The organism is Sulfitobacter dubius (assembly GCF_027214245.1).
Lineage (GTDB): Bacteria > Pseudomonadota > Alphaproteobacteria > Rhodobacterales > Rhodobacteraceae > Sulfitobacter > Sulfitobacter dubius_A.
Genome location: NZ_JAPWHM010000006.1, coordinates 115,343 through 165,649 on the forward strand (window position 1 = coordinate 115,343; position 50,307 = coordinate 165,649).

General features: G+C 61.9%; 40 protein-coding genes and 1 tRNA gene (1 of these 41 running past the window's edge). 19 read left to right on the plus strand and 22 right to left on the minus strand.

Features of this window, described 5'->3' with window-relative positions; genetic code table 11:
* Together O4H31_RS16095 and O4H31_RS16100 are read left to right on the plus strand one after the other, a co-directional pair.
* A protein-coding gene (locus O4H31_RS16095) for an ABC transporter permease (RefSeq protein ID WP_269347425.1) crosses the window boundary here: on the plus strand, nucleotides 1-195 show its final stretch. 612 nt of this gene lie to the left of the window's left edge; only the last 195 of its 807 coding nucleotides appear in the window; its start codon lies off the left edge, out of view; it ends in the stop codon at nucleotides 193-195.
* A 282-nt stretch (nucleotides 196-477) separates the two neighbouring features.
* Nucleotides 478-1,392 (plus strand): D-amino acid aminotransferase, encoded by a 915-nt coding sequence (locus O4H31_RS16100; protein ID WP_269347427.1) that lies wholly within the window; start codon nucleotides 478-480, stop codon nucleotides 1,390-1,392.
* 42 nt (nucleotides 1,393-1,434) lie between these two features.
* Here the strand turns inward: O4H31_RS16100 and O4H31_RS16105 are convergent, their stop codons facing one another.
* The 7 genes from O4H31_RS16105 to O4H31_RS16135 all read right to left on the minus strand — a co-directional run bounded on the left by O4H31_RS16105 (nucleotide 1,435) and on the right by O4H31_RS16135 (nucleotide 7,421).
* Nucleotides 1,435-2,844, minus strand: coding sequence for a PepSY-associated TM helix domain-containing protein (locus O4H31_RS16105; RefSeq protein ID WP_269347429.1), 1,410 nt, complete (start codon nucleotides 2,842-2,844; stop codon nucleotides 1,435-1,437).
* A gap of 433 nt (nucleotides 2,845-3,277) precedes the next feature.
* Nucleotides 3,278-3,769, minus strand: coding sequence for a copper chaperone PCu(A)C (locus O4H31_RS16110; protein WP_269347431.1), 492 nt, complete (start codon nucleotides 3,767-3,769; stop codon nucleotides 3,278-3,280).
* Nucleotides 3,770-3,811: 42 nt separating this feature from the next.
* A complete protein-coding gene (locus tag O4H31_RS16115; protein ID WP_269347434.1) occupies nucleotides 3,812-4,183 on the minus strand; it encodes a hypothetical protein in 372 nt (123 codons plus the stop codon).
* 110 nt (nucleotides 4,184-4,293) lie between these two features.
* Nucleotides 4,294-4,368: transfer RNA gene (locus O4H31_RS16120), tRNA-Gln, on the minus strand.
* A 62-nt stretch (nucleotides 4,369-4,430) separates the two neighbouring features.
* The gene (locus O4H31_RS16125; RefSeq protein WP_269347436.1) at nucleotides 4,431-5,774 is read right to left on the minus strand and encodes a mechanosensitive ion channel family protein; all 1,344 of its coding nucleotides are present in this window, start codon (nucleotides 5,772-5,774) and stop codon (nucleotides 4,431-4,433) included.
* Nucleotides 5,775-5,841: 67 nt separating this feature from the next.
* Entirely contained in the window at nucleotides 5,842-6,834 is a 993-nt protein-coding gene (locus O4H31_RS16130) for an NADPH:quinone reductase (RefSeq protein WP_269347438.1), read from the minus strand.
* Between the two features lie 77 nt (nucleotides 6,835-6,911).
* The gene (locus tag O4H31_RS16135; protein ID WP_269347440.1) at nucleotides 6,912-7,421 is read right to left on the minus strand and encodes an SH3 domain-containing protein; all 510 of its coding nucleotides are present in this window, start codon (nucleotides 7,419-7,421) and stop codon (nucleotides 6,912-6,914) included.
* 155 nt (nucleotides 7,422-7,576) lie between these two features.
* Between O4H31_RS16135 and O4H31_RS16140 the strand changes: the two genes are divergently transcribed.
* From O4H31_RS16140 to O4H31_RS16155, 4 genes are all read left to right on the plus strand, one after another.
* Nucleotides 7,577-8,563, plus strand: a complete 987-nt coding sequence (locus O4H31_RS16140) for a 2-hydroxyacid dehydrogenase (RefSeq protein WP_269347442.1) — start codon at nucleotides 7,577-7,579, stop codon at nucleotides 8,561-8,563.
* A 101-nt stretch (nucleotides 8,564-8,664) separates the two neighbouring features.
* Entirely contained in the window at nucleotides 8,665-10,068 is a 1,404-nt protein-coding gene (locus tag O4H31_RS16145) for an FAD-binding oxidoreductase (protein ID WP_269347444.1), read from the plus strand.
* Between the two features lie 212 nt (nucleotides 10,069-10,280).
* Nucleotides 10,281-12,773 (plus strand): GcvT family protein, encoded by a 2,493-nt coding sequence (locus O4H31_RS16150; protein WP_269347446.1) that lies wholly within the window; start codon nucleotides 10,281-10,283, stop codon nucleotides 12,771-12,773.
* Nucleotides 12,774-12,784: 11 nt separating this feature from the next.
* Nucleotides 12,785-13,516: a hypothetical protein gene (locus O4H31_RS16155; protein ID WP_243265636.1), complete on the plus strand. Its 732-nt coding sequence runs from the start codon at nucleotides 12,785-12,787 to the stop codon at nucleotides 13,514-13,516.
* Nucleotides 13,517-13,605: 89 nt separating this feature from the next.
* Here the strand turns inward: O4H31_RS16155 and O4H31_RS16160 are convergent, their stop codons facing one another.
* From O4H31_RS16160 to xdhA, 11 genes are all read right to left on the minus strand, one after another.
* Entirely contained in the window at nucleotides 13,606-14,394 is a 789-nt protein-coding gene (locus O4H31_RS16160) for a GH25 family lysozyme (protein WP_269347450.1), read from the minus strand.
* Nucleotides 14,391-15,044 carry a class I SAM-dependent methyltransferase gene (locus O4H31_RS16165; RefSeq protein WP_259982715.1) on the minus strand — a complete coding sequence of 218 codons (654 nt, stop codon included), beginning with the start codon at nucleotides 15,042-15,044 and terminating at the stop codon, nucleotides 14,391-14,393. The genes O4H31_RS16160 and O4H31_RS16165 overlap by 4 nt, the downstream gene beginning before the upstream one ends.
* A complete protein-coding gene (locus O4H31_RS16170; protein ID WP_269347453.1) occupies nucleotides 15,041-15,979 on the minus strand; it encodes an aldo/keto reductase in 939 nt (312 codons plus the stop codon). Before O4H31_RS16170 ends, O4H31_RS16165 begins: the two co-directional genes overlap by 4 nt.
* Before the next feature lie 65 nt (nucleotides 15,980-16,044).
* Nucleotides 16,045-16,662 (minus strand): glutathione S-transferase family protein, encoded by a 618-nt coding sequence (locus O4H31_RS16175; protein WP_269347455.1) that lies wholly within the window; start codon nucleotides 16,660-16,662, stop codon nucleotides 16,045-16,047.
* A gap of 115 nt (nucleotides 16,663-16,777) precedes the next feature.
* Nucleotides 16,778-17,851, minus strand: a complete 1,074-nt coding sequence (locus O4H31_RS16180) for a BMP family ABC transporter substrate-binding protein (RefSeq protein WP_067935771.1) — start codon at nucleotides 17,849-17,851, stop codon at nucleotides 16,778-16,780.
* 70 nt (nucleotides 17,852-17,921) lie between these two features.
* Entirely contained in the window at nucleotides 17,922-18,842 is a 921-nt protein-coding gene (locus O4H31_RS16185) for an ABC transporter permease (protein ID WP_269347458.1), read from the minus strand.
* Nucleotides 18,842-19,924 (minus strand): ABC transporter permease, encoded by a 1,083-nt coding sequence (locus O4H31_RS16190; protein WP_269347459.1) that lies wholly within the window; start codon nucleotides 19,922-19,924, stop codon nucleotides 18,842-18,844. Before O4H31_RS16190 ends, O4H31_RS16185 begins: the two co-directional genes overlap by 1 nt.
* Nucleotides 19,925-19,966: 42 nt before the next feature.
* Nucleotides 19,967-21,484: an ABC transporter ATP-binding protein gene (locus O4H31_RS16195; protein WP_269347461.1), complete on the minus strand. Its 1,518-nt coding sequence runs from the start codon at nucleotides 21,482-21,484 to the stop codon at nucleotides 19,967-19,969.
* On the minus strand, nucleotides 21,481-22,236 hold the full coding sequence (gene xdhC, locus O4H31_RS16200; RefSeq protein ID WP_269347463.1) for a xanthine dehydrogenase accessory protein XdhC: 756 nt from the start codon (nucleotides 22,234-22,236) through the stop codon (nucleotides 21,481-21,483). The genes O4H31_RS16195 and xdhC overlap by 4 nt, the downstream gene beginning before the upstream one ends.
* Entirely contained in the window at nucleotides 22,233-24,647 is a 2,415-nt protein-coding gene (xdhB, locus tag O4H31_RS16205; RefSeq protein WP_269347465.1) for a xanthine dehydrogenase molybdopterin binding subunit, read from the minus strand. Before xdhB ends, xdhC begins: the two co-directional genes overlap by 4 nt.
* A complete protein-coding gene (xdhA, locus tag O4H31_RS16210) occupies nucleotides 24,644-26,035 on the minus strand; it encodes a xanthine dehydrogenase small subunit (RefSeq protein ID WP_269347466.1) in 1,392 nt (463 codons plus the stop codon). Before xdhA ends, xdhB begins: the two co-directional genes overlap by 4 nt.
* 199 nt (nucleotides 26,036-26,234) lie before the next feature.
* Between xdhA and dnaE the strand changes: the two genes are divergently transcribed.
* Nucleotides 26,235-29,771, plus strand: coding sequence for a DNA polymerase III subunit alpha (dnaE, locus tag O4H31_RS16215; RefSeq protein WP_269347467.1), 3,537 nt, complete (start codon nucleotides 26,235-26,237; stop codon nucleotides 29,769-29,771).
* Nucleotides 29,772-29,866: 95 nt separating this feature from the next.
* A complete protein-coding gene (locus O4H31_RS16220) occupies nucleotides 29,867-30,433 on the plus strand; it encodes a hypothetical protein (protein ID WP_269347469.1) in 567 nt (188 codons plus the stop codon).
* Between the two features lie 13 nt (nucleotides 30,434-30,446).
* Here the strand turns inward: O4H31_RS16220 and O4H31_RS16225 are convergent, their stop codons facing one another.
* Nucleotides 30,447-30,641, minus strand: a complete 195-nt coding sequence (locus tag O4H31_RS16225) for a SlyX family protein (RefSeq protein WP_093928613.1) — start codon at nucleotides 30,639-30,641, stop codon at nucleotides 30,447-30,449.
* 167 nt (nucleotides 30,642-30,808) lie between these two features.
* Between O4H31_RS16225 and hisS the strand changes: the two genes are divergently transcribed.
* From hisS to O4H31_RS16270, 9 genes are all read left to right on the plus strand, one after another.
* Nucleotides 30,809-32,305, plus strand: coding sequence for a histidine--tRNA ligase (gene hisS / locus O4H31_RS16230; RefSeq protein WP_269347471.1), 1,497 nt, complete (start codon nucleotides 30,809-30,811; stop codon nucleotides 32,303-32,305).
* Nucleotides 32,305-33,387 (plus strand): ATP phosphoribosyltransferase regulatory subunit, encoded by a 1,083-nt coding sequence (locus O4H31_RS16235; protein WP_269347473.1) that lies wholly within the window; start codon nucleotides 32,305-32,307, stop codon nucleotides 33,385-33,387. Before hisS ends, O4H31_RS16235 begins: the two co-directional genes overlap by 1 nt.
* Nucleotides 33,384-34,073, plus strand: a complete 690-nt coding sequence (gene hisG, locus O4H31_RS16240; RefSeq protein ID WP_067624598.1) for an ATP phosphoribosyltransferase — start codon at nucleotides 33,384-33,386, stop codon at nucleotides 34,071-34,073. The genes O4H31_RS16235 and hisG overlap by 4 nt, the downstream gene beginning before the upstream one ends.
* Before the next feature lie 211 nt (nucleotides 34,074-34,284).
* Nucleotides 34,285-35,100: an ABC transporter ATP-binding protein gene (locus O4H31_RS16245; RefSeq protein WP_067938221.1), complete on the plus strand. Its 816-nt coding sequence runs from the start codon at nucleotides 34,285-34,287 to the stop codon at nucleotides 35,098-35,100.
* Nucleotides 35,101-35,170: 70 nt separating this feature from the next.
* On the plus strand, nucleotides 35,171-36,175 hold the full coding sequence (locus O4H31_RS16250; protein WP_269347478.1) for a branched-chain amino acid ABC transporter permease: 1,005 nt from the start codon (nucleotides 35,171-35,173) through the stop codon (nucleotides 36,173-36,175).
* The gene (locus tag O4H31_RS16255) at nucleotides 36,172-37,242 is read left to right on the plus strand and encodes a branched-chain amino acid ABC transporter permease (RefSeq protein WP_067938217.1); all 1,071 of its coding nucleotides are present in this window, start codon (nucleotides 36,172-36,174) and stop codon (nucleotides 37,240-37,242) included. Before O4H31_RS16250 ends, O4H31_RS16255 begins: the two co-directional genes overlap by 4 nt.
* A gap of 28 nt (nucleotides 37,243-37,270) precedes the next feature.
* Nucleotides 37,271-38,479 (plus strand): ABC transporter substrate-binding protein, encoded by a 1,209-nt coding sequence (locus tag O4H31_RS16260; RefSeq protein WP_236627389.1) that lies wholly within the window; start codon nucleotides 37,271-37,273, stop codon nucleotides 38,477-38,479.
* 52 nt (nucleotides 38,480-38,531) lie between these two features.
* Nucleotides 38,532-39,326, plus strand: coding sequence for an ABC transporter ATP-binding protein (locus O4H31_RS16265; protein WP_067629504.1), 795 nt, complete (start codon nucleotides 38,532-38,534; stop codon nucleotides 39,324-39,326).
* Nucleotides 39,327-39,337: 11 nt separating this feature from the next.
* A complete protein-coding gene (locus tag O4H31_RS16270; protein WP_269347481.1) occupies nucleotides 39,338-41,158 on the plus strand; it encodes an AMP-dependent synthetase/ligase in 1,821 nt (606 codons plus the stop codon).
* A 3-nt stretch (nucleotides 41,159-41,161) separates the two neighbouring features.
* Here O4H31_RS16270 and O4H31_RS16275 read toward each other — a convergent pair whose 3' ends face one another.
* Nucleotides 41,162-41,593: a DUF1489 family protein gene (locus O4H31_RS16275; RefSeq protein WP_067938213.1), complete on the minus strand. Its 432-nt coding sequence runs from the start codon at nucleotides 41,591-41,593 to the stop codon at nucleotides 41,162-41,164.
* A 201-nt stretch (nucleotides 41,594-41,794) separates the two neighbouring features.
* Between O4H31_RS16275 and O4H31_RS16280 the strand changes: the two genes are divergently transcribed.
* The gene (locus O4H31_RS16280) at nucleotides 41,795-44,074 is read left to right on the plus strand and encodes an adenosylcobalamin-dependent ribonucleoside-diphosphate reductase (protein WP_269347484.1); all 2,280 of its coding nucleotides are present in this window, start codon (nucleotides 41,795-41,797) and stop codon (nucleotides 44,072-44,074) included.
* Between the two features lie 534 nt (nucleotides 44,075-44,608).
* On the opposite strand, the gene O4H31_RS16285 is transcribed toward O4H31_RS16280, so the two are convergent.
* Both O4H31_RS16285 and O4H31_RS16290 read right to left on the minus strand, forming a co-directional pair.
* The gene (locus O4H31_RS16285; protein ID WP_269347486.1) at nucleotides 44,609-46,450 is read right to left on the minus strand and encodes a TniQ family protein; all 1,842 of its coding nucleotides are present in this window, start codon (nucleotides 46,448-46,450) and stop codon (nucleotides 44,609-44,611) included.
* 389 nt (nucleotides 46,451-46,839) lie between these two features.
* Entirely contained in the window at nucleotides 46,840-48,531 is a 1,692-nt protein-coding gene (locus tag O4H31_RS16290) for a DUF262 domain-containing protein (RefSeq protein WP_269347488.1), read from the minus strand.
* Nucleotides 48,532-49,297: 766 nt separating this feature from the next.
* Here O4H31_RS16290 and O4H31_RS16295 point away from each other — a divergent pair.
* Nucleotides 49,298-50,077 carry an alpha/beta fold hydrolase gene (locus tag O4H31_RS16295; RefSeq protein ID WP_269347494.1) on the plus strand — a complete coding sequence of 260 codons (780 nt, stop codon included), beginning with the start codon at nucleotides 49,298-49,300 and terminating at the stop codon, nucleotides 50,075-50,077.
* Nucleotides 50,078-50,307: the final 230 nt, after the last annotated feature.

Below are 50,307 nucleotides of genomic sequence, written 5' to 3' on the forward strand. Positions count from 1 at the left end.
ATTGCGATTATCCTGTTGGTGGCGGCTGAGATGCTGGGCGCGGAATATGGGATCGGAGCGTATATTTTGCAGGCGGGGAGTCTGTATGATCTGGAGCGGTTGTTTGCGGGTGTGGTGATCCTGTCGCTGCTGGGCGTGGCGGTGTCTTCGGTGGTGGCCTTTGTGGAGCGGCGCGTTCTGAGCTGGCGGGTCTGAGGGTTTCGGAAGGGTCAGCGCCTGACCGCGGGTCGGCGATCTGACGTAAATTGGTCTCACTTTATTTCTCGGCTTTGATGTGCGGTCCGAGAGGGCACGCCCAGCCTCACCAAATCGCCTACCCGGTCGCACCAAAGGTGCGCCCATATAGGCTGGCACGCCTCCGGCGTGACGGGCGGGCAGGCGACGGCCCGGCGCCTGCGGCTTGGTTTCGGGCTGGGGTGGTAGTCCTGAACGGCTTTGCTATCAATGCTGCAACCGCCCTCACAAACGGACCCCACCATGACCGACCACACCACCACCCACGCCGCTGACGAAGACGTCCGCAACCGCGACATCAAGATCTACGTCAACGGCGACATCGTTCACCGCGACGAAGCCAAGGTCTCGGTCTATGACGCGGGGTTCATGCTAGGCGACGGCATCTGGGAAGGCATGCGCCTCTATAACGGCACATGGGCGTTCTTCGACGAGCACATGGACCGCTTCTTCAACTCCTGCAAAGCGATCTCGCTCGATGTGGGGATGGACAGGGCAGGCATCGCAGACGCCCTGCGCCGCACGGCAGAGGCGAACGACATGCACGAGGACGTGCACTGCCGCCTGATGCTGACCCGAGGGATCAAGGACAAACCGTTCCAGCACCCCTCGCTCAGCACCACCGGGCCGACGCTGGTGATCATCATGGAGCATTCCAAACCCGTGGATCGCCTGCAATCTGCGGGCATTCGTTTGGCGAGCGTCCCGCAGGTGCGCGGGCTGCCACATAGCCAAGACCCCAAGCTTAACAGTCATTCCAAGCTGAACTGCATCATCGCCTGCCTTCAGGCCGAGGAAGCGGGCGCGGATGAGGCGCTGATGCTCGACCCGCATGGTTTTGTGAACACCACCAACGCTTGCAACTTCTTCATCGTGCGGCGGGGTGAGGTTTGGACCTCGACCGGGGACTATTGCATGAACGGGGTGACGCGGCAAAAGGTGATCGACCTGTGCCATGAAAACGGCATTCCGATGCGGGAGAAGAACTTCTCGCTCTACGAGGCTTATGGCGCGGATGAAGCCTTTCTCACTGGCACCTTTGGTGCGCAGACCCCGGTGGCAGAGATTGACGGCAAGGCCATCGGCAGCGGAGAACGGCCCGTCACCAAACGCATTCAGGCGCTTTATAAAGAGCTGATCAAACAGCACACGGCCTAAGGGCCAAGCGGTGCCCGCCCCCGCGAAGGGGCGGGCGGCATTTCAGGACACCATGCGTTTCAGCGCTGGAATACGGCGCAGCAGCAGCCAATCCAGCAGCCCGACGACCAGCAGGGTGATCCCCGCCATGGGAAAGGCCAGCGCCACGGCCAGCCCGACCACGACCGCGCCTTTCCACAGCGTCATGTTACGCGGCGCAGGCGGGGCCGACAGCCAGCCTGCGGGATTTGCCGGGCGGCGTTTCCACCACATCACCACGCCAGAGACGCAGAGAAAGATCACCGACAGGCAAAACAGCGTATTAGCTAGAACGCTCGGCCAACCCAAGGTGCCCATATGCAGCGCGATGCCCACGGCCATCGCCTTGCCCGCCAGCGAGTAATCCGCATAGCGCACATCGGCGAGGATCTTGCCCGTGTGCTGATCAATATGCACCGTGCGGTCGCTGGTGGGGTCGGTCGCATCGGTGTTCATCGTATCCCGGCTCAGGGTCCAGACACCCTCTTTGCCCTGCGGCAGGTTCATCTGATACCGCGCATCAAAGCCGATCTGCCGTGCCAGCGCATTGATCGTGTCGAGCGTGGCAGGCGTGCCTTCGGCTAGTCCTGCGATACCTGCGTCACTGCCAGAGGCGGGCATTGGTGTCTGCTCCAACGCCCACGGCACTTCCTTGGGGCCGTGGTTCATCTTGGCGTGGATGTCATCCGACAGCGGCGCATCCCACTTCTCTGCGGGGAATTGGCTCCATGCCTGCACCATTTTTTCCCCCCAGACTCCGGCCCATGACAGGCCCGAGATGAGGAAGAAGAACAACACGACCGACACCCAAAGACCGATCGCCCCATGCAGAGATTTCCACAAGGTACGACCACGGCTCAGTCGCGGCAGCAGCGCTGCGCGCCAGCCGGTGCCGCGCGGCCACCACAGGTAGAGCCCGGTCGCAATCAGCACCATCCCAAGCGAGGCCGCAATCTCGATCATGCGGTCGCCTCTGACGCCAAGCAGCAGGTTGGCGTGGATGTTATCGGCCATGTCATACCAGCCACTGCGGCGCGGAAAGCTGGCGAGGATTTCGGCGGTATAGGGGTCGACGGCGACCATCGTCGCCACGTCATTCGCATCGACGCGAAAGATAGCGGCCAGATCACCGGCGCGGGGGGCGACATATTGCACAAGGGTGCCGCCTTCGATGGTGGCCTGCGCAGCTGCGGCCTGTTCGGAGAGGGCGAGGGGCGCGTCTTGGGGTGTGACGGCAATCCGCTCCCCGTCCCGCCCGCCGATAAAGGCAATCAAAAGCATCACAAGCCCGGTCAGGGCAAGCATGATGAAGAAGGGGATGACATAGAGCCCGGCATAGAAATGCCAGCGCCAAGCGGCGCGGTAAAAGCTGTTCGCATGCTGCGTGTTGTCGTTTTGCAAAGCTGTCGCGCCTGCAGGAGTGATGGAAACCATATGTTTGGTCCTCTGACTGAAATGATTTGTTGGATAAGGGGCAGAGAAGCCGTGGCGGCGCCCGTGCGCGTTTGACGGCGGCGCGGCGTGGTATTGGCTGCGCGCTTGGGGCAGGGGGCAGCGGTGGCGCGGGATCAATGGCGGCGGCTAAGGGGGCCACCACCAGCCCCTTGCCTAGCGCGGCGAGGGGGTGCTGGTTCCAGTCGCAGGGTTTGTGTTCAGGCTCAACCGGTGTGCCATCCGGCCCGACAGTCACCGTCTCCACCCCGTGACCTGTGCACAGCAACATGGTCAGCGCGCCCTGTTGACGCTCTGGCATGGTTCCGGGCGCGAGCGCCGAGAACGCCCCAAACAACACCACCACCGCCCAGAGGCAGAGGTGTCGAAGCGGGCCGGTCAACGCCTTGCGGCGCATCCTGCTGCTGACTTGGGGTTAGTGTTTTTGCGCGTGAGCGCCGTGATCCATGGCGCCCGCATCATGCCCACGGCGGCTTTCGACGTTGAATATCACCTCCAAGGTCCCGGCCTTTTCAAAGGTCAGGGTGGCGGGGATTTTCTCGCCTTCCTCGAAAGGGTCACCGTCGAGGCCCATGAACATGATATGCAGCCCACCGGGCTTAAGCGTCACCGTCTCACCTGCGGGCAGATCGAGGCCGTCGATATGCGACATGCGCGCGACGCCCATATCATCGGTGGTCGTCTCATGGAGAGAGACTTCGTCGAAGCCCTCGGCGCTGATGCTGATGAGGCGGTCTGCGCTGTCTCCGCCATTGGTGATCGTCAGATAGCCGCCGCCGACGCGGGCGGTTTTCGGGGTTTCAAAGGCCATCGGATGATCGACGGTCAAAGCACCTGCGGTGTATTCATGCGCGTTGGCGGGCAGGGCAAGTAGGGCAGCCATGGCTGCGGTATAGAAAGATTTCATTGTCGTGATCCATTGTCTGAGTATTGCGAAAGAAGCGATGGCTCAGACGAGTGGCGGCCCCCGGACGGGCGGGGGCGCCCCCGCAGGGCTGCGCGGTGCGCCGAGGGCACGGGCCGCACGCGGCGTGGCAAAACGCAGCCTCCCGCCCGGCAGCAAGACATCTGCCGGGGTCGGCAAGATCACCGCATTGACGATCCGGCAGGCTTCGCAATCCAAGGCCGCATGGTAGTGGCTTTCGAGCGGGCCGTCGCAAAGATCGCTCAGCGTGCCGCCCGCTTGGATAAAGGCGATAAAGGCCGGGTCTTGCTGTACCTGCGCGGTCGCACGATGTGCGAAGGGCAAGCTAGCAAGGGCCAGCACCAGCAAGAGGGTCAGGCTGACCCGGAGCGAGGATATGCGCGAAACGGCGGACATGCGCGCTGATACCGCGGCTGACGCCGCAACGCTATAGGGCGCTTTGGTCTGCGACGTGATGTCGTAGGGGTGCTGTGCGGTAGTCGGTGTTGGCTATCGGGGGAGTGTGTTGGCTGGGATGGTAGGATTCGAACCTACGGTACACTGTACCAAAAACAGTTGCCTTACCACTTGGCTACATCCCAACACAGGGCGCTAATTAGAGTTCTCTGGCCCGGGGTGCAAGACCCGTTTTTGATAAATTAGCCTATTCTTCGGCGGCATCAACGGAGAGCAGGTCTTTGCTGGGCAATTCGGCGCGTTCCTGCGCGACGATGCGGGTCAGCTCACGCTCGGTGTGGGGTGCGACGGGCTGTGCAGCGGCGGGATTCGCGGGCGCATTCGGCGTTTGGGGCGAATCGTGCGGCGCGGTGGAGGACGATTCGCTTTGGGTGATAAGCCGATAGGCGGGAGGCTCTGCGGTAAGCCCTGTCGCGTCGAAGGCGGCCAATGTCAGGCGAATCGCTTCGCTGCGCGCGGCGGCCAGATCGGTGGTCTCTTGGTTGATCCAAGCGGCGAATTGCATGTTGATCCAGTGATCAGCGACCTCCTCAACCCATGCGGCGGCTTCGGGGGAGGGGAGGACGAAATGCAGGTCGTTCAGCACCTCCAGCGCCAATTCCCAAGCGCGGGCCAGATCGGCATCACTCGCGACTGAGAGCGTAAAGGTGAAGCGCCGCTCGGCATTGCGTGAGTAGTTGATGATCCGGCTTTTAAAGACGGTGGCATTGGGAATGCGCACATGATTGCCATCGTAGCTGAGCAGGATCGTGGCGCGGCTGGTCAGGCGGATCACCTTGCCGGTGTCGCCATCAATCTCGACCGTGTCATTGGGGCGGAACGGCTGGCGGATCGACAGCATGATGGAGGCGATGAAATTCTCCACGGTGTCGCGCACCGCGAAACCGATGGCGAGGCCGACGATCCCCGCCGCCCCAAGGATGCCCGAGAGAAGCGCCGTTGCGCCGAGGATATCAAGCGCCACGACTAGGGCCGCGATGATAAAGGCCAGTCGGATGATCTGGCGGTAAATATCAGCGATAAAGGCATTGGGGGCGAGCCGCTCCCACGGGTTGCGCAGCCGCGCTAGTGCCAGCCCGGCAACGACGATCAGGGCAAAGACCCCAAGTGCCACTAAGGCCAGCGGCAGGAAAGCCACGGCCTGCTCCATCCGCGCCGTGAAGCGGTCCACTGCGGGGTTGAGCCGTTCGGACACATCGGTGCTTTCGCGGACCTCGTTGCGGATCGCCACCACTCCTTCGACACGGCCTGCGAGCTCGCTCAGACGTGCGGCGCTGGCGGTGTCGAGCGTGGTGCCGCGCAGGGTGACTATGCCGGAAGAAACCGAGACGCTGACCTTCTCAAACCCTTCAAGCTCGCGCAGGATGGCGCGGATGCGGTTGGCGATGGCGGCATCTGCCGTGGCGTCCCCTTTGACGGCGATGGTGCCTTCAGGCTGGTCGTTGTCCTGCGCCGACGCAGGGGGCACCGGCAGGGCAAAAAGCAAAAGCAGGCACAGGATCAGGCGGGGCAGGGCGGCAATCAGGCGCATGGGGGTCTCCGTCAACGGACAAGGCCGCCGCCCCTTCATGAGGGCGGTGGCTTGGTCAATTAGCGCACTACCCCCGACAATCGAGCAGCACCGCCCCGCTGCGCTGTCCGGCCTCGACAAGTTCATGGGCACGGGCAGCTTCGGAGAGCGGCAGGACCGTATCGACAGGGCAGCGCAGGGCGCCATCTTCCAGCGCATGATGCAGGCGGGTGATCGCCTGTTCGCGCGGGCCTGCGGGCAGCAGGTAGATCAGGATGATGTCGATGGTCACCGCTTTGAACAGCAGCGGGTAGAAGGGCAGTGTGGGCGACATTTCCCCTGCCGAGCCATAGGCGGCGATGCGGCCGTTGGGGGCGATGACTTCGGTATCGGTGGTGAGGTTCAGGCCGAACTCCGTTTCGACGATGGTCTCGACAGGCTTGCCGCCGTTGGCGTCCAAAACGGCGGCGGCGAGATCGGGATCGGCGTAGCTCAGAACCGCATCAGCGCCAGCATCGCGGACCAGATCACTGTCGCGCGGGCTGCAGGTGGCAATCACCTTGGCCCCGCCCCATTTCGCCAATTGCACGGCAAGGTAGCCCACCGTTCCGGCACCGCCTTGAATGAGCACCGTCTCCCCGGCCACGCCGCCGCCGCCAAAGACGGCGTGGCAAGCGGTCAGCCCCGGAATGCCAAGTTGCGCGCCGGTCTCAAAAGAGACGCCTTTGGGCAGCGGCACGGCCTGATGCGCGGGCAGGGTGGTCTGCTGTGCCGCCGTGCCAAAGGCGCGTTGCCACTGGGCGTTCCAAACCCAGACCTTTTGACCCACACGGGCAGAATCGACGCCCGCACCCACCGCGATAATCTCTCCCGCGCCGTCGCTGTGGGGGATGACCTGTGGGAAGGGTGGTTTGGTCACGCCGGGGCGGGTGCCTGCGCGGGCCTTGACGTCAGAGGGGTTCACGCCCGAGTGGCTCAGCGCCACGCAGACCTCGCCGGGTTGCGGTGCGGGGCTGTCGATTTCCGACAGGCGCAGCACATCGGCAGCGGCTCCGAATTGGTCATAAGTGATGGCGTGCATGGTGCTTTCTCCGGCTTGAATTCAACGCGCAGAGTGGCGCATGCGCCGGGATCATGCAATTGGCCTGAAAGGCCGGCTTATTCGCGCAGTTCCTGAGGGCCGACACCCCAAAGCCGTACTTTGGGCGCCCAGCCGGTAAATCCGCCCGAGCGCAACTCGCACCATTCCAGCGTGCATTCGCCCAAACGCGCCACCACGCCCAGTTCCAGCCGCGCCACAACGGCGGCCTTTGGGTCGGGGTTGACGTGAAGTTGCAGCATGTCTTGCTCAACCAGCACGGTGCGGGTGCCCGACAAAAGCGAGTAATGCACCCAGCCGCCCATGCCGTCGCGGTCCTCTACCCGGCGCCAATGGCCGTGTTCGGCGGTGATCCTGAGCGGCAGGTCGCGGCGTTTGTAAACCCAGTCGATCCGGTGCGACAGCGAAGGGCCACGGCGCACGTTGCCCTCGGAAGTTTTAAGCGAAACGAAACGGGGGAGGGGGAGGTTCGTGACCTGTCCGCGCGCCTCTTCTGCGGCCCCGGGGCTTGCCTGAGCCAAAAGCAGCGCGCCCACCAAAAGGGTGCTGCGAAAGAAAGCCGTTATCATGGAATTGCCTGCTATGCGGTTCACTGCTGTGGGTCGGTGCTGTGCAAATCTGCGGGTTATTGTTGCTCTTTTTCCGGCGCGAGTTCTTGTGCCTCGTCGCTGCATGAGACACCATGCCCCGGAAACGAGGCGACGCCAAGACCGGGAGAGCAGGCATGTCAAAGAAGCGGTTGAGTGTTGTAGTGACGCGACGGTTGCCAGAGGCGGTGGAAATACGGCTATCAGAGCTGTTTGACGTGACCCTACGCGAAGATGACAGGCCCATGACCCGCGAGGAGTTGGGCGCGGCGATGCGCCAAGCGGATGTGCTGGTGCCGACGATCACGGATGAAATTGACGCGCCGCTGATCACGCAGGCGGGCGAGCGGCTGAAGCTGATCGCGAATTACGGGGCGGGGGTTGACCATATCGACGTGGCCACCGCACGCCAGCGCGGCGTATTGGTGTCGAACACCCCCGGCGTGCTGACCGACGATACCGCCGATATGACCATGGCGCTGATCTTGGCCGTCACCCGCCGCATGCCCGAGGGCATGGCGGTAATGCAGTCTGGCAATTGGGATGGCTGGGCGCCGACGGCCTTGATGGGCGGTCGGGTCGGCGGGCGTCGCTTGGGCATTCTGGGCATGGGCCGGATCGGTCAAGCCGTGGCGCGCCGGGCGCGGGCCTTTGGGATGCAGGTGCATTACCACAACCGCAAACGTCTGCGCGAAGAGGTCGAAGGCGCTTTGGAGGCGACCTATTGGGACAGCCTTGATCAGATGGTCAGCCGGATGGATGTGATCAGCATCAACTGCCCGCATACGCCCAGCACCTTCCATCTGATGAACGCGCGCCGTTTGGGCTTGATGAAGCGGGACGCTGTGATCGTAAACACCTCACGCGGGGAGGTGATCGACGAGAACGCCCTGACACGGATGCTGCGCGCTGGCGATATCAAAGGCGCGGGGCTGGATGTTTATGAGCATGGCCGCGAGATCAACCCGCGCCTGCGTGAGTTGAAGAACGTCGTTCTGCTGCCGCATATGGGGTCGGCCACGCTTGAAGGCCGGATTGAGATGGGCGAGAAGGTTTTGATTAACATCAAGACTTTCGATGATGGCCACCGTCCGCCGGATCAAGTTGTGCCCTCCATGCTTTGACCCCCGGACGGCTGCGGCGACGCGGGTCTTTCGGTTGGATTTTTTTACAAAGATGCCGCCGCAAGTTTTTGCGGCATGAGGATGCTATTGGGAGATAAGACGTGACGAAAATCGCAGATTTGCCGCGAAATGAGGCGGGGATCGCCGCCGCGCTGGACGAGTTGCAACAAGCCTTCGGGGACAATCTGCTGACCGGCCAAGCCATTCGCGAGCAGCACGGCCACACCACCACATGGATCGACACGCAAGCACCCGACGCGGTCGTCATGGCAGGTTCGACCGAAGAGGTGGCGCAGGCGGTGCGCATCTGTGCGGCGCATAAAGTGCCGGTGATTGCCTTCGGTACGGGAACCTCGCTCGAAGGACATGTAAACGCCCCCGCGGGCGGGATCTGCATCGATGTCATGCAGATGGACCAAGTGCTTGAGGTCAACGCGGGTGATCTTGATTGTCGGGTGCAGCCCGGTGTGACCCGCGAAGCGCTCAACACCTATCTGCGCGATCAGGGGCTGTTCTTTCCGATCGATCCCGGTGCCAATGCCTCGCTCGGTGGGATGACGGCGACACGGGCCAGCGGCACCAATGCGGTGCGCTATGGCACGATGAAAGACAATGTGTTGAGCCTTGAGGTGGTCATGGCCGATGGCCGGGTGATCCGCACCGGCGGTCGGGCGCGAAAATCTTCGGCGGGCTATGATTTGACGCGGTTGATGGTGGGCTCGGAAGGGACACTGGGGATCATCACGGAGATCACCTTGCGCTTGCAGGGAATTCCCGAGGCGATCTCCTCGGCGCGTTGTTCTTTCCCGACGGTGCAGGCGGCCTGTGAGACCGTTATGGCAGTGATCCAATACGGTCTGCCCGTGGCGCGGATCGAGCTTTTGGACGCCGATGTGGTGAAGGCCGTGAACGCCTATTCCAAGCTAACCCTGCCCGAAACCCCGCTTTTGTTGTTGGAATTCCACGGCTCGGACGCCGGGGTTGTCGAACAGGCGGAAACCTTTGGCATGCTGGCCGAGGAATTCGGCGGCACCGGCTATGCGGCGACCACCACGCCAGAAGAACGCAACAAACTGTGGCAGGCGCGGCATGATGGCTATTGGGCGGTGCTGGCGCTGCGCCCGGGGTGCAAGGCCGTGGCAACGGATGTCTGCGTGCCGATCTCGCGGCTCGCCGATGCCGTGGTCGCGGCACAGGCGCGGGCGGAGGAGTTGAAGCTGATCGCGCCCATCGTAGGCCACGCAGGCGACGGGAACTTTCATGCCTCGCTGTTGATCGACATGGACGACGCCGACGAGGTGGCGCGGGGCGAGGCCTTTGTAAGTTGGTTGGCGGAATTGGCTATCTCCATGGATGGCACATGCACCGGCGAACATGGGATCGGGCAGGGCAAACGGGCCTATCTGAGCAAGGAACTGGGCGCTGCGGTGGATGTGATGGCGACGCTCAAGGCGGCGTTGGATCCGGACAATATTTTGAATCCGGGGAAGATCTTGCCGGGGTGAGATGGGGCGGCCTGCCCTGATGTTGTACGGCGGGACATGTGGTGCACGGTATTTGGAAAAGGATGAAGTTGGGGGAGGGGCGCTAAGACGCGGGATTGGCGCGTTTGGTGAGGGGGTAAGGTCGGTTTTTGGCCATGTTGGGTCGGCTGGTGCCTGCGATCTTTGGCCTTGCTGCGTACAACGGGGTGAGCCTAGGGCAGAGGGATTGGCAGATGAAAACGCAAGTCAAAGCATTGGTTGTCGGGGGCGGCGCGGTTGGCACGTCGATTGCTTATCATCTGGCTAAGGCGGGCTGGGATGATGTGATGCTCTTGGAGCGGGATGAGTTGACCTCGGGCTCGACTTGGCATGCGGCGGGGTTGCTGCCGTTGTTCAACATGTCTTTTGCGACGACACATATTCATCAGTATTCGGTCGAGTTTTATAAGACCTTGGAGGCTGAGACCGGGTTGAATGCTGGTTTTGCCGTGGTGGGCAATCTGCGGATGGCCCAGACCGAAGCGCGCATGGATGAGTATATGCTCTATGCCTCGACCGCGGAGACCTGCGGTGTGCCGTATGAATGGCTCACCCCGGATGAGATCAAGGCGAAGTGGCCGCTGATCGAGACATCGGATTTGAAGGGTGCGCTTTATCACCAGACGGACGGATATATTAACCCTGCAGATGTAACCATGGCCATGGCCAAGGGTGCGCGGCAGCGGGGTGTGGCGATTGAGCGTAAGTTGCAGGCGGATGCCTTTGCGTGGAATGGCACCCACTGGGAAGTGACCTGTACGAAGATGGTGGAGAAGGGCGGCAACCTTGTCGCCAGTGATGAGCAGATCGTCATTACCGCTGAGCATGTGGTGACCGCGAGCGGCAACCATGCGCAGCGCACTGCGCGGATGCTGGGGATCAAGATGCCTGCGATTCCCGTGGAACATCAGTTTATCGTCATGGACCGCGATCCGGCGCTGGTTAATTATCGGGCAGCTGGCAATGGCGAGCACCCGGTGATCAGGGATGCCGATGCGCAGAGCTATGTGCGCGAGGAGCGGGGCGGCTGGATCCTTGGGGTCTATGAGAAGAACGCGCCGGCGCGGTTTGAATATGGGGTGCCGGACAGTTTCCGGGCCGATCTGTTCCAGCTCGATCTGGAGCGGATCGAAGATCAGTATATGGCGATGAACCACCGTATCCCCTCGGCTGAGGATTGCGGGTTGAAGGACGATTTCAACGGGCCGATTTGTTATACGCCCGATGGTAATCCGCTGGTCGGCCCCGCGCCGGGCTTGCGCAACATGTGGTTGGCGGAAGGGTTTTCGTTTGGGATTACGGCTGCTGGGGGCACGGGCTATTACCTCGCGCAGATGATGGTTGAGGGCGAGGCCGAGATCGATATGGCGAGCCTTGATCCCAAGCGCTACGGCGATTGGATGACCACGGAATATGCCGCGCGGAAGAATGAGGAAGCCTACGATCACGTGTATACTCTGCACCACCCGGATGAGGAGCGTCCGGCGTGCCGGCCGCTTCGGACCTCTCCGGCATATGATCGGCAGGCGGCGCGGGGAGCGCAATTTGGGCAGGTGAATGGCTGGGAGCGGCCGAATTATTTTGCGCCTGCGGGGTTTAGCGACCATGACAGCCGATCCTTCCGACGCGGGGGCTGGTGGCAATATGCGGTGGAAGAGGCGAAAGCCATTCGCGAGGGGGTGGGGCTGATTGATGCCACGGCCTTTACTAAGCATCTGGTGCGCGGGCCGGGGGCGACGGCTTTCTTGGATTGGTTCACCTGCAACAAGCTGCCGTCGGTGGGGCGGATTAACCTGACCTATGCGCTAACGGGGGCAGGGACGACGCGGACGGAATATACCATCGTGCGGCTGGCGCAGGATGAATATTATCTGGTCTCTGCGGGGGCGTGGTCGGCTTATGACAGTGACTATCTGCGCAAGGCGATTGCGGACAAGATGCCTGAGGTTGGTTATGTCGAATGTCATGACGTAACCACGCAATGGGGTGTATTTGCGATTGCGGGGCCGAAGTCGCGTGACGTGTTGCGGGACTTGGTGCGCGATGCAGAGCCCGACACGGTGCTGAGCAACAAGCGGTTCCCCTGGCTGACCATGCGCAACATTGAGCTGGGCATGGTGCCGGTGCGGGCGATCCGGGTGGCCTATACCGGGGAGTTGGGCTGGGAGCTGCATCATCCGATTGAGATGCAGAACCATCTGTTTGATGCGTTGGAGAAGGCCGGGGAGCCGCATGGCATGAAGCTGGTCGGTGCGCGGGCGCAGAACTGGCTTAGGCAGGAGAAGAGCTATCGCGCCTTTGGCAATGAGTTGGGCCGCGATGCGACGCCGTTGGAGGCGGATTTGCCGCGTTTCGTGGACCTCAGCAAAGAGTTTCACGGGAAGCAGACGATGCTCGATCACGGCATTCGCGTGAAATGCGTGACGGTTCTGATTGACGGGCCGGAGGATGCGGACCCTTGGGGGCGCGAGGTGCTTTACAATGGCGAACGGCGCACCGGGCGGCTGACCTCGGGTGGCTATTCGGTCGCATTCGGCAAGAGCATCGGCATGGGCTATGTGCAACTGCAAGACGCGGTGGTAGGCACGAAGCTGAAGGTAAAGATGCTTGATCAATTGTGGGAGGCCGAAGTGGTCGAAGACAGTCCCTATGATCCGAAGAACCAGCGCATCCGGGCGGACGGTTGATCCGGCGGGGGGTGCTCGCATTTTTCTGTGTGCTGGCGCTGACGGCGGCGTTATTGCGGGACAATCCGGTTGTCAGCGCGGCGCAGGGCTATGCCGCGGATGTGGCGACCACGGCGGCGGCGTCCTATGTCACGTTGCGCACGTTGAACGCCTTTTTGTCGACCGCGCAGGAGATCGAGGTGGGGCTCTCGTTCATCGCTTCGGGCTCAGCGCGGCCATTAAAAGTGTTGGAGCCGATTGACGACACGGTTGAGCGTATCGCCGGGTTGGTCTTTGGCGTGATGGTGGCTACGGGCGTGATCGCGGTGGCCTTGGGGCCGGTGAGTGCGATTGGCTTGGGGTTGTTGGCGGCAGCGCTGGCAGTCTGGGCGCTGAGTAAGCGCGGTCACGCAGGGCTGCCACGGCGGCTGGCGTGGTATGGCGGGTTTCTGGGACTTGCCTTGCCGCTGGCCTTGGTTGTGTCCGAGCCGCTGGCGGGGCAGCTTACCGAAGGGGTCTATCTGCGCAATATGGAGGTGATTGAGGAGATCACCGCCCGTGTCGGCGGCAGTGAGGCTTTGGGTGAAGAAGAGCCGGGTCTGACAGAATACCGACAGCTTGCCAGCAACCTTTGGAGCCGGGCGGATGAGTTGATTGGCGCGCTGTTGGCGGTGCTGGGCGTGCATGTGTTTCGGATATTCTTGCTGCCGCTTTTGTTGGTAGGCGGGCTGTTTGTCGTGGCGCGGCATTACGCGCGGGATTGAGGGCGGCCGCAAGCGGCGCGCGCGGGGCTGAGGTGGCGCAGCGGTATTTAAGAAAGGATGAAAGGGGGGAGGTGCGCCCCCCTTTGGCTTTAGCGTGCGGCGCGGGTGGCGACCCAGTTTTGCCATTGGGCGCTGCTGCCGGAGAAGGCGTTGAGGTCTACGTCACCGCCGATGCCGGGGACGATGCCGGTGGCGCTGTATTGCCAGAAGCGCCAAGTTTGGCCGGGGTAGGCCTCGGCGGGGGTCTTGGCGGTGGTGCGCAGCCAGAAGTCATAGCCGTTAAAGCCAGATAGGCCATTTTCGCGGTAGAATTTTGGCGTTGTGTAAATGATCGGGCGTTGGCCGTAGTGTCGCTCTACCACGGCTAGCCAGCGGCGCATTTGGTCGCGGACCTCTGATGCTGGGGGCCGGATGTGGGCGCAGGTGGGGGAAAACGGATTCCATTCCATGTCGAGCACCGGGGGCAGCATGCCGGGGGTGCGCGGCACGTTGCGGATGAACCAACGGGCCTGATCCTCGGGCGAGGTGCAGAAGTAGTAGAAGTGGTAGGCGCCGCGTTTGACAGCGGCTTGGCCTGCGCCTTGCCAATGGGTATCGAAGTTAATGTCTTTGAGGTCGCCGCCTTCAGTGGCTTTGATGAAGGCGAAGTTCACACCGTTTCTGCGGGCGGTGTTCCAGTCGATGTTGTTCTGAAAACGGGCCACGTCGATCCCGTGGACGGGGAAGGATTGCGGATTGCGACCGTTGAAGTCCACCGGGTCACTGTCGCTGAACCGCGCCGGGAAGAGCGTGCCGGGATCGGCGGGAGGCGGGCTGCCGGGGCGGCCGCAGGCGGCGAGGGCCAGAAGCGACAGGATCAAGGCACGGCGAAGCATCATGGGCTGGGGTTTCCTGCGATAAAGGCGAGATTGTTGGCGGGCATGGCCACTTCGTCGATGGGGCTGAGGCCAGCATCGCTGAGCCAGCGGGCCATGTCGAGGTTGTCTTTGTAGCCGATCATTGGGTCTGCGGCGCGCAGTTCGGCGTCAAAGCGGGTGTCGCCGGGAGAGGTGGTTTGGCCTGCGCGTTTGAACGGGCCGTAGAGGATGAGCTTGCCGCCGGGGGCAAGGGCGGCGGCAGCCTCGGTGATGAGGCATTGGGTGGCTTCGGTCGGGATCAGGTGCAGGAGGTTGGCCAGCATGATCAGGTCGAAGGGGCCATGCTCGGCTGCCCAGCCGGGGCTGGTGGCGTCGAGCGGAAGGGGGGAGGCGATATTGGGCAAGGCGGCCTCGGCTGCGTAGGCGTTGATGCTGGCGCGGCGGGCGGTGTCGATGTCGCTGGGGTGCCATGTGAGACCGGGGAGGCGTCTGGCGAAGCCCAGGACATGTTGCCCGGTGCCACTGGCAATCTCCAGCGCGCGGCCTGTTGGTGGCGCGTGATCCGCCAGCAGATCGCAGAGCGCGTCGAGGTTGCGCGCGGCGGCGGGTGCGAAGAGCCGGTCGCCGCCGGCAGCCTCGGCGACGCTGGCACTGGGCGGCAGGCGGGTCATGTCTGTTCTTCCAGCCGATCGGTGGCGGGCGGGGGCGTGGGCGAGAGGGCTGCAATCGCGGCGTAGGTCTGCGGCGTCATCTGATAGGTCAGCGCCGCGAGCGAGGGTTCAAGCTGCGCCAAAGAGCGGGCAGAGATGATCGGCGTCGGCCGCGTGGGGTGGGCTGCGGCCCACGCCACAGCGAGGGTTGCAGGATGAGTGCCCAGATCGCGGGCGAGAGCGGCCAGTCCGGCTGCGGCGCCGTGCATTGCTTCTTGACCGTAGCGGGCGGCATAGCGCTCATCTTCGCTCAGGCGGCCTGTGCCCCCGGTGGCGTATTTCCCGGTCAGCAAGCCGCCGCCCAGAGGGGAGTAGGGGGCGACGAGGATTTCGAGGTCGTGGGCCATGGGCAGAATCTCGACCTCGGCCTGACGTTTAACGAGGTTGTACATCGGCTGGATCACGGCGATCTCCAAGCCGAAGTCGGCGGCGATATGGGCCGCTTTGACGACCTGCCATGCCGCGAAATTCGACAGGCCTACCTGACGGATATGGCCCTGCTCTTTCAACTCGGCCAGCGCAGCGAAGCTTTCGGTCAGCGGTGTCTCGGGGTCGAAACGGTGCAGGTAGAGCACGTCGAGCGTATCAAGCTGCATTCGCTGGCGCGACATCTCGGCTGAGGCGAGGATATTGGCGCGCCCTGCGCCGCCGGTATAGGCGGCTTTGGTGGCTACGATCAGGCTGTCGCGGCGCTCCTGCACGAATTGGCCCAGCAGCGTTTCAGAGGCCCCCTCGGTATAGACATGCGCCGTGTCGAAATGGGTGATCCCCGCCTCGACACAGGCGTCGAACATCGCGCGCGAGGCCGTCGCATCAGCGCGACCACCGAACTGCATGGTGCCGAAGGCAAGGCGGCTGGCGGGGGTGCCGTCAAGGCTGGAGAGCATCTGGTTCATGCACGATTGGTGGCATGGGCGCTGCCCGCGCGCAATGGGCTTGGCGCGGGGCAGGCGGTGGGGCGCTAGCCGTCCTGCGGCTCGCCCTTTTCCAGGGCGCGCTGGTAGGCGGGGCGGTTTTGGATCATCTCGACGAAGCCTTTGAGGGCGGGGTAATCCGCGGCGCGGCCTTGGCGCATGGCAACCTCGGCGGGGAAGCTCAGCATGATGTCGGCTGCCGACAGCGTATCTTGCACGAAGTGGCCGGAGGCCCGCACGAGGCTGTTCATATAGCTGTAGTGGTTGTCCAATTCGGAACTGATGCGCGGGTGCAGAGGGGCTGCGGCATCGCCCAAGCGCGAGACATAGAGGTTGAGCAGGATCGGCGTCATGGCAGAGCCTTCGGCGAAATGCATCAGCTCCATATGGCGCAGGAAGGCGGGCGTATCGCGTTCGGGGATCATCTCGGGCGCGAAGCGGGTGCAGAGCAGATCGACAATGGCAGCGCTTTCGACAACCAACTGGCCATCAATCTCAATCATCGGGGACTTGCCCAGAGGGTGCACCAGTTTCAATTCGGGCGGGGCGAGGTTGGTTTTGGCATCGCGCTGGTAGCGGATGATATCATAGGGCTGATCCAACTCCTCCAGCAGCCAAAGGATGCGCTGCGAGCGGGAGCGGTTGAGGTGGTGCACGGTGATCATGGCAAGCGCCTTTCACAAAGAGGGAAGGGCGAGCCTAGCAACCCCGGCGCGGGCCGCAATGGAAAAGGGGCGCACGGTTGCCCGCACGCCCCTGTCAACGGTGAGCCGATTCGGCTTACTGCGGGATGGTGCCTTCGATGCCTTCGACATAGAAGTTCATGCCCGCGAGCGTGCCGTCATCGGCGGTCTCGCCCTCGGCCAGCCACGCGGAGCCGTCCTGCTTGTTGATCGGCCCGGTGAAGGGGTGGTATTCGCCCGATGCGATCTTGTCTTTCATTTCCAGCGCTTCGGCTTTCACGTCGGCGGGAACGGCGTCAGAGATCTCGCCAATGCCGACCATGCCCGGCCCGATGCCGTCCCATGTGTCGGTGGATTCCCATGTGCCATCCATGACCGCTTTGACGCGCTCGATGTAGTAGGGTGCCCAGTCGTCAATGATGGAGGAAACGCGCGGCTTGGGGCCGTATTGCGCCATGTCGGAGGCTTGACCGAAGGTGATCACGTTGCCCGCTTCCTGTGCTGCCGCCTGGGGAGCTGTGGAATCGGTGTGCTGAAGGACCACGTCAGCGCCCTGTTCGATCAGAACCTTGGCGGCGTCGGCTTCTTTGGCCGGGTCAAACCATGTGTAGGCCCAGACGATTTTGAACTGAACGTCGGGGTTTACTTTCTTGGCGTGGATATAGGCAGAGTTGATGCCGCGGATCACTTCCGGGATCGGGAAAGAACCGATGTAGCCGATGATGTTGCTTTCGGTCATCGAGCCCGCGATGTGACCCTGAATAGCGCGGCCTTCGTAGAAACGCGCAGAGTAGGTCGAGACGTTATCAGCGCGTTTGTAGCCGGTGGCGTGCTCGAACTTCACATCGGGGAATTTCTTGGCGACGTTGATGGTGGGGTCCATGTAGCCAAAGGAGGTGGTGAAGATCAGGTCGGCACCGTCGAGCGCCATTTGCGTCATTACGCGCTCAGAGTCCGGGCCTTCGGCAACGCTTTCGACGAAAACGGTCTCGACCTTATCGCCGAACTCTTCTTCGACGGCCAAGCGGCCTTGGTTGTGCTCATAGGTCCAGCCGCCGTCGCCCACGGGGCCAACAAAGACAAAGCCGACCTTGGTCTTGTCTTGGGCTACAGCGCCCGAAGCAAGGCCGAGCGCAAGTGCCGCGCTGGTCATAAGGGTTGATAGTTTCATGAGGTTTCCCCTGTTTACGTGCCCCTTGCCGGGGCTTGATGTGCGGGCGATGCCGCGTGACGTGATGCCCCTAGTTCGAGGCGTGGAAGGTTCGGCCCAGTGAGGCCGGCGCGGCGCTTTTGTCCGCCGACAGCACCACCAGAACGATGATGGTGATGATATACGGCGACATTGCCAGATACTCTACAGGAATGGCAACGCCCGCGCCTTGCAAGTTCAACTGCAACTGGGTGATGCCGCCGAAAAGATAGGCACCCAGCAGCGCGCGCCATGGTTTCCACGAGGCGAAGACGACGAGGGCAAGGGCGATCCAGCCGATCCCGGCGGTCATGCCTTCGGTCCATTGCGGCACGCGGATCAGGCTGATGTAGGCCCCGCCCAAGCCCGCGCAGGCCCCGCCGAAAAGGATCGCGGCAGTGCGGATGCGTTTGACCTTGTAGCCAAGCGCATGGGCCGCGTCGTGGCTTTCGCCCACGGCGCGCAGGATCAGCCCGGCGCGGGTGAATTTCAGCACCGCCCAGACCCCGGCGACCAGCGCGATGCCAAGGTAAAGGATGATGTCATGGGTGAAGAGGACTGGCCCGATCACGGGGATTTCCGCCAGCGGGCCGAAGTCGATATCGCCAAGCCGGGGCGGTTTGATCCCGACGTAGCTTTGGCCGATCAACGCCGAGAGGCCGAGGCCAAAAAGGGTGAGTGATAGGCCTGAGGCGACCTGATTGGCGAGCGCCACCTGCGTCAGAAAGGCGAAGAGCAGGCTGAGCACAGCACCGCCCGCGGCGGCGGCGGCGAAACCCAAGAGCGGCGATCCGGTCTCGACCGCCGTGGCAAAGCCGCAGATTGCGCCGGTGATCATCATCCCCTCGACGCCGAGGTTCAGCACGCCGGATTTCTCGACCACCAATTCGCCGATGGCGGCGAAGATCAGCGGCGTCGCGGCGACGAGGAAGCCTGCGACGAACAAAAGCGGGTTGATTGCAGAGAGATCCATCAGGCAGCCTCCGCCGCGCCAAGGCGCAGCCGGTAATGTGTGAAAACGTCCAACGCGAGCAGGAAGAACAGGAGCATCCCTTGGAACACTTGGATCGCAGCGGCGGGCAGGCCGAGGTTCGACTGCGCGATGTCCCCGCCAATATACGTCAGCGCCATCAGCCCGCCCGCGAGCAGAATGCCGATGGGGTGCAGACGGCCAAGGAAGGCCACGATGATCGCGGTGAACCCATAACCTACGTTGAAGTCGATAGTGATCTGACCGGAGGGGCCGGAGACTTCGAACATCCCCGCAAGCCCGGCGAGCAGGCCAGAGGTGCCGAGGCAAAACAGCACCAGCCGCGCCGGGTTCACGCCCGAGAAACGTGCGGCGCGGGGGGCTTCGCCTGTCACGCGGATGGCAAAGCCAAGGCGGTGTTTGGCGAGTAGGACGTAGGCGAATATCACCGCGATCAGCGCCGCGACCACGCCCCAATGCATGCCTGACCCGGCGAACAACTCGGCGTTATGGGCAGAAGCGTATTGTTGCAGGTTGCGCGAGCCGGGGAAGCCGTAGCCCTCGGGGTTTTTCAGCAAACCCAATGACATAGAAGCAAGGAATTGCTCGGCCACATAGACCAGCATCAGCGAGACAAGGATTTCATTCGTGCCAAAACGCACCTTCAAAAGGGCCGGGATCATCGCCCACGCCCAACCGCCCAAGGCCCCCGCGAGCACCATCAGCGGGAAGATATACCAGCCCTCCGCAGGGTAGAACGCCAGCCCTACAGCTGCGCCAAAGATGGCGCCCATGATGTACTGCCCCTCGGCCCCGATGTTCCAGATGCCCGCTTTGAACCCAAGGCTCAGACCGATGGCGATCAGCACCAAGGGCGCGCCTTTGATCAGCAGTTGCGGGCGGTAGTAAAAGGCATATTCGCCGAACAGTGGCTGCCAAAAAATCGTTTGCAGCGCCTCTACCGGGTCTTTGCCCAGCACGGCGAACAAGAGCCCGCCGAAGATGAAAGTGGCCAGCACCGCCATGATAGGCGTCGACAGCGAGAGGGCCCGGCTGGGCTGCGGGCGCTTTTCAAGGCGGATCACAGATCACCCCCAATGGTCAGAGTGAAAGATACGGAGGCTGTGTCAAACATGCGCCACCTCCATGCCATGCGCGCCGCCCATCATCAGGCCAATCTCTTCGACAGTCAGCCCCTGCGCGGGGCGTGTTGACGACAGGCGGCCTTCGTTTAGCGCGGCGAAATTGTCGGAAATCTCCATCAACTCGTCTAGGTCTTGGCTGATGACGATCACGGCGGTGCCGCCGGAGGCGAGGTCCAAAAGTGCCTGCCGGATCGCGGCGGCGGCAGAGGCATCGACGCCCCAAGTCGGCTGGTTCACCACCAAAAGCTCAGGCCGTTGCAGCACTTCGCGTCCGATAACGAATTTCTGCAAGTTCCCACCCGATAGCGACCGCGCCGCATTGCCGGGGCCGGGGGTGCGCACGTCGAATGTCTTGATGATCTTCTCGGCAAAGCTGCGCGCCTTGCCCCAGTCGAGCATACCGCCCCGCTCCAACCCTTCGCGGGCGGCACCGGTGAGCATGGCGTTTTCCGTCAGCGACATGTCCGGCACGGCGGCGTGGCCGAGCCGTTCTTCGGGGGCCGTCAAGACGCCAAGCGCGCGGCGGGCGGTGGGGCCAAGAAGGCCGATGTCGCGCCCGTCAAAGGTAATCATGCCCGCCCCGACCAGTGTTTCGCCCGAGAGCGCGTTGAGCAATTCGTCCTGCCCATTGCCCGCAACGCCGCCGATGCCCAGCACCTCACCGCGTCGCACCTCGACCGAAATCTCGCGCAGCGGCATGCCGAAAGCATGGGCCGACCGCGCCGAGAGTTTGTTGAGCGTCAGCGTCACTTCGCCCGGCTCTTTGCTGTCGCGCGTGGGTGTTTTCAGCGCGCTGCCGACCATCATCTCTGCCATATCGCGCGCCGAGGTCTCGCGCGGGGTGCAATGGCCGACGACCTTGCCCAACCGCAGGATCGTCGCGCTGTCGCACAGGCTGCGGATTTCTTCGAGCTTGTGCGAAATATAAAGGATCGCGGTGCCCTCTGCGCTGAGTTTGCGCAGGGTTTTGAAAAGGATTTCAACTTCTTGCGGTGTCAGGACCGATGTCGGCTCGTCCATGATCAGCAGTTTGGGATCCTGCAGCAGGCAACGGATGATCTCAACCCGCTGACGTTCCCCCGCCGACAGATCGCCGACGATACGGTCCGGGGCCAGCGGCAGGCCGTAGGTGTCCGACACATCGCGGATTTGCTGGCTGAGTTCACGCATCCGCGGCGGGTTTTCCATGCCGAGGGCGATGTTCTCCGCCACGCTGAGCGCATCGAAAAGCGAAAAGTGTTGAAACACCATGCCGACGCCCGCCTGCCGTGCGGCATGGGGGTCTGCGGGGGCAAAGTTCTCGCCCCGCATCTGCATCTGGCCCGCGTCAGGTTTGACCAGCCCGTAGATCATTTTGACCAGCGTAGACTTGCCCGCGCCATTCTCGCCCAGCAGGGCGTGAACCTCGCCCGGGGCGATCCGCAGGGACACGTCATCGTTCGCGACAACGCCGGGGTAGGCCTTGGTCAACCCAGAGAGGTCGAGAAGTTTGTCAGTCATGCGGAAACCTTTGTCTGGGTCCGGGCGATGAGGGAGATCAACGCACCATGTGCAATCTGGGCGGGCAGCTTGCCCAGCGACTTATCGCCAATAGGGCAGATGATGCCAGAGGGATCCAGCCCCATGTCGCGCAAGCGGCGGGAAAACCGTGACTTTTTTGTGTCAGAGCCGATCAGGCCGACGCTCTCTGCCCCGCGTTTAAGCAGGGCAGCGCAGAGGGCGAGGTCGATGTCATGGGAATAGGTGAAGATCAGGTGATGCGCGTCGCGCGGCGCGTGGGCGGCAAGGCGCGGCATGTCGGCGGCGGGGGTGGCGGTGACATGGGTCGGAATCTCGGCGGGGAAGCGGTCGCGGGCGCTGTCGATCCATGTGATGGCAAAGGCCCGGGGCGGGCAGGCGGCCACCACTGCGCGGCCAACGTGCCCCGCGCCCCAGAGCCAAAGGGGCGTGTCGCTCTGCACATTCGGCAGTGGCAGTGGGGTGGCCCCGTCCAATGGGCGCGGCGAGGTTGTGTAGCGCAGGCTCACCGCGCCGCCACAACATTGTCCTAGGCCGGGGCCGAGCGGCACGGTCTGCGTGTCCTCAAGCCGCCCGTTGGCTAACATTTTGCGAGCATGTGCAATCGCCTGATGTTCCAGCGCCCCGCCGCCGATGGTGCCGTCGATGCTGTCGGGCGAAACCTTCATCGCCGTGCCCGCATCGCGCGGGGCCGAGCCGCGCGTGGCGGTGATCTCGACGAAGATCGCGGTCATTTCCGCGCCCGTCCCACGGCGGCAAGGACGGCCTCGGCGGTGCCGGGGGCTTGCAGGTCGCCGTAGCTGTCGCCGCAGGCCGAGACCGCATGCGACAGCGCCATGAAGGCCGAGATGCCGAGCATGAAGGGCGGCTCGCCCACGGCTTTGGAGCGGTAGACCGTCTGCGCCGGGTTGGGTTGGTCCCAGAGCGTCACGTTGAAGACGGGCGGCCGGTCGGAGCAGGCGGGGATCTTGTAGGTCGATGGCGCGTGGGTGCGCAGGGTGCCGGTTTCGTCCCAGACCAGTTCCTCGGTCGTGAGCCAGCCCGCGCCTTGCACGTATCCGCCCTCAATCTGGCCGATGTCCAGCGCCGGGTTCAGCGAGGCGCCCGCGTCATGCAGGATGTCAGTGCGCAGAATGCGGTTTTCGCCGGTCAGCGTGTCGATCACCACTTCGGTGCAGGCGGCACCATAGGCGAAGTAGTAGAACGGCCGCCCGCGTCCGGCGATGCGGTCCCATTCGATGTCGGGCGTCTTGTAGAATCCCGTGGCCGAAAGGCTGACGCGGTTTTCATAGGCCGAAGCGGCGGCGGCGGCAAAGGTGATCTCTTCGCCCCCGATCTGCACCATGCCGTCGGTGAACTGCACCTGATCGGGCGTGGTCTGGTAGCGTTCGGCCAGATGCGCGGCCATACGGTCGCGGATCGTGTCGCAGGCGTTCTGCGCGGCCATGCCGTTGAGGTCAGAGCCCGAAGAGGCCGCCGTGGCCGAGGTATTGGGCACTTTGGCAGTGTCGGTGGCGGTGATCTTGACCAGTTCCGGCGAGACGCCGAAGCGCGAAGCCGCGACCTGCGCGACCTTTTGGAACAGCCCTTGCCCCATCTCGGTGCCGCCGTGGTTCAGGTGGATTGAGCCATCCTGATAGACATGCACCAGCGCGCCCGCTTGGTTGAGGTGGGTAAGCGTGAAGGAGATGCCGAATTTCACTGGGGTGATGGCGATGCCGCGTTTTAGCAGCGGGTTTTGCGTATTCCACTCGGCGATTGCCGCGCGGCGGGCGTCATAGTCGGCGCTTTCGACCAGTCGGTCGGTCAGCGCGTTGATAATGCAATCGGTCACCGGCTGTTGGTAGGGCGTGGTCTGCACATCGGGTGGCGTGGCCGGGATTGCGGGTTTGCCCGTCGGCACAGGAGGCGCACCGCGTGACGATAGATCGGCGTCCGCATCCGGCGGGGTGCGGTTGTCGATCGCGGTGCCGGTGTTCTCCACCTCGGTCGGGCGGTGGGCATTGTCGGCGTAGTAGTTGGCGCGGCGCACGGCGAGCGGGTCGAGGCCCAGCTCTTGGGCGATATGGTCCATCACGCGCTCAATGCCGACGATCCCCTGCGGGCCGCCGAAACCGCGAAACGCCGTGGCGCTGGCGGTATTGGTGCGCAAGCGGTGCGAGGTGATGCGGATGTCGTGTAAGTGGTAAGCATTGTCGGCGTGCAGCATGGCGCGGTCAGCGACGGGCAGCGACAGGTCCATCGACCAGCCGCAGCGGGTGTAATGCGTGACGTCGAGCGCGGTGATCCGGCCCGCCTCGTCGAAGCCGACATCGTAGCTGATGCGGAAATCATGCCGTTTGCCGGTGATGATCATATCGTCATCGCGGTCATAGCGCATTTTGCAGGGTTTGCCGGTCAGAGACGCGGCGACAGAACAGGCAATCGCCAGCGCGTTGCCTTGGCTTTCCTTGCCACCGAAACCGCCGCCCATGCGCCGCGTCTCAACCCGCACGGCATGCATCGGGCGGCCGATGGCATGGGCTACTTTATGCTGAATTTCGGTCGGGTGCTGGGTCGAGGAATGCACCAGCATGTCGCCGTTGTCCTGCGGCAGCGCCATGGCGGCCTGACCTTCGAGGTAGAAATGCTCCTGCCCGCCCATCTCAATCTGGCCCGAAAGGCGGCGGCTGGCCTTGGAGAGCGCGGCCTCGGCGTCGCCTTTTTGGTAGATGCGCGGGCCGTCTTCGAACCGGCTGTCGGCGGCGAGCGCCTGCTCGACGGTCAGGATCGGATCGCGCGGGGTGATCTGCGGCTTGCCCAGTTGTGCGGCACGGCGGGCAGCGAGATGACTGGTGGCCACAACCAGATAAAGCGGTTGGCCCGCGAAATGGATTTCGCCCGTCGCCAAAAGCGGCTCGTCATGGTTCGACGGTGAGGTGTCGCAGTCATGGACGAGATCATCGGCGGTCAGCACTTTGACCACGCCGGGCGCAGACCGCACGGCGTCGAGGACCAGACCAGTCAACTCGCCCGCCGCGACGGGGCTGAGGCCAAAGGCCAGATGCAGCGTGCCGCGCGGGGTGGGGATGTCGTCGACATAGCGCGCGGCACCGGTGACATGGAGCATCGCGGCGTCATGGGGAAGGGGCTTTGCAACGCTCATGCCGAGACCTCCTGCAGGTTGGTGGCTTGACCGTTGGCGTCATGGAAATAGCGCAGCAGCATGTTTTGCGCCGCCTCCATCCGGTAGCTGGCAGAGGCGCGCATGTCCGACAGTGGGGTGAAGTCTTGTGCCATCGCCTCCATCGCCTTGCGGATGGTGTCTTCGCTCCACGGTTGGCCGACGAGCGCCGCCTCAGCCGCAGCAGCGCGTTTCGGTGTTGCCGCCATGCCGCCAAAGGCGATGCGCGCGGTGAGGATTTCGGTGCCATTGCCAGTAATCGAGATACAGCCGCAAACCGCCGAAATGTCTTGATCGAAACGTTTCGACAGTTTGTAGCAGCGCAGCGTGTCGTGCTGGCGCGGCACGGTGATGGCTTCGACGAATTCGCCCGGCGCGCGGTCTTGTTTGCCGTAGTCAAGAAAGAAATCCTCTAGCGGCAATTCGCGCCGCGCGTCGCCGCGACGCAGGTGCAGGGTCGCCCCAAGCGCGATCAGCGCGGGCGGGCCGTCACCGATCGGTGAGCCATTGGCGATATTGCCGCCCAGCGTCGCCGCGTTGCGCACCTGCGTCGAGCCATAGCGGCGCAGCATGGTGCCCAAGCTGGGGTGCAGGGGGGCAAGTTTTGCCTCCACCTCGGTCAGCGTGGTCATCGCACCGATCCGCAGGCCGGTTTCATCCTCGGTAATCCCGCGTAGATCGGCGCAGCGGTTGAGGAAGGCCACGGCGCCAAGATCGCGGAAGCCTTTGGTGACCCAAAGACCCACGTCCGTTGCTCCGGCGATCAGCGTGGCATCGGGATTGTCGAGATACCAAGCGGCGAGTTCGTCGCTGCTTTCGGGCTGCACATGCGGCGCGCCTTTGGCTTTGGCGGGGGCTGGGATGTCCTGCGCCAACTTGTCCTTGAGGCTGCGCAGATGTTCTGGCACCGGCGCGCCTTCGGCGGCTTTGGCCGCGCGGATGATCGGCGCGTAGCCGGTGCATCGGCAGAGGTTGCCTGCCAGTTGCACGTCATGATCCGTCGCCCCATTAAGATGCGCCGTGGCCATCGAGACGACGAAGCCCGGCGTGCAGAACCCGCACTGGCTGCCGTGGTGTTCGACCATGGTCTCCTGCACCGGATGCAGCGTGCCATCGGCGCTCGCCATGCCCTCGACGGTGGTGACGGCTTTGCCGTTCACCTGCGGGAGGAAGAGGATACAGCCATTGAGCGCGCGACTGCCGTTTTCATCGGTGATCATTACCGAACAGGCTCCGCAGTCGCCCTCGTTGCAGCCCTCTTTTGTCCCGGTCAGCCCGCGTTCTTCGCGCAGCCAGTCAAGCAGGGTGGTAGTCGGGGACACGTTGGAGAGTGACACGACTTCTCCATTGAGAAGAAAAGTGATGTCCATTGGTTCTCATCCGCCGCGGTACAAAGTGGCCCATATCATTGCGCGGGGTTCGATGCGGCGTAGAACCGGGCGCGGGCGAGGTAGAGGTCAGGCTAGCGGGGCGGGGGGCGTTTTGGCAAGAAAAAATACCTTGGGCGGAAAATGCGCTGGGTGCGATCCGGTGCTGGTGCCTCTGGGGTGGGTGGCGTAAAAATGCGCCATGTCCAATGATCCCCGATTCATTCACCTGCGTAGCCACTCCGAGTATTCCTTGCTGGAGGGCGCGCTGCGGTTGAAAAAGCTGCCCGGCATGTGCCGCGATGCGGGCATGCCCGCGCTGGCGCTGACCGATACCAACAACATGTTCGCCGCCCTCGAGTTCTCGGTCGCCATGGCGGGCGCCGGCGTGCAGCCGATCATCGGCTGTCAGGTCGATGTGGCCTATGTCGAGGTGCAGCCGGGTGAGAAACCGCGCCCGCCTGCGCCGGTGGTCCTGCTGGCGCAAAGCGAATTGGGCTATGAAAACCTGATGAAGCTGAACTCTTGCCTCTACCTCGACAAGGGCGGCGCGGTGGCCGAGGTGACGCTGGCGGAGCTTGAGGCGCTGAGCGCCGATCTCATCTGCCTGACGGGTGGCCCGTTGGGGCCGGTGGGGATGCTTTTGCAAGGCGGCCAGCGCCCGGCGGCAGAGGCGTTGATGGCGCGGCTGCAGAGTGCCTTTGGCGACCGGCTTTATGTTGAGTTGCAGCGCCACCCCGAAGATGGCGGCCAGCCCGAGCCCGAGCGTCTGACCGAGCGCGGCTTTATCGAGATGGCCTATGCGATGGATATCCCGCTGGTCGCGACCAACGATGTCTATTTCCCGAAACCGGATATGTACGAGGCCCATGACGCGCTGATCTGCATCGCCGAGGGTGCCTATGTTGACCAAAGCCAGCCGCGCCGCCGCCTCACCGCGCAGCATTACTTCAAGTCGCAAGCCGAGATGGCGACGCTTTTCGCCGATTTGCCCGAAGCGCTGAGCAACACGGTCGAGATCGCCAAGCGCTGCGCCTTTATGGCCTACCGCCGCGACCCGATCCTGCCCAAGTTTGCCGATGATGAGGTCGCTGAGCTGCGCCGTATGGCCAACGAGGGGCTACAGGCGCGTTTGGCAGTGATCCCGCATGCGGTGAGCGTGGAGGAATACCAAAAGCGACTCGATTTCGAGCTGGGCATCATCGAAGGCATGGGGTTCCCCGGCTACTTTCTGATCGTTGCCGACTTCATTCAATGGGCCAAGGACAATGACATTCCGGTGGGGCCGGGGCGGGGTTCGGGGGCGGGGTCACTCGTGGCCTATGCGCTGACCATCACCGACCTTGACCCACTGCGCTATTCGCTGCTGTTCGAGCGTTTCCTCAACCCCGAGCGGGTCTCGATGCCCGACTTCGACATCGACTTTTGCATGGACCGCCGCGAAGAGGTGATCCGCTACGTGCAAGAGAAATATGGCCGCGACAAGGTGGGGCAGATCATCACCTTCGGTGCGCTTTTGTCCAAGGCGGCGGTGCGCGACATCGGGCGCGTCTTGCAGATGCCCTATGGGCAGGTCGATCGCCTGTCGAAGATGATCCCGGTGGAGGGGGTGAAACCCGTCTCCATCGAAAAGGCGCTGGCGGATGAGCCGCGCTTGCGCGAGGAGGCTAAGAACGAGGAAGTCGTGGACCGCTTGCTGACCTATGGCCAGCAGGTCGAAGGGCTGCTCAGGAACGCCTCGACCCACGCGGCGGGTGTGGTCATCGGCGACCGGCCGCTGGACCATCTGGTGCCGCTCTATCAGGACCCGCGCTCGGACATGCCGGCGACGCAGTTCAACATGAAATGGGTCGAACAGGCCGGGCTGGTGAAATTCGACTTTCTGGGTCTGAAGACCCTCACCGTCATCCAAAACGCGCTTGATCAGATCAAAGCGGGCGGGCGGCATTTGCACCTCGCCGCGGATGGGCGCCAGATCTATGAGCCGCCAGAGGGGCACGTGGATGACGTGGCCACGATCCCGCTCGACGATAAAGCGACCTACAAGCTTTACTCCAGCGCCAAGACGGTCGCGGTCTTCCAGGTGGAATCCAGCGGTATGATGGATGCGCTCAAGCGTATGAAGCCGACCTGTATCGAGGACATCGTGGCCCTCGTGGCGCTCTACCGTCCCGGCCCGATGGAGAACATTCCGGTCTATTGCGAGGTCAAGAACGGCCAGCGCGAGCTGGAATCCGTGCACCCGTCGATCGACTACATCCTTGAAGAGACCCAAGGCATTATCGTTTACCAAGAACAGGTGATGCAGATCGCGCAGGTTATGGCGGGCTACTCGCTTGGCGGCGCGGACCTGTTGCGCCGCGCCATGGGTAAGAAAATCGCCGAGGAAATGGCCAAGGAACGCCCCAAGTTCGAAAAGGGCGCGATGGCCAATGGCGTCGACAAGAAGAAGGCGGCGGAGGTCTTCGACCTTCTGGAGAAATTCGCCAACTACGGTTTCAACAAGTCCCACGCGGCGGCCTATGCGGTGGTCTCCTACCAGACGGCTTGGCTGAAAGCGAACCACCCGGTCGAGTTCATGGCCGGGGTGATGAACTGCGACATCCACCTGACTGACAAGCTAGCGGTCTACTTCGAGGAAGTGCGCAAACGGCTGGAACTGCCTTGGGTGCCGCCTTGTGTGAACCGCTCGGATGCGACCTTCAAAGTGGTCGATGGCGCGCTGGTCTATGCGCTTGGCGCGCTGAAGAACGTCGGGCTCGAGGCGATGCGGCTTGTGACCGAGGGGCGCAAGGTCGACGGCGTCGACAAGCCCTTTGCCACGCTCTTTGACCTCGCCCGCCGGGTGGACCTCAAGCGCGTGGGCAAGCGCCCACTTGAGATGCTGGTGCGCTCGGGCGCTTTTGACCAGCTCGACAGCAACCGGCGGCGGGTGTTCCAATCGCTCGACGGGCTGGTGAGCTACTCCGCGGCGATCCATGAGCAGAAAGCCAGCAGTCAGGTGTCGCTCTTTGGTGAGGCGGGCGATGATCTGCCCGAACCGCGGATGCTGCCCTGCGATGACTGGCAATCGGCGGAGCGGTTGGCCGAAGAATTCAAGGCTGTCGGCTTCTACCTCTCGGGCCATCCGCTGGACGACTACATGCCGCCCTTGAAACGCAAATGGGCGCGGGAGACCGGTTTGCCTTTCCTGACGCTCGACGAGCTCAACGAAAAAGTCTCGACCCGGGGCGCGATGAACGCGCGGCTCGCGGGCGTCGTGGCAGGCCGTCAGGAGCGCAAGTCGGCGCGGGGCAACCGCTTTGCCTTTGCCCAGCTGTCGGACACCACAGGCGGCTACGAGGTGACGATCTTCTCCGACGTGCTGGAGGCGTCGCGCGATCATCTGGAGGTCGGGTCCAAGGTCGTCGTCACTGTCGAGGCGACGATGGAAAGCGACCAGTTAAAGCTCTTGGCACGCGGCATCGGCCCGATCGACGCGGCGGTGGCGGATGCGGGCAGCATGGGGCTGCGCGTTTTCATCGACGGGCCGGGGGCCATTCAATCGGTGGCCGATGTGCTTGATGGCGCGCGCCAAGCGGTCAAGGCGGCGGGGAAGGGGCCGGTGCAGTTCTGCCTGATGGACCCAAGCCTGCCCGGCGAGGTCGAGGTTGATCTGGGGCGCGAGTTTCCGGTGACGCCGCAGATCAAGGGCGCGATCCGCTCGCTCGACGGGGTGATGGAGGTCGAGGAAATCTGACCTCGCCCCTCGCGCAGATCCGCCCTTTTTCCGCCCGTCAGTGGACGGCAAGCGGTGGCTGCGCTAACTGCCTGATAAGCAACGGGGAGCAAAGCATGAAACGACGCATCGGCCTTTTGATCATGGCAGCGCTTCCTTCGGCCTGCGGCATGACGCCCTCCGCGCCGGCGCCTCAGGTTGCGGAGATCGGCTTTGGTACCGCTTTGCCCTTTGGCGAGGTCGCCCGTGTCTGTGATGTGCGAGAGCAAGATTTGGGCAAGATGGTCGAAGAACCTGCGGCGCGGGGCTATCGGCTGTTCGATTCGCAACCCGGCAGCGCGGGACCGCGCAGTTTTTACATCACCGGTTTTGCGGATGACTGCGCGCGCCAGTTGACGGCGGCCAATGTCATGTTCGGCACGCCCTCGGTCTATGAGCAGTTGCATTATGGCCTGGGTGGGGAAAACCTGCCCATCGCTGAGACCGACGCGGCCTATGAGGCGATCAAGGCCAGTGTCTGTGGCGTGGGCAAGGGCAAACCCTGTGGCAAGCGGATTGGCACCCTCGACAAAACGGCGTTTTTCGTCAGCGCTTATGAGCGTTTGGGCCAAACCGCACGTTGGTCTGAGGTGCTGGTGCATGACGGGGCCGTGGCCGCCGTGGCAATGAAATCAGCGAACTGAGCGGCGCCGCGGCTCAGTAATGCGGTGGCCGTTCGTCGCCCAAAAGCACCGCGCCACCTCCTGAGGCATCCCGCTCCCCCTCGCGCTGCATCAACATATGCACGCGGCGGTTCAGGGTGACGATTTCATCCTCCTGACGGGTGACGATCTCTGACATATCATCGACCGCGCGGGTCAGATGGGCGATCTGCTCTTCGAGTTGGTTAATTCGTTCTGCGGTTTGATCTGGGGTTTGTTCTGGCATAGGGGCGCGTCCTTTTTGCGCGATTTAGCATGGGCGGGCGGCACAAGACAGGGGCAACACGCAGCGTTGCTTGCTCTTGCGGGGGGCTTGGGCTAGACGCGAGGCCAATTGATGCACCGAGGATCCTTGCCATGGCAAAGCCCAAGAAAACCCCCCGTCCCAAGGCGCAGACCCCGAAGGGGTTCCGCGATTATTTCGGGACTGAGGTGACCCATCGGGCCGAGATGCTCAGCAAGATCGCCGCAGTTTACCACCGTTATGGGTTCGACGCACTGGAAAGCTCGGGCGTGGAGACGGTCGAGGCGCTTGGCAAATTTCTCCCCGATGTGGACCGCCCGAACGAAGGCGTTTTTGCGTGGCAGGAAGATTCCGAAGGCGACAAGCCCGGCGATTGGCTGGCGCTGCGCTATGATCTGACAGCGCCCTTGGCGCGGGTCTATGCCCAGCACCGCAACGATCTGCCGATGCCCTATCGCCGCTATGCGATGGGGCCGGTTTGGCGCAATGAAAAGCCGGGGCCGGGGCGGTTTCGTCAGTTTTATCAGTGCGATGCGGATACCGTAGGCGCGCCATCAGTGGCGGCGGATGCCGAGATTTGCGCGATGCTGGCCGATTGTCTGGAAGAGGTCGGGATTGCGCGCGGCGACTATGTGGTGCGGGTGAACAATCGCAAGGTGCTGAACGGTGCGCTGGAGGTTGCGGGCCTTGCCGGAGACGACAAGGACACCGAGCGCGCCATCGTGCTGCGCGCCATCGACAAGTTGGACCGCCTCGGCGCAGAGGGCGTGCGCGCTCTGCTGGGAGAGGGCCGCAAAGACGACAGCGGCGATTTCACCAAGGGTGCCGGGTTGGCAGATGCGCAGGCCGATGTGGTCATGGGCTTCATGCAGGCCAAGCGTGACAGCGGGGCCGAGACTGTGGCGCGGCTGCGCGAGTTGGTCGCGGGCTCCGATGTCGGTGTGCAGGGTGTGGATGAGCTTGAGTTGATCTCTGACCTTCTGGCGGCGGGTGGCTATGGCCCTGACCGGGTGGAAATTGATCCGTCGGTGGTGCGCGGCCTCGGCTATTACACCGGTCCGGTGTTCGAGGCCGAGCTGACCTTTGAGATCAAAGACGAAAAAGGCCGCGCGCGGAACTTCGGATCGGTCGCGGGCGGTGGGCGCTACGACGATCTGGTGAAACGCTTCACCGGGCAGGAAGTGCCAGCAACCGGCGTCTCCATCGGTGTCGACCGTCTGCTCGCCGCGCTGGCCGCCAAAGGGCGGCTTGAGGCCGAAGCGACAGGCCCCGTCGTCGTCACGGTGATGGACCGGGACCGCATGGCCGATTATCAAGCAATGGTCGCGGAACTGCGGCAGGCGGGCATCCGGGCGGAGGTCTATCTGGGCAACCCAAAGAACTTCGGCAACCAGATGAAATACGCCGACAAGCGGCAAAGCCCGGTCGTCGTCATCGAAGGCGGCGACGAACAGGCGCGCGGTGTGGTGCAGATCAAGGACATGGTGCTGGGCGCGCAGCTTGCGCAGGAGGCCAGCCATGATGAGTGGAAAGAGCGCCCCAACCAATATGAGGTGCCCCGTGCTGATCTGATCAAAGCGGTCCGCGATATTCTGGATCGGGCGAGTTGATGCCGACACGTTCTGAAACGCTGGCGCGGGCCGCGTCGCTACGCGCGATTTTCGACGCGCAGGGCGCTGTGCTCGTCGAGCCGCCGATCCTGCAACCGGCCGACACGCTGCTGGACCTCTACGGCGAGGATATCCGCGCGCGCGCCTATGTCACCTCGGACGCGCTGCGTGGCGAGCAGATGCTGCGCCCCGATTTTACGGTGCCGGTGGTGCAGATGCACATGGCCCATGGGGCCGAGCCCGCGCGCTATACCTATTCCGGCGAGGTTTTCCGCCGTCAGGAACACGACCCGAACCGTGCCAATGAATACATTCAGGTGGGTTTCGAGGTCTTCGACCGCGCCGACCCGGCGGCGGCAGATGCCGAGGTTTTCGCCCTGATCGCTGAGGCGATGCAGGGGCTGCCGGTGCGCCCGGTGACGGGGGATATCGGTGTGCTGATGGCGGCGGTGCAGGGGCTTGATACCTCGCCCGCGCGCAAACAGGCATTGATGCGGCACATCTGGCGCCCGCGCCGCTTTCGCGCGCTGCTGGACCGCTATGCGGGGCGCAGCCCTGTGCCTGCCGGACGCAAAGCGTTGTTGGCCAAGGCAGAGGCCGAGATTTCGGCACCCATGGTCGGACTGCGCTCACAAGCAGAGATCGAAGCCCGCGTGGCAGCGCTGCGCGAGGATGCCAAGACCGCGCCGATTTCCGCGCAGCAAGTCGATCTGTTTGAGGCGCTGTTGGAGGTCAAAGAAACCCTACCGAACGCGCTGAGCCGCCTGCGCGATCTGGCCGTCGACATGCCCGCCATCGGCGATGCCGTGGCCCGCGTTGCGGCCCGCGCCGATGCGATGCGCGCCCGTGGGATCGACACCGACGCGCTGCTGTTCGAGGCCAGCCATGGTCGGTCTTCGATGGAATATTACGACGGTTTCGTCTTTGCCTTCCGCGCGGCCTCGCGGCCCGATCTGCCCAGCATCGCCAGCGGCGGGCGCTATGACGCGCTGACCCGGCGGTTGGGGCAGGGCGATGAAATCCCGGCGGTGGGCGGTGTGATGCGCCCCGGCCTGATGCTGGAACTGGGGGCCGGGCAATGACGCTGAAACTTGGCGTGCCGTCCAAAGGGCGGCTGATGGAAAAGACCTTTGAATGGTTCGGCGCGCGCGGCGTGAGCTTGCAGCGCACCGGGTCCGACCGCGAATATGCGGGCAAGGTCGAAGGTATCGAGGATGTCTCTCTGGTGCTGCTTTCTGCCGGAGAAATTCCGCGCGAACTGTCGGCGGGGCGGATCCATTTGGGCGTGACCGGCACCGATCTGGTGCAAGAGAAGCTGGCGCTCTGGGATCAACTGGTCGAGCCGCTGGAGGAATTGAACTTTGGCCATGCCGACCTGATCATCGCGGTGCCGCAGGCTTGGGTCGATGTCGATACGCTGGATGATCTGGATGCCGCCGCGGCGGCCTTCCGTGCTGAACATGGCTTCCGCCTGCGCATCGCCACGAAATACCACCGGTTGGTGCGGGAATTCCTGCGCACACACGGTGTGGCCGATTACGCGCTGGTCGACAGCCAGGGCGCGACCGAAGGCACGGTGCTGAATGAAACCGCCGAGGCGATTGCCGATATCACCTCCAGCGGAGAGACCCTGCGCGCCAATCACCTCAAGATCCTCAGCGACGGTTTGATCCTGCAATCGCAGGCCACACTCTGGCGGTCGCGCATGGCACCCCTAGAGGATCACAGCCGCAAAGCGCTGAAAACTCTGATCGCGCAATTGACCTGACGTAGCGTCATAGCCAGGGGTTTTTCTCTTCCCTTCCATATGATTGCACCTCCCGAGCCTCTCTGGCTCGGGCGCCTGTCGCCCTGTGACCTATCAAGAGACTTGCGGGATAGCGCGCTTCGGATAGGGTGAAAGGGTCAACAGGCCGATACCACAAGCTCCGCCAAAAGGGGCAGGGATCGGGACATAGGGAGGATCCGTCGATGATCGGATGTCACGCGCCCCTCGCGAGGGGCCGCAGCCGTCGCCGCATGGGAGTGGGCGATTGCTGAAGATTGAGGATTTGCATCTGTCCTTTGGCGGCATCAAGGCGCTGCAGGGGGTGAATTTCGAAGCCGGGGCCGGAGAGATCACCGGTGTCATTGGCCCCAACGGCGCGGGCAAGACCTCGCTTTTTAATGCGATATCAGGGTTTTACAAGCCCGACCGGGGGCGTGTGTCCTTTGACGGGCAGGATATCACCACGCTCAGCCCCGATAGGCGCGCAGGGCTGGGGCTGGCGCGGACCTTCCAGAACATCGCGCTGTTTCGCGGCATGACCGTGCTCGACAACATCAAACTGGGCGGTCACACGCGGCTCAATACCAACGTCTGGCAAGCGCTGCGCTATTTCGGCGCGGCGCAGAAGGCTGAGTTGGAGCTGCGCCGCGAGATCGAAGAGCAGGTCATCGATTTCCTTGAGATCGACCACATCCGCAAATACCCGATCACCATGCTGCCTTACGGTCTGCAAAAGCGGGTCGAACTGGGCCGCGCGCTGGCAATGCGCCCGCGCGTGCTGCTGCTGGATGAGCCGGTGGCGGGCATGAACCGGGAAGAGACCGCCGACATGGCGCGGTTCATCCTCGACGTGCAGGAGCAATTCGGCACCACGATCCTGCTGGTGGAACATGACATGCATATGGTGATGGACATCTGCAGCCGCATCGTCGTGCTGAACTTCGGCCAGCAGATCGCCAGCGGCACGCCCGAGGAGGTCTCGAACAACCCGGCGGTGATCGAAGCCTATCTGGGGGCCGCGGCATGACGATTTCTTTAAAAGAAATCGGTCCGGAATCTTTCAAAGATTCCGGGTCACCGGACAGGGAGGCATTTTGATGGGGCAGTTCGTGCAGTTCGCGATCAACGGGCTGATGGCCGGAGCGATATACGCGCTGATCGCCGTGGGGATCGTCAGCGTATACAAGGCGACCAAGGTGGTGAACTTCGCCCATGGTTACCTGATCATGTTCGGGGCCTATTTCTACTTCACCTTCGCAGTGATTGTGCCGGGCCAGCCCTGGGCGCCTGCTTGGCTCGCTTCTTGGCAGCCGGGCTGGATGGTCGAGATGCGGGGCGAATTGCCGATGTTCTCGCCGGTGGCGGCGGTGCTTGATTGGGTGGCGAACCTGCCGCGTATTCTGTTGGGTCTGGCGGGGGCGCTGGTCTGCAACGCCATTCTGGGCCGGATCATCGAGCGGGTATTGATGCGCCCGCTGATGGGGCAATCGATTTTTGCGATGATCATGGTGACGGTGGGGCTGATCTCGATCCTGTCGGGCGCGGCGCAATTGATCTGGACGGCGGATGCGGCAAGCGTGCCCTATATCGCGCCCAACATGCCGATCCGGTTTGAGTCGTTCGGCACGATGATCTTCCTCTTCGGCACTGATCTGGTGAACATGGTCGTGGCCCTGCTGCTTTTCGGTGGCATCGTCGCCTTCGTGAAGTTCACCAAGGGCGGCATTGCCATCCGCGCCACCGCCGAGGACCAGTCGACCGCCTATTCGATGGGTATTTCAGTGCCCAAGGTCTTCTCCCGCGCTTGGGTGCTGGCCAGCACCACAGGGGCCATCGCGGGGGCAATCCTCGCCACCCGCAACGGCATTTCACCGAGCCTTGGCCTTTTTGGTTTTTCGGTGCTGGCGATCGTGCTGATGGGCGGGCTCGACAGCTATATCGGCGTGCTGATCGCGGCGATGGTCGTGGGCGTGCTTGAGGCGATGACACAGTGGCAGATGGGCGGCGGCTGGGCCGAGATCGTGCCCTACGTCACCGTGCTGGTGGTGCTGATCTGGCGCCCGCACGGGCTGATGGGCCAGAAAGAGGTCGAGCGGATATGATCAACGCAAATCTCAAATCCAGCTATGCCGCCGATGAGCGGGTGCTGAACAACCGCTATAAGCAGGCCTTCGTTTACGGGTCGATCCTTGCGCTGGCGCTCTTCACTCTGTTCGGCAACGACTACCTCATTCTGATCGCCAGCCAGATGGGCATCCTGCTGATCGCCGTGGTGGGGATCAACATCCTGACCGGCTATACCGGGCTGGTCTCGCTGGGCCATGGTGCCTTCGTCGCCATCGGTGCCTATGCGGTGACCATCTTCGGTAACCTCGGCGCCGGGGTGATCCCGGCAGGGTTGATGCCCTTCGTCTCGGTGCCTTTGGCCGTCGCGCTGGCGGCGGCGGTCGGCGTGTTGGTCGGCCTGCCGAGCCTGCGGGTCAAGGGGCTTTACCTTGCCGTGGCGACGCTGGCGGCGAATTTCATCGTGATCTTTTTGATTGAAGAAGACCTCTTTGCCCCTTGGACTGGCGGCATGGTGGGGATCAATACCAATGTGCCCAATCTGCTGGGCTGGGAGTTGGATACCAAACGTGAGATGTTCGGTCTGATTGCGGCGGTGGGCTTGGTGTCGCTGCTGGCGGCGCAGAACTTGATCCGCACCCGCGTGGGTCGCGCCTTCATCGCCATTCGCGACCGCGACTATTCCGCCGAGATTCTCGGCATCTCGCTCTTGCGCTACAAGTTGATGAGCTTTGCCCTTTCGGCCGCGTACTGTGGTCTGGCAGGGGCGCTCTTCGCCTATTTCTACGCCCGCATCCTGCCTGAGCAGTTCGAACTGGCGCTCTCGCTCAACCTCGTGGCGGCGCTGATCATCGGTGGCATGGGGCGCACGATGGGGCCGGTCTTCGGCGTCATCATCGTCGTCATGGTGCCAGAGTTGATCAAGGTGCTCTTCGGCGCGCTCGCCGGCGACAGCGCCGGAGCCGGACAACTGCGCGCACCCCTCCAGCAGATCGCCTTTGGCGTGCTGCTGGTGTTGTTTCTGCTCAAGGAGCCCTTGGGCATCAACCAGATCGTCGACCGCATCCTGCGCGCCGCAAACCGTTGGCCGTTTGCGCGCGGATAATCAAAAGGCCACATCAGGGAGAAGACAGATGACCATGAACCGCCGATCCTTCCTCGCCACCACCGCCGCTGCGACGGCGGCCATGGGCACGCCGATGATCCTGCGCGCCCAGCCCAAGGAGTATGTGCTCGGCGCCTCGCTGCCGCTCACCGGGCCTTTTGCCACCGCCGGTCAGTTGGTCGCGCCTGCCTTTGCCATGGCCGCGAAGCTTTTCAATGACGAGGGCGGGGTGGCCGGGGTGCCCATTCGCTTCGTCACCGAGGATTCGGGCTATGTGCCGCAGAACGCGCTCAACAACTACCAGCGGGCGCTGGCCTCTGAAGGCAAGAACATGATCGGCTATTTCGCCGACAGCACCGGCGCGATGAAGCTGATCGCGCCTGAGCTCAAGGGCGAGAACGCCCGGATTATGGGATCGACCTCTTTCGCCTCTGAACTGGCCGACCCTGCGACGCATCCCTACCAGTATCTCTCGGGTCCGACCTACCAAAGCCAGTTCGACATCCTTTTGCAGAACATCAAGAACGAGGGCGGGCAGAAGGTCGCCTTCATCTTCTCCAACACCGAGTTCGGCCGCGATCCCATTGAGCATGGCCGCAAGACTGCTGAGGAACTGGGCCTTGAAGTCGTGCTGGAGGAAAGCACCAAGGCCGAAGGCGCGGATATCCCCACGCACGTTACGAAACTGGCGCAGTCCGGCGCGGATCACTGCATCCTTCAGGGTTATGTCACTGGCGTCTGGCCGCAGCTTATTGGCGGCGCGCGGCAGTTTGGTCTGCCGGTCAAGTTCAAGGGCACCTTCTGGGGCATGGAGAAACTGATCGCCGACCGCATCACCGCCGAGGCGGGGCCGTTCCTTGCCGGGTATGAGGGCGTCATGCCTTACCGCTATTTCTATGACCGCGAAGAGGCGCCGCGTTATCAGCAGTACGCCGAACTCAGCAAGCAAATGTTCGCGGGCACGCCGCTGGAGAACTACATGTCGACATGGGCGATCCAGACCATGTGCGGGCTGGAGATCGCCATGAAAGCCTTCCGCGACACCGCCGAGGCCGGGCTGGAACTGACGCCTGATAACATCGCCGAGAAGCTGGCGGGGATCTCGGACTGGGATTCTGGCGGCTTCTTCGGTGGGCCGGTGAGCATGGAAAACAACGCCATCGGGACGGGCCGGGTCTATGGCTACAACCCCGAGGACGGGTTGTTCACGCCGAAATCCGATTGGTTCACCGTTTGATAAACGCGGGGCGTCCGGCGGGCGCCCCAAACCCCAGAAAGAGGACGCGCCCGTGCTGACCATCGAGAACATCGAAGTGACCTACCACCATACGGTGCAAGCGCTGCGCGGGCTGTCACTGGAAGTGCCAGACGGCAAGATCGTCACGCTTTTGGGCACCAATGGCGCGGGCAAGACCACGACGCTGAAGGCGGCGAGCAACCTGCTAGCGTTGGAGAACGGCGAGGTTGGCGAGGGGCGGATCAGCTTCAAAGGTCAGTCGATCATGACGATACAGCCCGACCGTCTGGTGCAGCAGGGGCTGTTCCACGTGCGCGAGGGGCGGCGGATCTTCAGTGAAATGACGGTGGAGGACAACCTGATCGCCGCCTCCTACGCGCTGGACCGGCGGCAGGCGAAGCCGGACTATGACAAGGTCTATGCGTTTTTCCCGCGGTTGAAGGAGCGGCGCCGCCAGATCGCGGGCTATCTTTCAGGCGGGGAGCAGCAGATGCTGGCCTTTGGCCGGGCAATGATCGCGCGGCCTGAGTTGATCCTGATGGATGAGCCCTCGCTCGGCCTCGCACCCAAGGTGGTGGCCGAGATTTTCGACACGATTAAGCGGCTCAACCAAGAGGACGGCACCGCGATCCTGCTGGTGGAGCAAAACGCCGGGGTGGCCTTTTCGGTCGCCGACTACGGCTACATCATGGAGAGCGGTCAGATCGTCATGGAAGGGGATGTTGCCAAGTTGCGCGGCGACAAGGACATCCAGTCCTTCTACCTCGGCATGGGCGAGGAGGGCGGCGCGCGGCAATCCTTCCGCGATGTGAAACATTACAAGCGCCGCAAACGCTGGCTCAGCTAGGGAGGTCCGCCATGGCATTCGACGAGTTCAAGGGTGACTTCGCGCCGCTGGTCCGCATGGTGCACAACCATGCCAAGAACCGCCCCAACGGGGTGGCGATGCGGCAAAAGGAATTTGGCATCTGGAACGAGATCACCTGGGAGGGGCTGCAAGAGATCATGCAGGCCACCGCCGCAGGGCTGGTCGATCTGGGGCTGAACACGGGCGATCATGTCGGCATCCTTAGCGAGAACCGCAGCGAATGGGTGCAGGCGCAGTTCGGCATCAATGCGGCGGCGGGGGTGGTCGTGGGCATGTATCCCACCAGCCCGGCGGCGGAACTGGAGCATCTGGTGAATGCCTCGGATACCGCGGTGCTGTTCATCGAAGATCAGGAGCAGCTGGACAAGATCAAGGAACTGGGCGACCGGGTGCCGCAGCTGCGGCAGTTGGTGATTTTCAACCCCAAGGGAACGCGGGGCGAGGAACTGCTGGGGCTGATCAGTTTCGACGACCTGCTTGAGCGGGGCCGGGCGCGGCTTTCGGGGCTCGCCGACGATCTGCGCGCGCGGCAGGCGGGGATCGAGCCCGACGACACGGCGATGATGGTTTTCACCTCCGGCTCCACCGGCCTGCCCAAGGCGGCGGAGATTTCCTATGGCAATATCCACGCGGGCGTGGGTGTGGCGCGCGATGTCTTCGGGGACTACCCGCCCGGGACGGATGTGCTGAGCTATCTGCCGCTGTGCCACATCGCCGAACAGGCCGTGACGGTGATCAACGGGCTGGCGCAGCAATTCGTGATGAATTTTGGTGAGAGCCTTCGGACCATCACCCTTGATCTGCGCGAGGTCGCGCCGCAGGTCTTCTTTGGCGTGCCGCGGATTTGGGAGAAGATGCAGGCGGGGGTGCTGGTGCAGGCGCAGACCGCCGGGCGGATCAAGGGGCCGATGACGCTGATGGCGCTGAAAGGCGCACAGCGGCGCGGCATGATCCGGCGCGACAGGTGGAGCGCGGGGGACCGCATGGCGCATGCCTTTTGGGATACGCTCGTCTACCGGCACATCCGCAGCTATCTGGGGCTGGGGCGCACGAGTTTCGCGATCTCTGCCGCCGCGCCGATCAGCGCGGAGTTGCTCGGCTTCATGCGCGGTATCGGCGTGAACATCCGCGAGGCATGGGGCATGTCCGAAACCTCGGGCGTGGGCACGATCCAGAAATCATGGGGGCAATGCGACGGGCGCATCGGCTTTCCGGTCAGCGGCGTGCGCACTCGCATAGCCGAGGATGGCGAGGTGCTGTTCTCGGGCGGGACCATCTTCAAGGGCTATTACAAGAACCCCAAGGCCACCGCCGAGACGATCCGCGACGGCTGGCTGCATACAGGTGACGTGGGGCGAGAGGAGGCCGATGGCTCGATCACCCTGATCGACCGCAAAAAGGACATCATGATTAACGCGGCGGGCAAGAACCTTGCGCCCGCGCATATCGAGAATGTCATCAAGGCCAGCCCCTTCATCAAGGAGGTCGTGGCCGTGGCCGACAAGCGGCCCTATGTGACGGCGCTGGTGCAGATTGACATGGACACCGTACGGCTCTGGGCCGAGGGACAGGGGATTGCCTATACCACCTTCCGCTCGCTCGCCGAACATCCCAAGGTGCAAGAATTGATCGACGCGGAGGTGGCCAAGCAGAACCGCGATCTGGCACGGGTCGAGCAGGTCAAGAAGGTCTGGCTGATGCGCAAGGAGCTGGATCACGACGACGGCGAGGTGACGGCGACGATGAAGGTGCGCCGGGCCAAAATCTACGAACTCTACGGCAACCAGATCGAGGCGCTTTACGCCGCGTGAGACTCAGAGCACGCCGATCTCGGCCAGAGCACGGTTCAGCTCTACAGGGAGGTCGGCCTCGGCCTCGCGGCCCTCGGGCAGGTCGGGGGGGGCGTCCTCGGGTTTGAGGTAGCGCCAGCCTTGGAAAGCGCGGCGCAGGCTGTTTTGGGTGCGGATGATCTCGGGGTCGAGCACGATGGCGCAGCGGCGGATGCCGTCGGCGCGGGTGATCTCCTCCAGCCGGATAATGCGCTGGCGGGCTTGGATGACGCCTTTGATGACCCAATAGATCGAGCCGCCGTTGAGAATCTCGGCCTCGCGCTTGGGCCACATCCGCGTGACATGGCGCGGCAGACCGTCCTTGGTCCGCACGTCCTTGCGCGCCTGCCATTTGGCGAGGCTCTCGACGCCCTCGGTGCCGACCGAAAGTTTGATTAGATTGATGTAGTTATCCAAAAGTTCCCCCGCAGTGCTGCCCGAGAATGCGCCTCTATATAGTAGTTTCCCCTTCGGAGCTAGCAAGGTATTGTGGTAGACTGAAGAATAAATTCCCGTAGATGTGCATTTTGGGCGTTGAGAAATCGGCCCTTCATGTTGTATCGATGCCAACTCTTAAGTCGCATTCGTGCTGCCCTCACGACTCAAAGGAACCGTTGTATGTCCCGCTTTACCGCCCCGATCGCCGAACAAATCTGGGATATGAAATACCGTTTTAAAGGGGCCGATGGCACCGCCAAGGACGTCACGGTTGAGGACACATGGCGCCGCATCGCGCGCGACCTCGCGCAGGTCGAATCGAAGGCGGATGTTTGGGAAGACAAGTTTTTCAACGCGCTGGAGGATTTCAAATACCTCCCCGCTGGCCGCATCACCGCAGGCGCGGGCACCGCGCGCCGCGTGACCCTGTTCAACTGCTTCGTCATGGGCACCGTGCCTGACAGCATGTCGGGTATCTTCGACATGCTCAAAGAGGCCGCGCTGACCATGCAGCAGGGCGGGGGAATCGGCTATGACTTCTCCACCATTCGGCCACGCGGCGCGGATGTGCTGGGCGTATCGGCGGATGCCTCCGGCCCGCTGTCCTTCATGGATGTCTGGGACGCGATGTGCCGCACCATCATGTCCGCAGGCTCGCGCCGCGGCGCGATGATGGCGACCATGCGCTGCGACCACCCGGATGTAGAGGATTTCATCGCCGCCAAGTCCGACCCCGCGCGTTTGCGCATGTTCAACATGTCCGTGCTGGTCACCGACCCCTTCATGGAAGCTGTGAAGGCCGACGGCTCGTGGGACCTCGTTTTCGGCGGCAAGGTCTATAAGACCGTGCAGGCGCGCGATCTGTGGAACAAGATCATGCAGGCGACCTATGATTATGCCGAGCCGGGCGTGATCTTTATCGACCGCATCAACGCCGCCAACAACCTGAACTATTGCGAGACCATCGCCGCCACCAACCCCTGTGGCGAGCAGCCGCTGCCGCCCTATGGCGCCTGCCTGTTGGGTTCGATCAACCTTGCCCGTCTGGTCGCCCAGCCATTCGAGGATGACGCCCATCTCGACCAAGACGCGATGAGCGAACTGGTCGCCACCGCCGTTCGCATGATGGACAATGTCGTCGACGTGTCGAACTTCCCGCTGCCCGAACAGGCCGCTGAGGCGCAGAACAAGCGCCGCATCGGTCTGGGTGTCACCGGCCTTGCTGATGCGCTCTTGATGGTCGGCCTGCGCTATGGCTCCGACGAGGCGGCGGCGCAGACCGAGGCATGGCTCAAAGCCATCGCCCGCGCCTCCTATCTGGCGAGCGTGGAACTGGCGAAAGAGAAGGGGGCTTTCCCGCTCTTCGATGCCGAAAAGTTCCTCGCCTCCGGCACCATGATGCAGATGGACGACGATGTGCGCGATGCGATCCGCGAACACGGCATCCGCAACGCGCTGCTGACCTCCATCGCGCCCACTGGCACGATCAGCCTTTACGCGGGCAATGTAAGCTCGGGGATCGAGCCGGTCTTTGCTTACGCCTACACCCGCAAGGTGCTGCAGAAAGATGGCAGCCGGACCGAGGAAGAGGTCGTCGACTACGCGGTGCAGATGTGGCGCGAGTTGAAGGGCGACACGCCACTGCCCGACTATTTCGTCAACGCTCAGACTCTGCCACCCGCCGACCACGTCAAGATGCAGGCCGCGGCGCAGAAATGGATCGACAGTTCGATCTCCAAGACCATCAACTGCCCCGAAGATATCTCCTTCGATGCCTTCAAGGACGTCTATATGCAGGCGTGGGATACGGGCTGCAAAGGCTGCACCACCTACCGCCCCAACGACGTGACTGGCTCGGTCTTGAGCGTCTCGTCGGAGAAGACCGACAAGGCCCCCGCCGACAGCCCCGATCAGGTCAGCGAGGGCGGCGAGATCGTCTATATGTCCGACCCGCTGGACCGTCCGGCGGAACTGGAGGGCAACACCTACAAGGTCAAATGGCCCGACAGTGAGCACGCGCTCTACATCACCATCAACGACATCGTGCTGAACGGCCACCGTCGCCCCTTTGAGGTCTTCATCAACTCCAAGAACATGGAGCATTTCGCCTGGACCGTGGCGCTGACGCGCATGGTTTCTGCCGTGTTCCGCCGTGGTGGTGACGTGTCCTTTGTGGTTGAGGAACTCAAGGCTGTCTTCGACCCGCGCGGTGGGGCTTGGATGCAGGGCAAGTACATTCCCTCCATCCTCGCGGCCATCGGCGGCGTGATCGAGCGCCACATGATCGCCACCGGCTTCATCGCGGGCGAGGGCATGGGCCTGAAAACCGACCCGCAGGCGAAGGTCGTCGGCCTCGATGCGCCGCGTGGCAAGTCATGCCCGTCTTGCGGTCAGTTCGATATGCGGATGGTCGAAGGGTGCATGACTTGTGGGAGCTGTGGGCATAGTAAGTGTGGGTGATTTTTGGGGGTGGTAGGAGGCAGTCCAAGGAGAAGCGTGCGCAGAGAAAACTTAAAAGCGTGCGCAAAACCTTGGAGGTGCTTGGGTTTCTACATCGACTCAGTCACAAGTCACTGAAAAAAATGGGAAAAGAAGCGCCGCCTTCGCTCTTTTCCTTTTTTCCGATGCAGTAAAGAGCGCATAAAGGTCTGTCGGTATGTCTGAGCGCAGGTAGACACTCCCTTACTATTCCCCAACGGGGGAGAACGGGTTGACCGATCGGGGCACTTCCTTTGGAGGACAGCTTTTGCCAGCTCATGCCTAAGTACAGGAACATCGTGCGCGGGGTGAAATACCGTTTGTGGAAATACGCGGCAACCTCATCGGTGATTAGTACTGCAGGCAGTGAAACGAGAAGCGGGCGCACGATCCTCGAATAACGGTCCTGCTCGGCATCATACTTCGCAATTCAGCTGTACTGCCGAACCGGAATGGTTCGCTACGAAACTGTAAACAAGGAAGACGGAGCATTCAGCCCCGCCCACCTCTTGGAGTTTATCCGCAGTCGTAACCGACTGCTGGGTCCACCTCCGCCCGGAGAAAGAGCTTTCCATAATTAATGCCATCAGGACTGAACGGGTAAACGCCAGCGGCAACAAGTAAGGTGGACATCTGTTGCCAGGATCTTCCGTGCGCTTTGGACATGGTCCGGTATGTATAGAACTTCTCGTGGAACTGAACCGAGTCCACCTCTGCGAAATACCGTTGCATGGCGCGGGTTCGGGGGTTCCGGATGGAGGTCGCCGTTGTATGTCCATTCGAGATAAGTCGGTTCAGAAATACCGGCTGCCCGATACCCACGGTCTTTGCAAAAATCTCCAAAGACATGGCGGCCGGCCCATCATCTGATAGAGTCGCCGAAACTTCGTCGTGATAGACGTAGATAGCCTTGTACCCATCGAAATCGGAATGATTCCCAACCCGTCGGACCCGGCCTTGCTGGATTGCCTTTACGATATCGCCGGGTCGGATCTTCAATCGTGCTGCAGATTTTGAGATGTGTTCCCATCCGTGCTGGGCCTGTTGGAGAGGCTCGGCTCCGGCAAGCAGGCTGTCAATAAAGGCCTGCCCTTCCCGGGGATCCCAGATATTTTTCGTGGTGGTGTCTGCCAACTTCGGAGCAAGGACACCATCCTCTGACAGCCGGTCGAACTGGGATCGTGACATGCCGAGACCTTCGGCAAAGGACTTTGCTGGCAGCAGGGTCGTCAGTGAATCGAGCAGGGGCGCGGCAGCATCCGCGTCGAACACTGCCCAAGCGTCGTGACGGGCGTCATTCAGGATTCCAGCGCTCTCCAGCATCTTCCGCATACGGCGTGGGTCGATCCCTGTTTCCCGGGAGGCCGAACGCACCGAATGTAACCGTCGCCTTTCCACTGGTTCCCCGAGCAGATCATCTCCGGCGTTGAGGGGCCAAGTTTCAAGCAGGTGATCCCGCAGGATGTCACGGAAGGGAGCATATTCAGGGACATCAGCGTAGTCTCGGGACAAACGGTCATATAGAACCGGATAAATTGCCTTTGGCCCCTGATGTGGATCTCCGGGTAGGTCCTGCAAGCGTTGCAAGGCGGTCTTGATAGACTTTGGACCATGCCGGGAGACCTCATATCCCATTTGTAGTAAGGCCCAGCGATCCTCCGGGTCGACGTCCGATGGCGCTGTGGTCTCATGACGCATGCGGGCACTTCCCAGTAAAAAGCAGAAGGTGGAGGCTGCGTGCAGAGGATGCAGATCTAACCAGTCGTTTCCTGGCCCATCAACAAGCCTGGCTTCCAGCCACTTGTCGAAGTCCGTCAGTTCACGAATCTCGCGGTCAAACTCACCGGCAACAATGGCTGGCGCAATAGACCGGAATTGCGTCACGGTGTCATATCGCGCGAAGGGCTGGGTCTCCCGCCAGAGCGGGACAAGAGGGTGCTCATGCGCAAGGCAGATAGTCACGTGCGGAACCAGCCAGTGCCCGCGGATTGCCATCGAATGCTCTGGTGACCGTTCCGATGCACTGGCGTCCTGTTTCAGACAGATGGGACATCCCCGGATTTCAGGGCTGCGGATGGTTTTTGCAGGATAGATTTCGCCGCAAAGTTCATGGCGACGACCTTCAAGTTTTGTTCCCGACCAGTGTTGGAGGCACTCGTGATCAGCCCCGCCCAATAAGGCTAGTATCCTGATCATATCCTGTTCACCGTTCAGAATGCGCTGGAAGGGAATACCTAGTTCAAAGCCGAAGTCTCGTAAGTTCACTTTATTTGCTGCCGCCAGCCTAGACATGTGGGAGAATGCGGTTTCCCGCGGGACGGAGTCTGTCCTGAGACGAAGGGGCGCGACATTGATCATAAATTGCTCTTATTGTTCGTTTCATGACCCAGTTATGCCACGTTTAATTAACTACAAGCCAATACCCTGTTTCAATGGCCGTCTTTCGTACGGCCGGATCCACAGCATCCACAATCAAGCTCCATTGGGGTTCTGTCAGGCGTATCCGAACGAGACCAAACCTCTCTACGTCAGAAGGCCCAGGAACAGAGCGCCACGCGATGTCAAAGTAGTCTCTGCCTCAAGTGACCGACACGAACGGCCCATTGCGGACCTTGGCCACCGCCTCAAGATGCTGCGGTGCGGCTCGTCATTGCGGACATTCGCTGCAACCGCAATAATCTGATGCTTGGCAAACTCACAGTCTGCGGGACTTTGCTGCCATTCGACGAACGCGGTCCCCCTAAGATTTAGAGTGGCCAAGCCTTTGCGGCAAACTGGGCTAGCTCAAGTTGCCGTTTCTCAATTGCCTTGGGTGACCATTTTGAGATTTCCGCGATATTAGCCGTCAATACAAATTTTGACTTCTCGAAGATCGCTTTCTTTGCCGCGAACGTAGAATTATCCATTTGATTGTTTGGTTTTTTCTGAAGCAGGCAAAGGTTTCCAATACGAGTCTTAAATATCCTCCGCTCATCATCTGAAAACTCAGACCATGTCCCGTCTTTAGGAGTTTTAGGGAAGATATGCTCAAGCGTAACTGCCATTTCGTCTTCGTTTACAATGAACTGCGGTTCGGATTCATCGTTTGCGACGCCTTCAAGGGTACGTAGGTAGTACCTTGCCAAACCGGCATTTGATGCTTTCGCAACACTAAATACTTGGATAAATTCGCTATCGTTAATCAACACTGCCTTTAGCGCTTTTTTTAGGTCTTTCGTCGTAGTTATTTCACCTTGATAAACAGCTCTCGCTGCATTCGAAAATGCCTGTTCGTTACTTCCCGTCCGAGTCTGAGATGCCAGAATGAGTCTGACGCTTATTGAGTGCAGGAGCTTCGTAGCTGTCCGAAAGCTGGCCTTGTTAAATTTTAAACTTACTGCATAGAAAAGCGGTCTAATTGGTTTGAGGTCAAACTTGTTGAACGCTTCAATTGCCCTCTTTGTTTCGGTAGGATGTTTCGCCCATTCTTCAGAGTCGTGATGAAAAGTTGCAGTATAACGCGCCGAATATGTCTTTAATTCATTGAGGAATTTTATGGACTCCGAAGATCCTCGAATTTCGTTCTGTATCACTTCGTATACATCATCGGCTCTAACGAACTTTCGAGTTGCAATTAAATGGTGCCGAAGGAAAGTTAAGCTTCTTTCGTCGTCATCTAGCTCGCGGAGGTTTTCAAGCATTGAGGACCAGCAAACCTGTGCTTGGTCAATTTCGTTATTAGATTCTCCGAACAAGAAACTTTTGACGAGGTCGGCTTTAGAGGTTCTCAGGCCACGATCATTCAACGTTTCGAACATCTTAAATGCCCGCGCCCCATCAGACGCTTTCAACAGCACTACCTGCGCTTCGTTTTCAAGGTAGTCTAACCAAGAGTCGATAACATCGGGAACGTCGGAATCGGAAACTACCGCCGAAATCTGCCCTACCCATTTCCGCGCTGCTTTAACGGACTCAATTAGCAAGTCGTGAGAATCCCGTGTTGGCCGCAACTCACTAAGTTTTGAATTGGGCTTCGTTAGTTCTTTGAAGAACGCATCGTCGTCTGTGTTCATAGTGAGGCGAGGTTTATCGCCCTCTTTGCGATCTGGAATAGTGAGGATTACATTCTCAATATTTTTGACGATCGTATCACCTTTAGAAATTGCCCTAAGTTTGTCGCGCATAGCGCATATCAAAAGATAAGTTGTAGTTAACCGCTGCTGCCCATCAACAACTTGAAGTGGACCAGTTCCTTTGTCTTTGTCTTTGATTGCCACGATTGTACCAAGAAAATAATCGTGGCGCTTCTCTTTCGCAGCAGCCAAATCTGTAAATAGGCGATTAACTTGATCGCCCGTCCACGCGTAGTCGCGTTGATGTGGAGGTATCTTGAGTACATTCGACGATAGCACTTTGGCTAATCCAACCGACTCGAAATCGAAGCCTTTGTCTTTTGTCATGATTTCATCCAATCTAATACTCTTGGCTAGCAAAACATAGTTTGAGTGACACTTCCAGCGGTCTCACTCCTCAACCTTTCCCCTCAGCTTCTTCACTTCCCCACGCTCTTGCTTCCCCGCCAGTCGCCGCTTGACTAACCATAGGTCGGCTTGGTTGAACCACAGGCCAATGGCTATTTCACGATTGTTGAAGGCTTGCTGCAACCAAGTGAGAAACTGCTTGATATTCAGATTCTTTGTACTCGCAGAGTGACGCATTCGACTACACAGCCACTACAGCCTGCATTCTGACTTACAGAATTCTTTCACCGGGGCAGGTTGCGGAAAGGGAAGGAGGCGAATGTCCGGTTCCATGACCGTGAACTTAAGCTCTTCATGCTCGCAGCGAAAGTCCGGTTTCCGCCCTTCGTCGCAGAGGTCTTCGCGGCTGCAGCGAGGACTAACCGCCCGCAGCGAACGGCAGGAAGGTCAGTTCCCCCGAACTTCATCCGCCGAGAATGTGACAAGATGGACGAATGTCTGGTTTGGTGGAGCTTCACCGCAGCGCGCGGCTACGAGGCGAACGACCACTCTGGGCCGTCCTTGACTACGGCGAGACGACCGCACAGGGGTCAGGAATTGATATCGCTGCGCGGGGGCGTCGGCGGCGGCGATGCCCAGGAGGACCGGAATATCCGCGCCCGCTGCACGCCGCCGTCGGCACGACGACCCGTCGGCTACCCGCACAACCGGCGGAACCAATTTCGCTGCCGAGCGTTCCTTGAGCATGAAACTAAATTGCGAACGTCACGGTGCCGGACCACCCTTGCTCCTGGTTCACGGGTTGGGTGGAAGCGTCCGGTCCTGGGACGGCATCCTGCCGATGCTTGCTCGCGAACGCGAAGTCATATTGGTCGATCTGCCTGGGCACGGGGGGTCTCCGGCGCTTTCGGGACGCCAGACGATTGCCGCCTATGCTGATGCGCTCGAACACTTCATCGACCGGAACGGGCTCGCCGACATTGATACCGTCGGCAGTTCCGTCGGTGCGCGGCTGGTGCTGGAACTGGCACGGCGCGGCATCGGCGGCCACACGGTCGCTTATGATCCGGGTGGTTTCTGGCGCGGCTGGGAGACGGCGTGGTTCCGCTCCACGCTTGCCGTCTCGGTCCGGCTGGTGCGCCTCTTGCGGCGGCACATTCCGGCGCTCTCGCACAGCCGTGCCGCGCGGGCCGTTTTGCTCGCGCAACTGTCGGCGAAGCCCGGCGCTCTTGATCCCCTGCTGGTCCGGAACGAGCTGACGGCCATAGCCGAGACAGACGTGTTCGACGCGATGCTGCGCGAACTGGCGCGTGGTCCGTTGCAGGAGGGGACCGCCACACCTCCGGGCCGCGTGACGATTGGCTGGGGCCGTCAGGACCGTCTCCTGCTGCCACGTCAGGCGGAGCGAGCACAAGCGGCCTTCCCCACCGCGCGGTTGCACTGGTTCGAGCGGTGTGGTCACTTCCCGCAATGGGACCGCCCGAAGGAGGCCGCTGAGGTCATCTTGAAGACGATCGCGAGATGAGGTGTGGATAACGGACGTGACCTCTCACGCGTGGTCCCGCTCCTCGAGAAACTGCATGATGACACGGAGATAACTCGAGCGAATGCTTCCTTTGTCCGCTCTGCCGAACTTCACCTTCGAAAATGATGCGCGAGGAATGAATGGCCGATATCTTGAAGCTGCATCGCAGCGTTCGATCATCAAGGTAATGGCAGGTCTGGGCCGGCCGCGACAGACCGGCCCCTGGCGCT

Excerpts from the sequence above, each read along its gene's own strand:
- O4H31_RS16100 (WP_269347427.1), top strand. The coding sequence starts at position 478 with ATGACCGACCACACCACCACCCACGCCGCTGACGAAGACGTCCGCAAC.
- O4H31_RS16105 (WP_269347429.1), bottom strand. The coding sequence starts at position 2,844 with ATGGTTTCCATCACTCCTGCAGGCGCGACAGCTTTGCAAAACGACAAC.
- O4H31_RS16110 (WP_269347431.1), bottom strand. The coding sequence starts at position 3,769 with ATGAAATCTTTCTATACCGCAGCCATGGCTGCCCTACTTGCCCTGCCC.
- O4H31_RS16115 (WP_269347434.1), bottom strand. The coding sequence starts at position 4,183 with ATGTCCGCCGTTTCGCGCATATCCTCGCTCCGGGTCAGCCTGACCCTC.
- O4H31_RS16125 (WP_269347436.1), bottom strand. The coding sequence starts at position 5,774 with ATGCGCCTGATTGCCGCCCTGCCCCGCCTGATCCTGTGCCTGCTTTTG.
- O4H31_RS16130 (WP_269347438.1), bottom strand. The coding sequence starts at position 6,834 with ATGCACGCCATCACTTATGACCAATTCGGAGCCGCTGCCGATGTGCTG.
- O4H31_RS16135 (WP_269347440.1), bottom strand. The coding sequence starts at position 7,421 with ATGATAACGGCTTTCTTTCGCAGCACCCTTTTGGTGGGCGCGCTGCTT.
- O4H31_RS16140 (WP_269347442.1), top strand. The coding sequence starts at position 7,577 with ATGTCAAAGAAGCGGTTGAGTGTTGTAGTGACGCGACGGTTGCCAGAG.
- O4H31_RS16150 (WP_269347446.1), top strand. The coding sequence starts at position 10,281 with ATGAAAACGCAAGTCAAAGCATTGGTTGTCGGGGGCGGCGCGGTTGGC.
- O4H31_RS16160 (WP_269347450.1), bottom strand. The coding sequence starts at position 14,394 with ATGATGCTTCGCCGTGCCTTGATCCTGTCGCTTCTGGCCCTCGCCGCC.
- O4H31_RS16165 (WP_259982715.1), bottom strand. The coding sequence starts at position 15,044 with ATGACCCGCCTGCCGCCCAGTGCCAGCGTCGCCGAGGCTGCCGGCGGC.
- O4H31_RS16170 (WP_269347453.1), bottom strand. The coding sequence starts at position 15,979 with ATGAACCAGATGCTCTCCAGCCTTGACGGCACCCCCGCCAGCCGCCTT.
- O4H31_RS16175 (WP_269347455.1), bottom strand. The coding sequence starts at position 16,662 with ATGATCACCGTGCACCACCTCAACCGCTCCCGCTCGCAGCGCATCCTT.
- O4H31_RS16180 (WP_067935771.1), bottom strand. The coding sequence starts at position 17,851 with ATGAAACTATCAACCCTTATGACCAGCGCGGCACTTGCGCTCGGCCTT.
- O4H31_RS16185 (WP_269347458.1), bottom strand. The coding sequence starts at position 18,842 with ATGGATCTCTCTGCAATCAACCCGCTTTTGTTCGTCGCAGGCTTCCTC.
- O4H31_RS16195 (WP_269347461.1), bottom strand. The coding sequence starts at position 21,484 with ATGACTGACAAACTTCTCGACCTCTCTGGGTTGACCAAGGCCTACCCC.
- xdhC (WP_269347463.1), bottom strand. The coding sequence starts at position 22,236 with ATGACCGCGATCTTCGTCGAGATCACCGCCACGCGCGGCTCGGCCCCG.
- xdhB (WP_269347465.1), bottom strand. The coding sequence starts at position 24,647 with ATGAGCGTTGCAAAGCCCCTTCCCCATGACGCCGCGATGCTCCATGTC.
- xdhA (WP_269347466.1), bottom strand. The coding sequence starts at position 26,035 with ATGGACATCACTTTTCTTCTCAATGGAGAAGTCGTGTCACTCTCCAAC.
- dnaE (WP_269347467.1), top strand. The coding sequence starts at position 26,235 with ATGTCCAATGATCCCCGATTCATTCACCTGCGTAGCCACTCCGAGTAT.
- O4H31_RS16220 (WP_269347469.1), top strand. The coding sequence starts at position 29,867 with ATGAAACGACGCATCGGCCTTTTGATCATGGCAGCGCTTCCTTCGGCC.
- hisS (WP_269347471.1), top strand. The coding sequence starts at position 30,809 with ATGGCAAAGCCCAAGAAAACCCCCCGTCCCAAGGCGCAGACCCCGAAG.
- O4H31_RS16235 (WP_269347473.1), top strand. The coding sequence starts at position 32,305 with ATGCCGACACGTTCTGAAACGCTGGCGCGGGCCGCGTCGCTACGCGCG.
- hisG (WP_067624598.1), top strand. The coding sequence starts at position 33,384 with ATGACGCTGAAACTTGGCGTGCCGTCCAAAGGGCGGCTGATGGAAAAG.
- O4H31_RS16245 (WP_067938221.1), top strand. The coding sequence starts at position 34,285 with ATGTCACGCGCCCCTCGCGAGGGGCCGCAGCCGTCGCCGCATGGGAGT.
- O4H31_RS16250 (WP_269347478.1), top strand. The coding sequence starts at position 35,171 with ATGGGGCAGTTCGTGCAGTTCGCGATCAACGGGCTGATGGCCGGAGCG.
- O4H31_RS16255 (WP_067938217.1), top strand. The coding sequence starts at position 36,172 with ATGATCAACGCAAATCTCAAATCCAGCTATGCCGCCGATGAGCGGGTG.
- O4H31_RS16260 (WP_236627389.1), top strand. The coding sequence starts at position 37,271 with ATGACCATGAACCGCCGATCCTTCCTCGCCACCACCGCCGCTGCGACG.
- O4H31_RS16270 (WP_269347481.1), top strand. The coding sequence starts at position 39,338 with ATGGCATTCGACGAGTTCAAGGGTGACTTCGCGCCGCTGGTCCGCATG.
- O4H31_RS16280 (WP_269347484.1), top strand. The coding sequence starts at position 41,795 with ATGTCCCGCTTTACCGCCCCGATCGCCGAACAAATCTGGGATATGAAA.
- O4H31_RS16285 (WP_269347486.1), bottom strand. The coding sequence starts at position 46,450 with ATGATCAATGTCGCGCCCCTTCGTCTCAGGACAGACTCCGTCCCGCGG.
- O4H31_RS16290 (WP_269347488.1), bottom strand. The coding sequence starts at position 48,531 with ATGACAAAAGACAAAGGCTTCGATTTCGAGTCGGTTGGATTAGCCAAA.
- O4H31_RS16295 (WP_269347494.1), top strand. The coding sequence starts at position 49,298 with ATGAAACTAAATTGCGAACGTCACGGTGCCGGACCACCCTTGCTCCTG.